Below are 57,671 nucleotides of genomic sequence, written 5' to 3' on the forward strand. Positions count from 1 at the left end.
CTCCGAGCTGCGGACCCTCGCTTCGCGGATGGCAGAGATCATCGACCCAGACCGCGCCGACGCCGACGAGGCCAAGCGCCTCGCGCGGGAGGAGCGCGCCGCGCACCGGAACAGGTTCCTGCGCCTCACCCCGGACCACCACGGCTCGATGCGGATCACGGGCGCCCTGGACATCCTCGAGGTGCGCCACGGGACGGGTACCTTCGTCGGGCAGATGTCTCTGCGACCCCTGGTCGAGGGGCTGGCCTTCCGGGGCGTGGTGCTGCCGGGCCAGGATTTCGAGTCCCTACGGCAGATCGTCGAGGTGCGCAGCGGACTGGACCACACGCTGGCTCCGACGGTGGTCGAGCACATGGACGACGACGCTGCCGTTGAGCTGAGCGGGCTGTGTGACGCGATGGCTGAACACAGCAGGCTCAGCGAACCATTCGCCGCTGAGGATCGCGCCTTCCACCTCACGCTGGCCTCGATGCTGAACAACGAGCTCTACGCGGAGCTGGTGGGGGCCTTCTGGGACGTGCACACGCGTCTGGGCCCCCGCCTGGGCGTTCCGACGCCGCGAGACATCGCGGACACGGTGGCGGCCCACCGGGCAATGCTGGACGCCGCCGTCGCCCGGGACCTGCCGGCCTATCGGGCCGCCATCGAGAACCACTACGCCCCTCTCTTGAGGGTTCTGGGCTCCGCCCACACCTGAGGAGAGGACCGCGTCCCGCCCACAACGCCCGCGGCTGGCCGAACCCTCTGCAACGTGCTACCCATAGCGCGGCTTCTGTGTATATGCGCAGAAGCCGCGCCATGGATAGCAAGTTGCAGGTCGGGGGCATCCATCCCACCCCGATTCCGGGCTGGTTGCGCCCGAAAGCCGTGGATCGGCGCACGCACCCCCTGAATCAGGGCCTGCTCTGCATACCTATTCGATACCGCAGTGTTATGCTGTCGCTGTGCAGCACATCCCAGCCCCGCAGTCGGTCCCGCCAGCCTCGCGTCCCCGGACGATCATCACCACAGACAGCGAAGCCGACGACATCAACTCGTTCCTGCGGCTCCTCTACTACGCCAACGAGCTGGACATCGTCGGACTGATCTACAACTCGTCGGTCCATCACTGGCAGGGCGACGGCGTGCACACTCTCCGCGAGGCGCGGGAGGCGGGGATGCTCACGAGCTTCATGGGTGAGACCGCGGGCAGTGAGGCCCGCTCCGACGATGCCCTGACCTGGCGCTGGGAGCCGATGGGATGGATGGAGCGGATCATCCTGGAGGACTACGCCCGGATCTACCCCAACCTGCTCCAGCACGACCGGTCGTACCCCTCCCCCGCCGACCTCTGGGCCACCGTCGCGGTGGGCAACGTCACCTTCGAGAGCGACTTCAGCGCCGACACCGAGGGTTCCGAACTGATCGAGGCAGCGCTCCTCGACGACGACCCCCGACCGCTGTACCTGCAAGTCTGGGGGGGACGAACACCATCGCCCGCGCCCTGTTCAGCATCGAGACGCGGTACCTCGGATCCGACGAGTGGGCCGACATCAAGGCGAAGGTCACCCGCAAGGCGGTCATCCTCAGCATCGGCCAGCAGGACACCGCCTATGCCGACTACATCGCCGAGGCGTGGCCCGAGATCCCGCTGCTCGACTTCGACGGCGCCTTCGGCGGGTTCACCTCGTTCTCCCGCAGGTTCGCCTCCCCCGAGGTCCTGCCCTACTACCAGGCCTCGTTCTGGGCGCCCAACATCAAGTACGGCCACGGCCCGGTGCTCGCCCACTACGGGCTGATCGGCGACGGCACCTACTTCGAGGGCGAGGGCGACAACCCCGGCTGGCAGCCCGGCATGGCCAAGGACCCGTCGCGCTTCAAGATGTTCGACCTCATCGGCGGTTTCGAGCGGCTGGACTGGACCGGCGAGGGCGACACCCCTGCCTTCATGTGCCTCATCCCCACCGGCCTGCGCTTCCTCGAGGATCCGAGCCTGGGCGGTTGGGGCGGCCGGCTCGTGGCCACAGAGGCGAACCCGCACACCTTCGTCGCAGGGGAAGACCACAACCCCCACGCCGGGCTCGACCAGCGTCTCCACACGGTCGCCCGCTGGACTGCCGCCTTTCAGAACGACTTCGCGGCGCGCGCCGACTGGGGCATCACGCCGGACTACCGCGGAGCAAACCACGCGCCCGACGTGTCGGGCCCGGCCGACGTGACCCTCGCCCCGGGCGGATCGGCGACCCTGGTCGCCACGGCCAGCGACCCCGACGGGGACGCGCTCACGGCGAGGTGGTGGGTCTACGCGGAGGCCGGCACGCTGAGCGACGACCCGACGCTGGACGCGGACGGCTTCGAGGCGACGATCACCCTCCCGTCGACGGCGCAGCCGGGTCAGCGCGCGGTGGTCGTGATCGAGGTCACCGACGACGGCACGCCCGCTCTCACGAGGTACGCCCAAGTGGTGGTCACCGTCGGCTGAGCGTCCCTCCCGGCGACTCAGCTGAGCAGCCCGTCGACGACCCACTCGCACTGCCGTCGGACCTCATCCTCGGGCGCCGGGTCGTACAGCAGCTGGCTTGACATCCCCTGCATGAACGCCAGCACCCCCCACGCGACGGCGTCCGCGTCCACCGAGCCCGGCACCTCGCCCTCGGCCCGGGCCCGGTTCACCAGCCCCGCGATCGCGACCCGCAGCTCCCGGTCCGACGACGCCACCGCGTCGGCGATGGCGGGGTCGAAGGCGGCCCGCTCGGCGAACGCGGCACCCTGCAACTCGGCGGCACGACGGGGCCCGTCGAGGGGCAGAACCGCGACCATGAGGTCCACTAGCCAGCCGCTCAGCGTCGGCCTCCCGGGCTCGGACAGGACAGGGGCGGACGCCGTCGCCCGCAGCCGCGCGAACATCGCGCGCAGCATCTCGTCCTTGGTAGGGAACGCCTTCTGCACCGCCCCCACCGACATCCCCGCCTCCGCCGCGACCGTCCGGAAGCTCACCGCCGCCATGCCCTCGCGCACCAGCATCCGCAGGGCGGCGTCGGCGAACTCGGTCTGTCGCGGAGTCAGCTGCACCGGGTCAGCCTGCCACCGCGACACGCGGCCCGTCCACAGGGAGCGCCCGCCACAGCCAGGCAGCGTAGGCGGTCAGAATCACGACGATCACCGTCAGCCCCACCAACCCGCGGTCGGTGAAGTCGTCGACGACGGTGAACGCCACCGCGTCGTAGACCACGTGCCACACGATTCCGACCCACAGGCTGCCCGTCAGTGCGACGACCTCGGCCAGCACGAAGCCGACCAGGCAGGCGAACGCGAACTGCGCCAGCAGGTGGGGCAGCGGTTGACCGGTGAAGACGTTGGTCAGATGCAGGGCACCGAAGATCGCCGAAGAGGCCACGATGGAGCGGCGGACACCGAGCTGGCGAAGGGCGGCCAGAAGCAGGCCGCGGAACCAGATCTCCTCGTTGAAGCCGACGGCGACCGCCAGCAGGGTTGAGGCGGCGAGTGTCGCGGGGACCAGCCGGATCTCCGAGGTGGCTATCACGATCACCACCACGGCAATCAGCGGGAGAGCCCAGAAGACCCGGTTCACGCCCTCGGGCCGACGGAAGCCGTAGTCAGCCATCGGCGGACGGGACCGCCACATCACCAGCAACCCCAGAATGGCGGAGAGCCAGACGAACGCGGCCGGGATGAGTAGCGCCGTCGCGCCGTGCAGCCCCCGCGCGTCGACGACCCCCATGCCGACGGCGGTCAGCAGCACCCCACCCAGCCCGACGGCGGCAGCGATCCGCCACGGGTGGCGGGTGTCCCAGCTGGCTAGCGGACGGGCCGGCGCGGCGGGATCGGTTCTGGGTGCGAGATGGATGGACACGGGACCTCCTGGAATACGAATGTATTCATAATACGCCCGTATTCCGTTGCGTCAAGCCCGAGGCCGAGTCCCCGGCCCCCGGGGGGGGTCGAGCACATCTCCTTCGAAGTCGCGGACCACCGCGTCGCTACTTGGCGGACCGGGCGGCCAACGTCCCGACGCGCGAGGATGAACGCATGGACGCCCTGCATGCCGCCGCCACCCCGCGCACCTGGCGGCGGGTGGCGCTGGCCATGCTGGCCGCGGGCTGGGGCGCCAACCAGTTCGCGCCGATGCTGCTTGTCTACCGGGACGAGCGAGGGCTGTCCGAGCAACTGGTGACGGGCATGTTCGCCGCGTACGTCGGGGGCCTCGTGCCCGCCCTGCTCGCCGCTGCGTGGATGTCGCAGCACCAGGGCAAGCGCCTGATGGTGCGGATCTCCTCGGTGCTGATGCTGCTGGGCAGCGCCCTGTTGCTGCTCGGCGCCGACTCCCCCGGGCTGCTGTTCGCCGGGCGCATCGCGTCCGGGATCGGGGTCGGGTTCGTCATGGCGCCCGGCACGGCGTGGGTGAAGGAGCTGTCCGCCGGGCTGCCGCTGGGGACGGGCGCCCGCCGTTCCACGGTGGCGTTGACGGCCGGCTTCGCGATCGGACCCATGGTCGCCGGCCTCCTCGCGCAGTGGTTCCCGGCACCGCTCCAGCTCGCCTACGCGGTGCACCTGATCGTGCAGGCCGTCGCCGCGGCCATCGTCTGGAACGCGCCCGAGCTCGACACGTCCGGCCAGCCCACCCCGACGGTCGCGGCCGCCGCGCGGCACTTGATGCACGGCTGGTTCTGGAAGCTGATCGTGCCCTCCGCGCCCTGGGTGTTCGGGGCCGCGACGGTCGCCTTCGCCGTGACCCCAGCCCTAGTGGGCCCTGTCCCTGGCCTGCCCCGCGTGGCCGCCGCGGGCCTGACCGCAGGACTCACCCTCGGCACCAGCGTGATGGTGCAGCCGTCGGTCCGACGCTACGCCCACCATGACCCGGGCCGGACGCCACCGCTGGGCATGGCCGTGCTGACCCTCGGCATGATGGTCGCGACCGCCGCCGCGTTGTTCCCCCACCCCCTGTGGCTGGTTCCCGCCGCGGTGGTGTTGGGGGCGGCGCACGGCCTCCTCATGGTCGGCAGCATCACGATCGTCGAGCACCACACGCCGCCGCACCTGATGGCCCCGACGACCGCCGTGGTCTACAGCCTCACCTACATCGGATTTCTCGCGCCCTACGCAGTCAGCACCGCGTCGCTGTTGATCCCCGCGTGGACGTTCCTCGCCGCGGGCGTCGGCGTCGCGGTCCTGACGACGGCCTGGCTCTGGTTCGAGCGCAGGGACGCCTGAAGCCCCCCGGGGGATCCCACACGGATGGGCCCAGTCCACACTCGGACGCATGACAACCGGAGGTTCGATGTCTTCGTTCCGGAACCTCCGGCGCGGCGAGTCAGGCTTCAGCGAGTGCACCCTCCGCAGCAAGGTCTGTGGTGCCCGGACCCAGCGGAGACGGGTCCCTAGTGGTGGCAGCCACGCTGAAGGCAGGGTGGGGTGGGTGTCAGTCCTGGCACGTTTCCGCGCTTCGCGCCTGATCACCCAAGCCGCGACACCAACTCCGCCACCAGTGCACCCACCCGAAGATCCTCCCCCGCGACATCCGGGCTGAACCCCAACCGCACCACCACCAGGCCAGCCGACGGCACCACGTACATCCGCTGCCCGTCGTGTCCCGTCGCCCAGTAGGCATCAGCCGGGAGCGAACCATCGACGAGCGACCCGTCGGGCAGCTGATTGACCCACCATCCGGCCGCGTACCCCACCTCCTCGCTCTCGGCGACCTCCGTCACCGTCGTGGACGCCGCCATCCACCCCTCCGGCAGCAGCCGGCCCCCCTCCCACACACCGTCCTGCAGCGCGAACTGCCCCATGCTCGCCCAGTCGCGGGGGGTCGCCCAGAGGTAGGAGCTGCACACCGGCGTACCGGTCGCGTCGGCCTCCCACACCGCCGACGACAACCCCAGCGGCACCAGCAGCCCCCGTCGTGGCAGGTCGGCGTCGACCCCGGCCCGCTCGGTCAGCACCGAGCACAGCAGGTTCGTGCCGCCACTCGAATACTGCTGGTAGTCGCCCGGGGTGTGGGCCAGCGGCAGCCCCGCGACATAGTCCGCCATGTCCTCTTCCAGGTACAGCATCCGGGTGATGGGTGTGCCGAGATCGTAGGTCTCGTCCCACTGCAGTCCGCTCGTGCCCCGCATCAGGTCGTCGACGGTGATGTCGCGGCGGGCGTCGGTCCACTCCGGTCGCAGCGCGTCGTCGTCGACGGCGACCCTGTCGTTGGCCACCATCACCCCCGTCAGCAGGTTGGCCACGCTCTTGGCCATCGACCAGCCGAGCTGCGGGGTCTGCGCGGTGAAGCCGTCGGCGTAGCGCTCGGCCACGAGTTGCCCGTCGTGGAGGACGACGACGGCGCGCGTGCCCAGGTCGTCGCGGGCGGCGGCGTCGAGGTCGTCACCGAACGCCAGGCCGACGGCGGCGTCGAGCTCCGCGGAGGGGGCGGGCGCGGGCGCCGAGGTGAGCGGGTTGGGGCTGGCGGGTGTGGGGTCGCCGAGGTCTGGGGCGCGGTCGGCGAGGGTGCAGCCGAAGCCGGCGGAGTACCAGGCTCGCTGCCCGGCGATCGCTCCCAGGACGGAGGTGCGGGCGCCGTCGTCGGTGGTGCTGGTGCGCAGGTAGGGCACGAGTGCGTTGGGCGGGAGGTCGTCGCCGGCGGGTCGGTCCGCGATCCGTGTGAGCGCGCACGCATTGTGGGCGGCGTAGCCGGTGCCGGTGAGGAGGAGCGGGCGCGCGTACCAGTAGCCGGCGGCGCCGGCGATGACCGCGAGTGCGACGAAGGCCAGCAGGATCCGGATCACCCAACGCATGCCCCGAACCTACCAATCCGCACGATGTGGTGGCGCAAGGTGGCCCACCTCCGCAGGCTGAGGCGGGCGAAGCGACCGCCCTGACAGCCAGCCGAGCGGCCACGAAGTCACCTGGATTCCTCAGAAATCACACCGGCCATGCTGCGTTCTTGACGATGGCGAGGAGCGCCGCTGTTCACGCCTCAGCCCGCGGGGTCCTCGAGGGCGGGCGGGGCGGCGTCCCCCGTCGCGTCGAAGGGGTCCGACCCCTCGTCGGCCATCCATTCGTAGCGCACCGTCTCACTGCCCGAGCGCCACAGCGACGGGGTCGAGGTGTGCAGCCAGTCGAGCGGCTCCACTCCCCCGGGCACCCCGCCGTCGAGCGCCGCCCGCAGCGCCGCCGACAGATCGGCGTCCACCGCATCAGTCCTTGTCACAGGGTCCACCGACACGAACAGCGCGGTACCGGAGCGTGCGATCAGGTCCAGGAACTGCCGGTTCTTTCCCCAGTCCGTTCCGGGCGTGCTGGGCACGCAGTCCGCGTCGACCGTGAAGAACCGCCCGTGCTGGGCCGCCCGGAACGCCAGGGTGTTGACGCCCACCCGCCGGGTTCGCTCCCACACCAGACCGGAGGTGTCGTCGCCGGTGCGCTGGGCCTCCACCAGGCCGGCCGCCAGGTGGCCAACCACGTTGCAGCCCAGCACCACCCCGCCGTCGCCCGCCGCGACCCTGATCGCCCGGTAGAAGTCCACCAGCACCTCGGCTGTGGTCCGCGTCCGGTCGTGCACGTGGACGCCGTCGGCGATGGGTCGCGGGCCCATCGTCGGGCCCCATTGGCCGAGAGCCTCGAAGGTGGAGAAGTCGTGCTTGATCAGCTCGAAGCCCCAGCCGCGGATCCGACTCACGTCGGCCGCTACTCGCTCGAGGGTCGCGGGGTGGCTGGGGTCCAGCGCCCAGCCACCCTGCCACGGGCGCAGCCCGCCGGCCTCGGGCTGCCAGCGGTGCTGCAGCGGCCGGAACCAGATCCCGGGCCGCACGCCCTCCGCCGCGATCCTCGCCGCCACCTCCGCCATGTCCGGGAACTCGATCGCTCGGCCCACGTCCCACGGGCCGCCGGAGGCAGGCAGCCCGTCGGCGGTGCCGTCGAGGCTCCACCCGTCGTCGACGACGCCGAAGGGGCGGACGGGATGGTCGCCGACGAGCTCCGCGACCGTACGGGCGTCGCGCACCACCGCGTCGGCGTCGAACCCGCGACCGTAGGCGTAGTACCAGTTGTTGGCCCCGACGAGGGGTCCGGAAGGGCGAGGGTCGCGGCAGAGGGCCGAGGCCAGCTCGCCCTGGGTCGCGAAGGCGGGCCCACCGTCGACGAAGCGGACGACGGCGGCGGTCAGCTCGCGGTCCCCCAGCTCGACGGGGTCCGAGCCGGCGCGGAGGTCGAGCCAGAGCGACACCCCGGCGTCGTCCACAGTCCAGAACGCGAACGATCCCGCGCGGACGTCGACGCCCGCGCCCCAGGTGGTGGCGGCCGACGGTGAATGGATCAGCACCATCCACGGGTGGACGGCCTCGGCGCGGAGCGGCTGCCAGCAGGTGTCGCCGTAGGTGCGCTCCCACTCGTCACCGAGGACCAGCGCGTCGGATGGCACCGGGCGGCGCCAGCGGAGATGGACCCGGCTCAGCAGCACGCCGGTCGCGACGGAGACATTGACGGCAAGTCCCCCGCCGTCAGGACACAGGTCGACGACGGCGGCGGCCTCGGACGGGCTGCGCCAAGCGCCGCGGGGCCCCCGCTGGACCCGGATCAGGTCGGGCGTCGGGACGCTCAGAGTTGCCATGACTTCTCCTGTGGGGTGGGGTGGTTTGAGCAAATGGAAGGGGTCGCGGAGTCCCCCACGCGTGACCTGAGCGTGGGCCTCACCGCGACCCCTGCCATTTGCTCAACTCGGACCAGGCGAGGGGCCGGGCAGTCTCCCGCCCGGCCCCCGTCGATCAGTGGATCAGCCGTTGAACAGGGCGTTGACCTGCTCGTTTGCCGCGTCAAGCGAATCGGCGTCGGCCTGACCGGTGAACACCGCGTCGACCGCCGGCTGCATGATGCCGTTGATCTGCGAGGCGAAGTCGGTGATCGGGAACAGGAAGGTGGTGCCCTCGTTCACGTGCACCAGGAAGGGCTCCACGTCGATCCCGCGATCCGCGAAGGCGGTCTGCGCCTTCTCAGTGGCCGACGGGATGGCCGGGAAGACCACGCCGGCCTCGCCGACGATGTCCTGGCAGGCAGCCGAGCCGAGGTACTCAACCCACTTGATGGCCGCGGCCTTGTTGTCCGAGCCGGACCACACGGAGTCAGCCAGGCCGTTGTACATGGAGGCGCGCTCACCGGAGGGGCCGGTGGGCGTGGGGGCCAGGCCGGTCTCGATGCCGGTGTAGCCGAACATCTGGTTGATCATCCACGAGCCGTTGGTGATCATGGCGTACTTGCCGGCGCCGAAGATGTCGCCGGAGCTCTGGCCGGTGACGGCCTCGACGGTGGGCATGTAGCCCTTCTCCGCGAGGGAGGCCATCCAGGAGATGGTGTCCTTGAACTCGGCGGCGTCGTAGTTGTACTTGGTGCCCCAGGGGTTCTTGTCGGTCATCGTCCAGTCCGTGGTGCCGGTGTACATGCTCCACTGCGTCTGGCCGTTGCCGCCGCCCGAGCCTCCGTCGAGGCCGAGGCCGTACACCGCGACCCTATCCTTGTCGAAGCCGGGCTCGTCGCCGCGAACACCGTTGGTGTCGATGGTGAGGTGGGCGATCATCTCCTCGTAGGTGCCGCCGTCCTCAGGGTTCCATTCGAGGGTGGCCAACTCGGCCTCGTCCACGCCGGCGTCGGCGATGAGGGCCTTGTTGTAGAAGATGGCCACGGTGTCGAAGTCCTTCGGCAGGCCGTAGCGCTCGCCGTCCTGGCCCACCCAGAGGTCCGCGAGGCCCTCCTGGTAGCCGTCGACATCCACGCCGTCGGCCTCGAGGGTGGCAGTCAGGGACTGCAGCTGGCCCTGGGTCACGAACTCGGGGTACTTGGACAGGTGGTTGGTGAACACGTCCGGGGCGGTGCCGGCCACGAAGCCGTTGGTGATGCCGGACCAGTAGTCGTCCCACGCGTACTGCGTGATCTTGACGGTGACGCCGGACTCCTCCTGGAAGTCAGCGGCGCACTGCTCGTAGGCGGGCTTCTGGTTGTTGTCCCAGAGCCAGTAGTCGATCTCGCCGGAGGCGGCGCTGGTGTCGATGGCCTCGCCACCGCCGGTGGTGGCGGCGGGCTCGGTGTCGCCGCCACAAGCGGTCAGCGACAGGGACAGGGCGGTGACAGCCGCGAGGGCGGTCCCGGCCTTGCGGAGGGTGAACTTCGGCATTGCTGTTCCTTTCGGGAAGGGGTGGGGAGAGAGGGCGGACGAAGGGACGGGTGACTACCGCGGGCTACTTGCTGCCCGAGTAGCCGATCGAATCGATGATCTTGCGGGCGAACATGAAGAACAGGATGAGGACGGGGACCGCTGCCACGAGGGTCGCGGCCATGAGGCCCGCCCAGTCCGGCGAGCCGGCGGGGGTCTGAGACCTGAACACGCCGAGCGCCACGGTGAGCACCTTGGTGTTCTCCGAGTTGCCCACCAGAAGCGGCCAGAAGTAGTCGTTCCAGGTGCCGATGAAGGTGAGGATCCCCAGGGTGGTGATGGGCGCGGTGCTCATCGGCAGGATGATCTTGAAGAACGTGCGCCAGGGCCCTGCCCCGTCGAGCGAGGCAGACTCCTCGATCTCCCGGTTGATGCCCAGGAAGAACTGGCGCAGGAAGAAGATGGCGAACGGAGTCATGAGGAACGTCGGCAGGATCATGCCCGGGAAGGTGTTGAGCAGGCCGAGGTTCTTGATCAGCAGGAAGTTGGGGAGGCTGGTGAAGATCGGCGGCACCAGGAGGGCTCCCAGGAAGATCCCGAACACGACGTTGCGGCCGGGCCAGCGCAGTCGGGCGAAGGCGTAGGCCGCCATCGCGGAGAAGAACACCTGGCCGATGGTGACGGCGCCGGCGTAGATGACGGAGTTGCGCAGGTAGAGCCAGAAGTTCACCGACGCGCCGGAGCCGCCCTCGGCGATGGCCTCCTCCTGGGTGCCCAGTCCGAGGACGCGCCGGAAGGCGCCGAAGGTGAAGTCCACCGGGAGGAGGGACGAGGGGTCCGACGCCAGGGACCTCGAGGTGGAGAGGGCGGTGCGGAGCATCCAGTAGAACGGGAAGAGTGAGAGGATCAGGAAGGCGATCAACGCGGTCCAGGCCAGGATCCGTCCGGCGTTCCACTTCTTCTTGGTGCGCGTGACCGGCGCCTCGGTGTTGGTGTCAGCGTGATTGGCCATGATGGGTCTCCTTACGCCAGGTCCGACTCGCCGGCGCGCAGCATCCGCAGTTGGATGGCGGCGAGGGCGGCGAGGATGATGAAGAGGATGACGGCCAAGGCGCTGCCGTAGCCGAACTGACCTTCACCGAAGGCCTTCTGGTAGATGTAGTACTGCATCACGCGGGTGACGTTGACGGGTCCGCCGCGAGTGGTCACTGCCACGGTGTCGAACACCTGGAACGAGCCGGTGACCGTGATGACCAGGATCATCGCAAGCACGGGGCGAAGCAGCGGCAGCGTCATCTTCCAGAACGACGTCCACTCGGAGGCGCCGTCGATGGAGGCGGCCTCGTAGATGTACTTCGGGATGGTCTGCAGGCCGGCGAACACCAGCAGAGCGGTGTAGCCCATGTGCCGCCACACGTTGACGAAGGCGATGGTGGGGATGGCCCACGCCTCGTCGGCGAAGAAAGCGATCCGGGAGGCGCCCATCCACTCGATGATCTGGTTGAACAGGCCGATCTGGTAGTCCAGCAGCCAGAACCACAGCATGGCGGCGATGACGTTGGAGATCAGCCACGGCAGCAGGAGGGCGCCGCGCAGCGCGATGGACTTGGTCAGCCGCTGCATCATCACGGCCAGCATGATCGCGATGATGGTCTGGAAGCCGATGTTGAGCAGCACGTAGCCGATGGTCACCCACATGGCGTTCCAGAACAGCGGATCAACCGCGATCTTCTCGAAGTTCTCGGTGCCGATCCAGGTGGGGGTGCCCAGGATGTTGTACTGCGTGAAGCTGAAGTAGACACCGCGGATGGCCGGCACGAGGTAGAAAACCACGAAGCCGACGGCGGCGGGGGCGATGAACATCAGCGCAGTGCGGAGGTCGCTCTTGCGCTTACGGTTCGTGTCGAGGCTGTGCTCGAGTGTTCGTGTACTCACCACGTTCCCCTCTTTGGGACTGCCCCGGCATCTCTGACGGGGGGTGTGCGGGTTTGCATGATGGAATCTACACGCGTCACATCGGTAGCGCAAGACCCTTTTACAGAATCGCTATCTCCCAAAATTAACGCTTGCGTTCGTCCACAGGGTGGTGCAACCATGTTGTCTACATGCGTAGATGATCGACGGACAATGCAGTTCAAGCCACGCCGGTCACTCCCCACAGAACCCGCTCAGATCCAGGAGGATCCCCACCATGAGCCACCGCGTCCACGCGTTCGTCACCTTGTCCGCAGAGGGGGTCGGCGTCGTCGTCGACCTCACCGACGGCAGGCTCCCCGCGCTCCTGCACTGGGGCCCGGAGCTCGGCAGCCTCACCCTCGACGACGCGACCGCGCTGGCGCTCACCGCCGTCATGCCGGTGGCGCCCAGCATGGTCGACGACCCCACCCGCCTCTCGATCCTCCCCGAGCACTGGGCCGGCTGGATGGGTCGCCCCGGGCTCAGCGGGTCACGGGCCGACGGCGCCGCGTGGTCGCCGAGGTTCGTCACCCACACTCTCCTCATCGACGGCGTGGAGACCGATGCCGCGGCCGAACAGGCCACCCTCGTGGAGCTCGGGCACGGCAGCATGACCGTTCTCGCCGCCGACGACGTGGCCGGCCTCGAGCTGGCCCTCACCCTCGAGCTCACCCCCGGCGGCGTGCTGCGCAGCCAGGCTCGGCTCACCAACACCGGCGACGACGACTACCGCGTCGACGACCTGATCCTCGCCTACCCCGTCCCCACCGTCGCCTCGGAGCTGCAGGACCAGGCCGGCCGCTGGGCCAAGGAGCGGGTGCCGCAGCGCCGCGCCTTCACCGTCGGCGCGCACGTCCGTGAGGGCCGCAAGGGCCGCACCGGAGCCGACGCCGCGACCGTCCTCCACGCGGGCGTGCCCGGCTTCGGCTTCGCCGAGGGTGAGGTGTGGGGCGTGCACGTGGGCTGGTCCGGCAACCACACCCACATCGCCGAGCGCGGCTTCACCGGCGAGCAGTTCATCGGCGGCGGCGAGCTCCTGCTTCCCGGCGAGGTCACCCTCGCGCCCGGCGCCGCCTACGAATCTCCCTGGCTGTACGGCTCCTACGGCGTCGGCCTCGACGAGGTGGCGCGACGCTTCCACCGCTACCTGAGGTCGCGGCCGCAGCACCCGTCGTCGACGCGCCCGGTCACCATCAACGTGTGGGAAGCGGTCTACTTCGACCACTCCCTGCAGCCGCTCCTGGAGCTCGCGGAGAAGGCAGCCGCCGTCGGCGTGGAGCGCTACGTGCTCGACGACGGCTGGTTCGGCGGTCGCCGCGACGACCACGCCGGCCTCGGCGACTGGGTGGTCTCCACCGACATGTGGCCGGAAGGTCTCCACCCGCTGGTCAACCGCGTCAAGGAGCTCGGCATGCAGTTCGGGCTCTGGTTCGAGCCCGAGATGGTCAACGAGGACTCCGACGTGGCCCGCGCGCATCCCGAGTGGATCATGGCCACCGGCTCCCGGATGCCGGTCGAGACCCGCTTCCAGCAGGTGATCAACCTCGGCATCCCCGAGTGCTACGCCTACATCCGCGACCAGATGCTCGCCATCCTGGGCGAATACGACATCAGCTACATCAAGTGGGACCACAACCGCGACCTCATCGACGCCGGCACCCACCCCCTCGGACAGGCGGGCGTGCACGCCCAGACCCAGGCCGTCTACCGGCTGATCGACGAGCTCAAAGCCGCCCACCCGGGACTGGAGATCGAGTCCTGCTCCTCCGGCGGCGCCCGCGTAGACCTCGGCATCCTGCAGCGCACGGACCGCGTGTGGGTCTCGGACTGCATCGACCCACTGGAGCGCCAGCAGATGATGCGCTGGACCCAGCAGCTGCTGCCGCCGGAGATGCTGGGCTCGCACATCGCCTCAGGCACCTCGCACACCACCGGCCGCACGCACGAGCTCAACTTCCGGGCCGCCACCGCGATCTTCGGACACCTGGGGATCGAGTGGGACCTGCGCCAGGCGTCGGAGTCCGAGCTGGAGGAGCTGACCGAATGGGTGGCCTTCCACAAGGAGCACCGCTCGCTGCTGCACGGCGGCGACCTGGTGCGGCTGGACTTCCCCGACGAGTCGCTGACCGCCACGGGAGTCGTCGCTCCTGACCGGTCCCGGGCCATCTACTCCTACGCGGCGGTCTCCACCCACGTCACCAGCCTCCGGGGGCGGCTGCGGATGCCGGGGCTGGATCCGAAGCGCCGCTACCGGGTGTCGCCGGCGCTGGTGGGCCGGGTTCCGTCGGGGCTGCGCCCGCCGTCGTGGTGGGGCGTGAAGCGCGACATGACCACGGAGACCGTGGACCTCACCCACGGCCGCCCGCCGAAGTTGGTGCCCGTGGCCGACGAGGCCGGCGTGGTGCTGCCTGGCAGCGTGCTGTCCTCGGCCGGGTTGATGGAGGCCTCCGTCCATCCGGATCACGCGCTCATCTACCTGGTGGAGGCCGTCGACTGACCCGTTTCCCGGCGGGGCCGGCGGCCAATACCCTGTGATCACACCGATCCGAAGGAGTGCGATGTCCAGCGAAGCGGCTCGCGTCACGCGTGGCGCCACCCGCGACGACGTCGCACGCCTCGCGGGGGTGAGCTCAGCGGTGGTGAGCTACGTGGTCAACAACGGTCCGCGTCCGGTGGCCCCCGCCACCCGGGCGCGGGTCCTCGACGCCATCGACAAGCTCGGATACCGCCCCAACGCCGCCGCGCGCTCGCTGATCATGGGTCGCTCGGACCTGGTGGGGCTGATCGTCCCCGACGTCCGGAACCCCTACTTCGCGGCGCTCGCGCAGGCCGTCGAGGTGGAGGCGCGGGCCAAGGGGGTCAACCTGGTGCTGGCGCAGGGGGCGACGGGGCACCTGGCAGCCCTGATCGAGTCGCTCAGCGGGCACCTGGTGGCCGGGATCATCACGGCCGCTGTTCCGGAGCAGGCCGCCCTCGGGGTGATCCTGCGCAACAAGATCACCATGGTGCGGCTCTCCCTCGTGCCGCCGGACATCGACGACACCTCGGTGCTGCCGGACTTCTACGCCGGCGCCCGCGATGCGGTGCGCCACCTTGTCGAGGTGCACGGTCATCGTCGGATCGCGCTGGTCGCGGGCTCGGACACGCCCACGGACCACCGCGTGGTGGACGACCGCGAGCGGGCCTGGCGCGACGTGCTGGGCGCCGCAGGGCTGCGCGCCGACGCGCTGATGCGCGTCAACTGGTCGCTGGCCGCCGGCCGTGAGGCGGCGGCGCGGATGGTCGAGGAGTTCCCGGACTGCACGGCCGTGTTCACGATGTCGGACCAGCAGGCCATCGGGCTCATCTCGGGCCTCACTGCCGCGGGACGCTCCATCCCGGGCGACGTGGCCATCACGTCGTTCGACGGCTCACCCGAGGCGGAGTTCACCATCCCGCCGTTGACCACGGCCAGCGTCCCGATGGCGGACATGGCCAAGGCCGCGGTCGACGGGCTCCTGGACCCGAGTCGCAAAGGCGTAGTCCTGCAGCCAGAGTTGATTCTGCGTCAGTCCTGCGGCTGCTGACACGCAGGTCATCCGACGCCGAGCCGTGGACGGTTCCAGCAATCCATCTCGCGAGGTCCCGCGTCCGTCTTCGGAGGTCGGTCCCCCGGGATAGGCTGACCCGACAACCGACCACCGGGGGTGCTCTGATGACACGAGGATGGATTGCCGCTCTGACGCTGTGCGCAGTGACCACCGGGTGCAGCGCCTCCATCACGCTGGGGGGAGCCTCGACGGCCCAGCCCCAACCGTCGCGAGCCGTTGACTCCACGCCCACCGTTGCTGCGAGTTCCGTTGCCGCGACACCTGACGAGCCAGACTGCGCGCCGGACGCGGCCTTGGCCGGACACCTGAGCGCGCCGGACGGCACCCAACTGCCGGTCGACACCACCTTCGACAAGAGCTGGCGGCTGGTCAACACCGGCTGTGGCAACTGGCCGGAGGGTACGGAACTCATCCACCTCGACGGAGACCTCAGCCCCGCCGGTCCAACTCCTACAGTTCGCCCGATCGTGCCCGGAGGGACTGCCGACATCACCGTGAGCGTGACGACGCCGGGCGAGCCCGGGGACCACCGGGGGGCGTGGCAGCTGCGAGCGCCGGACGGGAGACAGTTCGGGACGATCCTCACCTCTGAAATCGTGACCGTGGCGGACTCAACCGGGACGGGGACGGTCCTCGTCCCGCTCCAGCCCATCCCCGTGTTTCCGAGCATCCTCGTGCCTCAAGGCTTCCCGTCAGCTGGCGCCACCCCCACGGCCAACGCCTCGGGATCCACGCCTTCCGCCGATGCCGACGAGGTGCGTCGGGCCGTCTCGCTGCGGGTGGATCTCACCGTCATCGACCGCAACACATTCAGCTCCGACAAGACGAAGGAGTTGATCTTCATCGAGCCGGACATTGTGCTGACCTCGCTGCGCCCCACCGATTCCTACACGCACGAGCTCTGCGCGGGCGGTGAGACATCGGTCAAAGTCGTCACGGAGCTCTCCCTCGTCGACCACGTGGTCAACGCCAGGTCTGCCGCGACACTCTCCGTGGGGTCGAGCTGCGTCACCGGCACCCCACGGGACACGCGGGTGTACAACCTCGTCGCCGGCGATGGGCAGACAGTCGCGACCTCGGGGTGGGGCTCGGTGTCGGGCGGCGCCTACGACATCGCCCTCTCGTTGGCCAACGAGCCGTGGCAGCGCTGATCAGTGGAGATGCCGGCCGATAGTTGCGCGGCACGACTTTTGGCCCGCCGTCATCTGTGCCCCGGCGCACCGTTCGACATACACCGGTGGACGCACGAGCGCAACGCCCTACGCTGGATGGACGTCACCGAACCGGAGGTCTGGACATGTCAATCCGCCCACAGTCCCGCCTGCTCGCCCTCACCGCCGCCCTGGCCCTCGGCGTCACCGCCTGCGGAGGGGCCGACGATGCGCCCGCCGCCAGCGACATCGCGTCGGAGGTAGGCGCCGCGGCCTCGTCAGCGGCCGCCGATCCGGGCAGCGTGTCGGTCGATGAGCTGGAGGAGAACGCCTCTGAGATGGCGGAGGACTTCTCCGACATGGCCGACAACCTCGAGGGGCAACAGACCGGCGGCTCTGCCTCCCTCACCATCGGCGATGAGACCTGGGACTTCGACGGCGTCCTGTGCGCGTTCGGCCCGGACGAAATCGGCCAGGAGGGAGCCGAGTTCGTGCTGTCCGCGATCGCCGACGGCGTCCAGTTCTACCTGTCCATCGACGAGTTCGGGCACTCCGCCAGCATCCACGACGTCGAGAACTTCGAGGATCCGACCGTCAGCTGGGACTCCGACACGAACGCGGACGAGTTCATCAACCTCAGCGGCAAGGAGGCCAGCGGAGAGGTGGGGTTCGTTGACTATGAGACCGACCTCATGGAAGCGGTGCCGGGAAGCTTTGAGGCGACCTGCCCGTGAGCCGTCTTCCGCCGGCTGCGGAGCCGCCCCGCTGGCTGAGGAGCCGCGCAGCGGCCTGCCCCGTTGGCTGAGGAGCCGCGCAGCGGCCTCGAAGCCTCAGAAACCTGAGCCGCCGGGCTGCGCGGTGGCGAGACAGGGTGCTCGCGGAGTGTGGCCTCAGCGTCGGTCTACCATCCCTGAATCCACACTCTGCGGAGGGGTGGCAGGTCAGAGGGCCGACAACCGCTCGTCGAGCCGCGCCCGGACGTGCGGAGGCACCCCGAAGAGCACGTCAGTGAGGCGGCAGCCGTCGGTCCAGGCAGTCCTAGCGAAGAAGCCGTCGGCGTAGCCGGCCGAGAACCCGGCCAGCTCCTCGCGGATCGCCGCGACCGCCGCCGGCCGGTCCACCAGATCCGCCAACGTCGAGCGCACCGACAGCGACCCCGCCGCCTCGCGGAACCGCGGGTACTGCGACTCGAAACGGTGCGCACCCGAGCCCACCTCGAAGGGGTCGAGCCCAGGAAGCCGTACCTCCGCGGTCGCGTTCGCGGGCACCACGACGTCGACCACGACGCTCAACGAGCCCAACCTCCAGCACATCCTGGCCGACCTGCTGCCGGCCGAAATCTGGAAGCTGAGCGCCGCGACCCTCGACGCCGCGTCGGCCGCTGCCGGGGTGTCGCGGTACCGGGCGGGCAACGTCGCAAAGCTGGAGGAGATCGACGGCTTGGAGGACGGGTTCGAGGCGGCGCATGTCGCGGCGCGCGCCGCGATCAAGGCGGTGCGGCCCGATGTCCCGGTCGGCCTGTCGATCGCGGTGGCGGACGACGTGGCCCTGCCGGGCGGCGAGGCGCACCGCGACCGTGTGCGGGCCGCCTGCTACGGTCGCTGGATCGAGCTGGCGAAGAGCGACGACTTCGTCGGGGTGCAGAACTACGAGCAGGCGCTCTACGACGCCTCGGGGCGGGTGGCTCATGGGCCTGAGGTGGAGCTGAACGGGATGGGATCGCCGATCTCCCCCGGGTCGCTCGAGGGCGCGGTCCGCTACGTGGCCGCCGCGACGGGGGTCCCGGTGCTGGTCACCGAGCACGGCCTCTCCACCGAGGACGACGACCAGCGGTGCGCGTTCATCCCGGAGGCCCTGACCGGTCTCGACCGTGCGATCGCCGACGGCGTCCCCGTCCTCGGGTACTGCCACTGGACGTTCCTGGACAACTTCGAGTGGGTCTCGGCCTACGGCCCGAAGTTCGGGCTCCACGCGGTGGACCGCGACACCCTGGAGCGCACCCCAAAGGAGTCGTCGCGGGTGTTCGCGGCCGAGATCGCGTCCCGCTCCGCCGTCTCCGTCTAAGGGCCTCGCAGAGTGGTGATCCGTGGATGGCAGACCGTCCGCGAACCCCCACCCACCGCCACCGCGCCCACCATCACCCTCGGCGCCCCCATCACGCCCATCGTCACCGACGGAATGATCAGGCCGACAGCATCGTAGGCATCCGCCTCACGGCCGAGCTTCCCGAGGAGGTCGATCAGCCAGCGGGCGGTGTCCGGCTCCTGGTCGAGCGCACTGGACCCGAGGCTGTAGAAGAATCCGAGGGCGGCCTGCGGGTGACGAGAGCGCAGGTTCTTCGCGTCCCCGTAGCTCTCTTCAACCCGGTTCGCGGCGTTCTTCCCGAACGACGAGTCCATCCGCTTGGTGGAGATCATCAGTTCCGGACCCGTTGCCCACGAACTCATCACCACGTCGACCTGTTTGACGTAGTTCTTGCCCAGAATGTTGGCCGACGTCGATCCACCAGCGCCGCGCACATTGATCCGCTCCTGCGCGTCTGCCCGCTGTTTCGCCGGAAGCGCAGCTACGAAGCTGACCACCTCGTCGGGGAGCACCCTGGGCGCGACGGCGCGGGGCCACACTCTGTTGGGGTCGAAACCGGCCCGACGAAGCTCGTAGGCCACCCATACATCGAGGGCCAACGCCGGTACGCCCGACTGACTCGCTGCGATGAGGTGCGCCGGCACCGCCAGCAGCTTCGCCAGCGTGGCGTAGTCCGGCTCAAACCGAACGCCGCCCGCCACGTCCACGTGCCAAGGGTTGACGTCACGAAGCGCAGCGGTGGCGACGATTCGGTCGAACAGGGCCCACGCCCTCATGCGCAGTGAACTCACAGGTTTCCCTTCGTGGAGCGACTTGTGGCCCGGGTGTGCCTGCGGCGCGACAGGATGTCTCGGGCCTCCCGAATCGCGGGCAGAGCGGCGCGCTCCCCTCGTGCCACTCCCAGGAGGATGTGGTCTACGATCTGCTGCGCCTCCGTCAGCCTCCCCTGCGAGAGGATTCCGCGGAGGGTCGGCAAGGCATCCCTGAGCTGATCGGAGTGCTGCCGGACCAGGGCCGGGGCGGGAACGAGCAACGCCGCAGCCTCCCGTGGCTCCATCTTCAGCACGCCGCCGCCGTAGGCGCGGCCAGCCGTCTCTGCCGACAGAGCAGTCACGCTGTTGAGGGCGGCTACCGCCGCCACATCGGACAGACCCTTGAGCTCCTGGCCGAGATACAGGCCGTGCACCGAGTTGACGTAGCGCAGTTGCCCAGGGTTGGCCGCCAGCTGCGGCGTCCCCTGGTTCATGTAGGTGAAGAACAGGTCCGGCGGAGCAGGGAGGGGCGTCCGCCACCACGGCGAGCGGACACGGCACTTGTAGGCCTGGTCCACCCCGGCGGCCTCTCCCGCCGCGATGTATGCCCGCCCGGCGGAGGACGGAACATCCGGTCTGAACATCAGCGTCTTCGCGCCTTTCCTGCCCAGATCAGCGTGCTCGGAGAGCCCGAAGGCCAAGGATCGAAGATGGCTCGACCCCGGGGGCGATACGCGGATCGTGTCCTCCGCTGTAAGCCCGAGCTCGCGAGCCGTTGACGGACTCAGCAGGAAGTACTTGTTGTTGCCAGTGACGGCGCCCAGGCTCAGCCTCCCCCAGGCGGCCAACGGAGCGAATGTCCCCGCGCTAGTCAGTCGGTGCAGCGCCTGCGTCGCCTCGTCCGAGACCAACGCGGTTGTCCAGCGATGCCCCGGCAGCACTTCGAGGATGGTGTCGAAGACCACACCGTGCAGATCCTCGGCCTCATCGACAATCGCGAAGCGCACCTGGTTCGTCCCGCCGCTTCCCTCTGCAAGGAGAAGGAGCGCCTCGGTCTGGACTCCGGGGAAGACCTGCCGATCGATCAGCGCAACACTGACTCGGCCGAAGCGTTGCAAGAGGAAGTCCCGGACCTCCTGCCCGTAGTTGGCGGAGAGAAGCTCGGCTGGGAGCACAAGAGCCAGGCGGCCGCCCGGGGAGAGGTAGCCCGCCGTATGGACGACGAAGGGGGCCCAGGAACTCGCCAACCTGCTCAGGCGGACCCCTTGAGCCAGTGCTGCTGCGAGTCCGGCTGCACGAGCCTGGCCCGTGAAACCCTGGTATCTCACGTAGGGCGGATTGCCCACGACGGCGTCGAAGCCGGGGGTGGCCGTGGTCGCAAGGAAGTCGCCGACGTTGACCTGTCCGGGGTGACCACGCGCGTTCAGTAGCTCTCGCGCGTCCTCGGCCGACTCAGAATGCAGCTCGTGGGCCACCACCGGCGTGGCGCCACCGAGCGTCTGCAGACGGTGCACAGCCGCCTCGAGAATCGCGCCGTCGCCGCAGCTGGGCTCGAGGACACGGTCCGTCGGCTGCCGGATGGCCCAGCGGCACAGGAATTCCGACACTTCGGGTGGCGTGAAGAACGCGCCGCGCGCCTTGCGCGCCGCCGCGGTGTCCCTGATGGGTTCAGTGGTCACTCGGTCCTCCTGCCGCCAACCCTACAGACCACACTCTGTCGGACGACTCTGACATTTCCTGATCCATGGTCGAAGCGGCACCCCGCGGCAGCCGGCGCGTCGCGCCGCTGTCGGCTCAGCCAGCGGGGTCAGGGACGTTTCCCGGGGCTCGCTCCAACTGGTGGGCCTCCATCAACTCGACCCCCAGCGGCCCCGGGTTGTAGGCGACCTCCCAGCGGACCCCGTCCGGATCGGCGAAGTACCCGCTGTATCCACCCCAGTCCCGCTGCTGTCCGAAGGAGACCGCCGAGGCTCCGGCCGAGTCCGCGTCGGCGAGCACCCGGTCCACCTCCTCGCGGCTCGGCACGTTGTGCGCCAGCGTGAACGGCACGAGCCCGTCGCCGCGGCTGATGGGCCCCACTTCGGCCTCGAACTGGTCCTCGTCCCACAGCGACAGCACGAGCGTCGGCGACAGTCGCACCATCACGATGCCGTCGGCTTCGAAGGCGGGAGCCCACCCCAGTCCGTCGATGTAGAAGCGTCGGGCGGCCGCGACGTCGGTCACGGCGAGGGTGATGAAGTTCACACGGGCATCCATGCCCCGACGCTAGACCAGAATCGGTCGCTCCCTGGGTGGGTAGACCAACCCAAATAGCGACCGATTCTTCGGCAGCCCCCTAGCCTGGAGACATGAGCGCCGAGGCCGCCTGCCGCCGCATCTCCGTCAAGCCTGGGGAGGCCGACTCCCCGCGGGTCGAGCACGCCGACGGAGTGTGGCGGATCCGCTCCACCGAGGCCGTCCGGCAGATCCTCCGGGAGCGCGACGCCACCGCCCAGGCCGGGTTCAACTCCGAGGCCATCCCGGACGGCACCATGGCCAACGAACCCATCCTGTTCATGGACGGGGCACCCCATCGACTCCAGCGCAGCAAGATCGCCCGCTACTTCGCACCAAAGACTGTGGCGGACAGATACCGCGAGCTGATGGAGTCGCGGGCCGACGCCCTCGTCGCGGAGATGGTCACCAAGGGTGGAGCAAGGCTCGACGACGTGTCGCTGCGGTACTCGACGGAGGTCGCGGCCAAGGTGATCGGCCTCACCAACTCCAACCTCACCCGCATGGCGCATCGCCTGGAGCGTCTGTTCGACCAGCCGTCCTTCGACCCGGCCTCGGCTGAGCCGGAGGGTCGCGTCGCGAGCACCGTGCGCCAGCTCCGCGGGAGCATCCCGATGTTGTGGTTCTACCTCTGGGACGTGCGCCCCGCCATCCGCGAACGCCGCAAGTCGCCGCAGGAGGACGTGATCAGCCACCTCCTCACGGAGGGCTACGCCGTCCCCGCCATCCTCATCGAGTGCGTCACCTACGGCGCCGCCGGCATGGCCACCACCCGCGAGTTCATCTCCATGGCCGCCCTCCACCTGCTGCGCGACGACGCCCTCCGCGCGCGCTACGTCGTCGCGGGCGAGGCCGAGCGGTACGCCATTCTCCATGAGATCCTGCGGCTCGAGCCCATCGTCGGGCATCTGTATAGGCGCGCGCAGCACGAGTTCACCTTCACCGACGGGGACCATACCCACACGGTGGCCGCGGGCGACCTGCTGGACCTGTTCGTCCGTCAGGCCAACGCCGATCCCGCGACCGTCGGCGAGGCGCCGCTCGGCCTGTGCCCGGCCCGGCCGCTCCCCCGCGGCATCGGCCCGGAGGTGATGAGCTTCGGCGACGGCGCCCACAAATGCCCCGGCAACGCGCTGGCCATCCAGGAGTCCGACATCCTGCTCACCCGGTTGTTCGCGCACCCGGTGCGGTTGGTTCGGGAGCCGCACCTCGGCTGGGACGACATCATCTCCGGCTACGCGCTGCGCGACGTGGCGGTCGCCGTCGGCTGACCCGTCCGCCTCAGGGCTGCTCGGGCAACGACCGCGGGCTGCGGCTCCGCCACGCCCTCCAGGCGCCGGTGGACCACAGGGCCCAGGCCACCAGCAGCGGCTGGAAGAAGAGGCGCACCAGGCGGGCGTTGTCGCTGGTGAGGCCGAACGCGTCGGTGCCCGTCACGTACTGCGAGATGTTGCCCGGGAAGATCGCGACGAAGAACGCCGCCGTCGTCCATCCCACCGCGGGCCGTAGGCGGCGCGGCGCCAGGATGAGCGCGGCCCCGAGGCCCACCTCGACCACACCGGAGGCGACCACCACGAAGTCCGGGTCCAGCGGGAGCCACGGCGGCACCTGGGCCTGAAACTCCTCCCGCAGCGTGGTGAGGTGACCGATCCCCGCACCGACCAGAGCACCCCCGAGCAGGAGCCGCCCCGCGGTCCTGAGCAGGCCGGAACTGTGGTCGGTGGAGGGAGCGGCTGCGCGCTTGGCTGACATTTCTCGAGTATCCCGCACAACTAGAGTTGGCCCGTGACTAGCCTCTACGAATTCTCCGCGTCCACCCTCTCGGGCCGGGAGCAGTCTCTGTCCGAGTACCGGGGCAACCTCGTCCTTGTGGTCAACACAGCCTCCAAGTGCGGTTTCACCCCTCAGTTCGCCGGCCTGGAGACGCTCCACTCGACCCACTCGGGGGATGGCCTCGCTGTACTCGGCTTCCCCTGCGACCAGTTCGCCGATCAGGAGTTCGACGACGCCGCCCAGATCGCCGAGTTCTGCTCACTCAACTACGGAGTGACCTTCCCGATGTTCGGCAAGGTCGACGTCAACGGTGACGACGCGCACCCCCTGTTCGCGTGGCTGCGGGCGGAGGCCCCCGGCCCGCTCGGCGATGCCATCGAGTGGAACTTCACGAAGTTCCTGGTCGACCGAGAGGGTCGCGTCGTGCGCCGCTACGCCCCCAAGGTCGAGCCGTCGGCGATCGAGGCCGACATCGTGGCTCTCCTGTGACCAGCTCCGCGGCTGACCGCACGGCACTGATCGCGCTGCCGCTTGTCGTGCTGATCGGGGCGGTCGTGGCGCTGGCGGGCAGCCAGGGCGGTGCCACCGTCGCTGGATTCCCTGTCTTCGCCATGGCGGTGGCGGCCGCGTTCGTGATCCAGTGGGTGGTGTTCGTTCCTTCGTTCGCGGCGCAGACCGAGGCTTCTTCGACCTGACCGGCAGCCTGACCTACATCTCGATCACCGTGGCGATCGTGCTCCTCACCCCTAGCGTCGACGCCCGGGCCGTGCTGCTGGCTTCCCTGGTGCTCGTCTGGGCCGCGCGGCTCGGCACCTTCCTGGTCCGGCGCGTCCACAGGGCCGGCAAGGACGACCGCTTCGACGAACTCAAGCCGTCGGTGGTCCGGTTCCTCAACGTGTGGACGCTCCAGGGCCTGTGGGTGACGCTCACCGCAGCCGCCGCCTGGGTGTCCATCACCTCGGCCGCCCGGGTCGGGCTGGACCTATTCGCCCTGGTCGGGTTCGTGGTCTGGGCCGTGGGCTTCGGGATCGAGATCGTGGCGGATCTGCAGAAGAGCCGCTTCAACGCCGACCCGGCCCACAAGGGCAGATTCATCTCCACCGGCCTGTGGGGACGGTCGCGGCACCCGAACTACTTCGGCGAAATCGTGCTCTGGACCGGGGTCGCGATCATCGCTCTGCCCACGCTCGACGGCTGGCAGTGGGTCGCGCTCATCTCCCCCCTCTTCGTGGCACTTCTGCTCACCAAGGTGAGCGGCGTCCCGCTGCTGGAAAAGAAGGCCGACAGCAAATGGGGCGGACAGCCCGATTACGAGGCGTACAAGGCGAGCACCCCCGTCCTCTTTCCCAAGCTGCGGTGAGCGCGACGACCCCATGAACGGCGGCTACTACGGGCTGCCGTACTGTGCGACCGTGATCACTCAGCGCCAGCCCCTCCCCCTCCTCGCCTGGTCCGTGGTGATCTCAATCCTCGTCACCGTCGCCAGCGTCTCCGGGCTGCTCCTTCCGTGGGTGTATGCCCAGGAGACGGCCAACTGGGCGCTGCAGGCCCGGGGTCAGGACGTCGGCAACCTGCTGGCGGTGGTGGCCCTGATCGCCTCGGCGGTCCGGTTCCGCGCGGGTTCGCTCCGCGCCGGGTTGGTCTGGCTCGGGACGCTGCTGTACCTGATCTACGCCTACATCGTCTACGCCATGGCGGTGCACCTCAACGCGTTGTTCCTCGTCTACGTGGCGGTCCTCGGCCTCAGCACCTACGCCGTCGCGTTCACGGCACCCGCCCTCATCGCCCGCGACACGAGCTTCCCCGACGGTGGACGACGCACGCTCGGGGCCTGGACCATGATCGGCACCGGCACCCTCTTCGCCCTGCTGTGGCTCAGCGAGCTGGTCCCGGCTCTGCTCACGGGCGAGGTGCCGGCGAGCCTTGCCGAGGCGGGCCTGTGGGTGAACCCCATCCACGTGATCGACCTCGCCGTGGTGCTGCCCGGATTCATCCTCGCGGGCGTGGCGGCGCTGCAGGGCCGCCGTCACGGCCTGTTCTGGCTCGCGCCATGGCTCGCGTTCTCCGTGCTGATGGGTGCCAGCATTGTCGCGGCGATGCTGCTGATCACCGCGGCCGGATACCCCGGCACCCTGCCGCCCACGGTGATGGTGTCCATCGTGGTGGCCGCCAGCGCGGTCGCGCTCTGGCGCTACCTGCGCGCCATGTGACCTCCAAGTTGCACGACGGAGCCAATGTCGCGCCTGGCCTGCACGGATGATCGCCATGCCTATCGAAGGCGCCGGTGCGCGTGCCAGACTCGGGCGAGCAGGCCGTCGGACGGGCGGCCGAACAGGAGGACAACATGCCGCACGGAGACATCACCCACATCGACATCCCGGTGACGGACCTCGACCAGGCTCAGCGCTTCTACAGCGATCTGTTCGGCTGGCAGATCGCGGAGCTGCCCGGCTTCGAGGGCTACCCCATGTGGCAGGCCCCCAACAAGATCAGCGGCGGAGGACTGGCGCCACGCAGTGAGGGATTCACGCAGCCGCGGTCCTACGTCGAGGTGGACTCGATCGACGAGGCCCTCGCCAAGGCAGAGGAGAACGGCGGCCGCGTGCTGATGGCCAAGGCGCCGATCAGCGAGACCAGCTGGTGGGCAATCTTCGAGGACCCCTTCGGTAACCACGTCGGCCTGTACGAGGGGATGACCGACACCCAGGCCCCGGAAGCCTAGGGGTCCTCTCTTCCGGTCCACCAGCTCGGGGATTGGTCAAGACTGCTTGTCAACTCAGTTGCGACCCTTCGAGACGGGGCCCGCCGCTCCGCGGCCGACCCTCCTCAGGGAGCGATAGGACGTGCCACGCCGCTCCGCCCGAGCGGACCCAACCCCAACGCCGCCCTGCCGGCCCTCACCCGGACAAGACCACGCCACAGAAGGATCGAGTGCGGGGAGACGGGAGACGATGCCTGGGCGGCCTCCACAACCCAGCCACCAAATGACCAATGCCCAACAACAAACCCTGGACAACGGCCCGCCCGGGAATCGACTCACGGCTCACCGCACCCGCCCACACATCATTCGTGAAGGTGGTAGTCACAACCCTTCGAGACAGGCCACGCCGCTCCGCGGGCGGCCCTCCTCAGGGAGCGATGGGACGGGCCACGCCGCTCCGCGGGCGGCCCTCCTCAGGGCGCGATGGGACGGGCCTCATCGCGGCCCTCCTCAGGGAGCGATGGGACGGGCGGTGCTACTGGCGTCGCGATGCGGGCGAGCTCGTCCCCGAGCGCGCGGCCAGCCACCGGCGCTCGGAGGGCCCGGGCGTCGACATGAACGGCCACCCCGAGCCGGCCGGTGTACGACATGGCCGCCACCCCGAACCTGACGTTGCCCTGGATGACGGCCACGGGCCACATCCGCTCCAGCGGCGCACCCGCCACCGTCAGCGATTGGTCGGGTCCGCGGACGTTGGTGACGAACAGTGCGATGAACCGCTGTCGCCGGGCCAGCCAGGCGAACAGCCGCGATCCCCACCTGGTGCGCGTCAGCTCGAACGTGCCCTGGGCGCGGGCCTCCGCCTTCGCGGCCCGGGTGAGGGCCGCGATCCGGGTCAGCCGCGGCACCGAATCCGGCCCACCCGTGGCTAGCGGCACCAGCATCACCCCCACCGCGTTGCCAGACGCGCCACGTCCCGGCAGCGCCACCGGGACGCTCGCGGGCAGCACCGGCGGCACCGGATGGCCGTCGGCCCGGAGCGCCGCCTCGGCCGCGACGGTCACCGCCGCGAGCAGCGCGTCGTTGACGGTGGCGCCCACACGCTTGGCCGCGCGGGCGAGTGGTTCGAGCTCGATGTCGGCGAAGGCCACGCCGCGCCGAGGCCCGATCGGTCCCAGCAGCACGGTGGGCGGGACTGTGGCCCTGAAGATCGATGACACCCGCGTCACCCCCGTGGCGACCGTCTTCCAGCGCGGCCGACGCTGCGGGGGCTCGGTGGCGGGCGCGGGGGCTGCGGCAGGCACCCCGGGGCCGGTGCCCGGCGACGCACCGTCGCCGAACAGGTGCTGCAGCAGCCGCACCCCCGCGACACCGTCGGCCACGCAGTGGTGCGCGCGCAGGATCATCCCCGGGCCGCCGGCCCCTGCGCCCGGGACGATGAGCAGCTCCCACAGGGGGCGGTCGAGGGGAAGCGGGCTCGTCATCAGGGTTGCGGCCAGGCCGGCCAGGCCGTCGAGCCCGTCGACCGGCGCAGCCAGCCTGACATGCCACGTGAGGTCCGGCCGGCAGTCCTCCCACACCAGGGAGCGCCCGTCGTCCTGGACGCGCTGGGCGAACCGGACCAGCCCCGGCGACGGGCTGCCACCGAGCCTGGCCGCGAGGTCGGCGCGGAGGAGGTCGACGTCAGCCTCGCCGCCGGCGGACACGAAGCCGCCGACGCCGAGCACTCCGACCACCAGGGGCACGTTGACCTGGTCCGGCGAGTCCATCACCACATTCGAGGCGTCCGAGGCGCTCAACCGCTCCCGCTCACCTGGCATGGGCCGCCGTCCCGAGCCGGATGAGCTTCCATCCCACCCAGCCGAACCAGATCGGCAGCAGAAGCCCGTAGATGAGGTAGGCGGGGCCGATCATCGGGCGGAACGCCTCGCTGAACAGACCGATCACCCCCGTCACGATGCCGACCACCGCCAATGCCCGGCCGAACATGCCCCGCCACATCACCAGCGACAGCACCAGGATTCCCGCCGCAGTCAGGATCCCGGCCCAGGAGACGGCGTTGGTGGCCGCGATCAGCGCGTCCGCCGCGCTCACAAGAGAGTCGCGGTCGGCGTCGCTTGCGGCCGACGCATAGGAGTCGCTCAGGACCACGAGCCCGCCGTGCAGGGACTGGGGGCTGCTGCCCAACGCCAACGCGATGGTCTCCGACGCGATCCCGAAGAGTCCCCCGATGGCCGCCAGCCCCTTGTTGACCGCCGCGAGCGCCACAGCCATGGCCCCGAACACCACCAGCGCCGGGACCGCGAGACCGACGAAACTCACCAGCTCCACCAGGTAGACGGCCTTGTGGGCGGAGATGTACTCCAGCAGGGCGCGCCCCTCGGTGGGTGGAACGGGCGCGACGAAGACCAGGGTCACCGGCACCAGGACCAGGACCACGAACACCACAGCAGAGCTTCCACCGATCCTGTACAGGGGTTGCCAGGACAGGTCGGGGCGGGCAGATGCCATACGACGATCCTGCTCCCGCCCTCAGGGGCCGTCAAGGGCGCCGCCGACAACTTCACACGGAGGGCACCTCGCAGCGTCGACGTCGCCTCCCTGGCGTGACACACTCAGCGTCACCACGTCACTGGCGAAGGGGTGCTGCATGGAGGACTTCACGTTCACCGCAGAGCTGTGGCGCTGGTCTGGCGACGCGGCCTGGCGGTTCGTCACCGTCCCGTCTGATCTGGCCGACGAGATCCGGATCGTGTCGGGTCCACCGCGGGGGTTCGGGTCGGTGCGGGTGGAGGTCACCGTCGGCGCAACCACCTGGCGCACCTCGGTGTTCCCGGACTCCACTGCCGGCAGCTACATCCTGCCGATGAAGAAGGCCATCCGCGTCGCCGAGGGTCTCGTGGACGGCGACGAGGTTGCGGTAACGCTGCGGCTGGTGGACTGACGGGCGCGGCACGTCCCACCAGGGCTTCACGACGCGGTGCAGCCGCAGAGCACGGGGTACCTCGGCCCGACAACGGGGTATTCCCCTATAGGAATCCCTCCCGGTCAGGCTAGGTTCGCCTTGCCAGGCACATACCAGGCTTGCGTCCTACCCCTGAGGAGCACCACATGGAAAGCGCCGAACACGCCTGGATCGGGGACCAGCTCTCCCTCCACTTCCCCGCGACAGTCACGCCCGCCAAGGACCTTCCGTTGGCGTTGCCCCTCCCCGGACTGCCGGGCGGAGCACGCCTCACCTACGGGCAGACGATCGCTCTGGCCGGGGACTTTTTCGGCGTGGTCGGGGCGCCGATCAGCACCGCCACCGACCGGCGGGCCGCGTTCACTGCGGCCTTCGCCAGCCTGGGTGCCAACTGGGCCCAAACCCTGCAGATCCTCTCGATCATGGCCGAGGAGATCCGGGCCATCGATGCTGCGCTCGCCGCGAAGAAGGACCCCTCGACCGCCTACGCGGTGCTCGGCGACTCTCTGTCGATGCGCTGGAACGTGGTGACGGGGGGCGAGAACGTCGGTGATCTTCCGGTGGTGATGGGCCGGTACCTCCAGCTCGCCGCCGAGAACTGGGACCACTTCACCGAATATGCCGTCGCCGCCTACTCGGCGGGGCACGAGCTCGCGATGGAACACGCCGCGGCCGTACCCGGCGAGTCACCGGCCCAGGCCGAGACGCGGATGCAGGAGGCATATGCCCTCAACGCGTTCGCGGACCACTTCCTCACCGACCTGTTCTCGGCCGGCCATCTGCGCGCCCCGCGCAAGGAGCTGTCGGAGCAGGTCGCCACCCCGATCCCCGGGATGAGCGGCACGATGGGGAGCCTTCTTGTCCGCTGCATGCATGACGAGGACTCCCACAACGGGCTGAAAGTGAGCAACGCCGCCGGGAACTCCTGGGTGGCGTACGGGGACAAGCGCCTGCTCGACGCCGTCTCGGGGGACAACCGCGCCATGGTGGTCCGCGCCACCCAGGCATCCGCAGACGACGTGTGGAGCGCCCACCTTGGCGGCCAGCACCAGTACACGGCGCTGTCCTTCATCCCGGACCTCGCGCGGGTGGCCGACGTCTCGACGAAGGAGAACTTCTCACCCCTCTTCCACCGCGACGCCGCAAGCGGGGTGGTGCAGCGCCGCAACGACGTGAGCAACCGCAGCGACTTCTCGTGGACCTCCGACTGGTGGGGATGGAGCACGTGGGCGGCGATCATGGCCGGCCAGTCCAGCGCCTTCGCCCCAGTCAAGTGCTACAGCCTTTCCAGCGGGGCGTTCCTCGGCTGGCTCGGGGTCGGCACCAACAACTACGTCGTCCTGGTGGGCGAGGAGAACCAGGCCCACGGGTTGGACTGGTACGCCTACGGCAATGACCTCTACCTCCGCAAGAACACCAGCCCGGCGTACCGCTACATCGGCGAGGGCGTCTACAGCTACGCCGACTGGGGCCTGTGGGGAGGCAACTACAAGAGTCCCGTCATCTACAACCCGGACTCGACGCTCACCTTGAAGGGCGCTCCCGGGCGATCGCTCTATCTGTACAAGGACAACCAGCTCTGCTGGTCCAATGGCGAGACCGACCTCAACTTCGTGCGGGTGGAGCTGCCCTTCGAGGACCAGTACGCGACGTTCTGACCCCTCACAGTCATCGCGGCGGTCCTCTGGGGCCGGGAGCGAGAGGGCGTACCCCTGCAGATCAGTGACTCCCGGCTCCGCCGGGCGCCCCTGCGTCAGGTCTCCTCGCCGTAGGCTGTAGCCATGGCTGGGCTCCGGGCGTTGGGCGAGGATCTGTACGTTGTCGAGGGACCGGTCGTGCGCGACATGGGGATCGTCTTCACCACCCGGATGACGGTGGTCCGCCTGGGCGACGGGTCGGTGTGGATCGCCTCACCGGTCCCTGCACCATTCGCCACGATCGCAGAGATCGCCGCATTGGGCCCGGTCCGCCATCTCGTGTCGCCCACCCCCCGGCACTACTGGCGACTCCACGCCTGGCATGCACTCTTCCCGGAAGCAGAGCTGTGGTCGAGCCCGATCACGGCGGTCACTCTCAGGAAGGGTGACCTCCTCAAGGCCGAGATCCTCGGTCAGCATGCACCGGAGGCCTGGGCCGGCGACCTCGACCAGGCCATCGTCCGTGGCAGCGCACCGGTGAGCGAGGTGTTCTTCTTCCACGCCGCGTCCCGCACCCTCCTCGTGGAGGACCTCATCCAGGTGCACGAGCGCAGCCCAGGACACCCCCTCCGCAACGCCCTCATCGCGCTGGGTGGAGTGGCGGCCCCGCGCGGCGGCGTCGCCCGCGACATCAGGCTGACGTTCCGGGATCGCGCCGCGGCACGCCAGTCGATCCGCAGGATCCTGGAGTGGGACTTCGATCAGGTCGTCGTGGCGCACGGGCCGGTGATCACCCAAGCCGGCAGACGAATGGTCGAGGAGGCATTCTCCTGGCTCGGCCCCGGTGACTGAGTCCGCGCTGGTCACGAGAATGATGGTGTTCACACACGACAAGGCCGGGCGCGTGGGCGCGAGCGACGGCGCGGCAGATCCACGGGAATCGACGGCGGCTGGAGGCCGGTCGGCGCTGACGCTGAGCTTTGACTCACCTGCTGCCACGTTGGAGTCCTGCGGCGGGAAGGGCATCAACCTTGTGCGGCTGACCCGCGCAGGGTTCAGGGTGCCGCCGGGTTTCGTGGTGTCCGCGGATGCGTATCGCCTCTTCGTCGCCGCAAACGACCTGACGACTCGGCTCGGGGACATCGTCGCGGGGGTGGATCCGGGCGACGCGGCCGCGCTGGAGGCAGCCTCGGGCCTGATCCGGCGGGCCTTCGCCGACGGCGCGATCCCCGCCGAGGTGGTGGAGGCGGTGCGCGCGGCCTGGGAGCAGACGTTTGAGCCGGACTCCGCCCTGGCGGTGCGTTCGTCGGCGACGGCCGAAGACCTGCCGGACCTGTCGTTCGCGGGGCAGCAGGACACCTTCCTCAACGTGGTCGGCCTCGACGCCGTGATGGAGGCCTTGGTGAGCTGCTGGTCGAGCCTGTGGACGGCGCGCGCCATCGGCTACCGGGCCCGCAACGGCATCCCCCACGACGGTGTGGCGCTCGCGGCGGTGGTTCAGCTATTGGTTCCGGCGCGGGCCAGCGGCGTCCTGTTCACCGCCAACCCGCTCACCGGCGCACGCACCGAAACCGTGATCGACGCGACGTGGGGGCTGGGCGAGGCGCTGGTGTCGGGTCAGGTCGAGCCCGACCACTTCGTCGTCCACTCCGAATCCGGGCGGATCAGCCGATCGGTGGGCGCGAAGGCGGTTGTCACGTCCGCGCTCCCGGGAGGCGGGGTGACAATCTCCGCCCGAGTGCCCGACCCCGAGTTGTCGCTCACCGATGCCCAGGTGTGGGAGTTGGTGGCTCTGGGGCGATCGGTGGCCGACGAGTACGGGACCCCGCAGGACCTGGAGTGGGCCATCGCCGACGCGACAATCTACCTGCTGCAGGCGCGCGCCATCACGTCGTTGTACCCGGTCCCCACCGGGGGAAGCGAGGCGCTGTGGTTCTCCTTCGGCGCCATCCAGGGGATGCTGCAGCCGATCACGCCCCTGGGGCGTGACGCGATCTCGATGATGCTGTCGGGGGTCACCGAGCTGGTGGGGCCCCGGGTCGACCTGGCGAGGGCCGGCTACCTGACGCCCGCGGGTGAGCGCCTCTGGATCCGGATCGACGGGATTGTCCACCACCGGCTGGGCGGCCGGATCCTGCCCAGGGTGTTGCCCATGCTGGAGCCGAGCTTCGGCGAGATCCTGGCCGGGTTGGCCCGTGAAGCGGGGTGGGCCCCCAGGCCCGGCCGCCCGAGCTGGGCAACCGTGCGGGGGCTGGCGAGGCTCGCGGCCCAGGTGGTGCCGCAGATCCCGGGTGCGCTCCTCGCTCCGGCTCGTCGACGCCGCGGCATGGATGCCAGGATGACCGCACTGCTGGCCGATGCCCAGCGGCGGGAGGCCGAGGCCGGCGCAGACGACGACCCATGGGTGCGCCTGGCCGCGCGGGCGCGGGCGATGAGGGCGACCTTGGAGGGGTTGTTCCCGGTTGTGGTGCGCGCCTTCATCCCCGTCATCGGCCCGGGCATGGCCATGATGGTCCGCGTGAAGGCGACGGCCCACGAAGCCGGCGATGAGGCACAGGTGTTGGCGATGGAGGTCCTCCGCGGGCTGCCCGGCAATGTGACCACCGAGATGGACCTGGCCCTGTGGCGCACGGCCGCCGACATCCAGGCGGAGCCGGCCTCGTTGCGCGCGTTCGAGGAACTGGAGGCCGCCGAGCTGGCCGACCGGTTTGCGGCGGGTCAGCTCCCCACCCAGGCCCAGGGGGCGGTGGCGGCCTTTCTCGCGGAATACGGGATGCGTGGCGTCGGGGAGATCGACCTCGGGGTGCCACGCTGGCGGGAGAACCCGATCGACGTGATGCGCAGCCTGCAGAGCTACACGCAGATCCGCGACCCCGAGCAGGCGCCCGACGCGGTGTTTGCGCGCGGCGCGGCGCGCGCCGCGCGGGCCAAGGACGAGTTGTCTGCTCTGCTGATCTCCTCCGGCGGTGGGAGGGCCCGCGGGAGGGCGGCCCGCGCCCGATTCATGATCGGCAGGATGCGCACTCTCCTGGGCGCCCGGGAGACGCCGAAGTTCACGATGATCCGGGCGCTCGGGCTGGTGCGGGAGGGGCTGCTGGCCAGCGGCGGGGACCTGATGCGCGCCGGTGTGCTGGACCGTGCCGAGGATGTCTTCTTCCTGCACGTCGACGAGCTCGAACGGCTGCGGGCAGAGCCGGCCGAGGTGTGGAGGTCTGTCGTGGCCGCGCGCCGGGACCTCGCGGACCGCGAGCGCCGACGGCGGCAGGTCCCGCGTGTGATCGCCGGCGACGGCCGCGCCTTCTACGAGGGGGTGGGCAGCGTCGACGGGGCGATGAGCGGGAGCCCCGTGTCGCCAGGGATCGCGGAGGGCCTGGTCAGGGTGGTGTTCGACCCCCAGACCACCCACCTGCTCCCCGGAGAGATCCTTGTCTGCCCCGGCACGGACCCGGCCTGGACGCCGCTGTTTCTCTCGGCCGGCGGCCTCATCACCGAAGTGGGCGGCATGATGACCCACGGCTCGGTGGTTGCACGCGAGTACGGCATCCCCGCCGTCGTCGGCGTCCACCAGGCCACTACCAGGCTCCACACCGGGCAGCGCATCAGGCTGGACGGGATGACCGGGACGATCGAGATCCTCGACCAGGCCCTGGACCCCGCCCTCCAGGCCAGTGAGGTGGTCGACGGTGGCGCCGGGGCGCGATGACACGGATGCGGGACTCGAGGCGCGGGCCGGCGGGTCGCTGTTCGCCGACGCCGGCCTGACGGGCGTCACGGTCGGGGTGCTCGCGCTGCTGTCGGCCATCAACGCCCTGTCAACAAGCGCCTACCTGCCCGCGCTGCCCACGGTGGCCGCGGATCTGGGTGCGTCGACCTCCTCCACGCAACTCACCCTGACCGCCTACCTGCTGGGCATCGCGGTGGGCCAGCTGACCTGGGGGCCGCTGTCGGATGCGGTGGGACGCCGCCGGCCGCTCCTGGTGGGACTGGTGTGCTACATCGCGGCCAGCCTGCTCTGCGCGGCCGCCCCGTCGATCGGGCTGCTCCTCGTGTTCCGGGCGGTGCAGGGGTGGGCCGCGTGCTCCGGTCAGGTGCTGTCGCGGGCGGTGGTCGCCGACCATGCCAGCGGGACCCGCCTGGCTCAGCTGATCACGGTGTTGATGCTGATGGGGGTGATCGCGCCCGTGGCGGCGCCGTTGATCGGGTCCGGTCTGCTTGTGGTGGGCTCGTGGCGGACGGTCTTCATGTTCCTGGCATTCATGGGCGTGCCGATGGTGGTGGGCGTGATCCTGACCGTGGACGAGTCGCTGCCCGAGGCTCGACGCCGCCGCGGGGGGCTCGGCGAGCTCGGGCGCACGGTGGGCGGCCTGATCACGAATCGACGTTTCGTCGGGTACGCGGTGGCGTTGTCGTCGGGGTTCTCGACGATGTTCGTGTTCATGGCGGCCGCCCCGTTCCTGTTCCAGAACCGGCTTGGCCTCTCCGCGCAGCAGTACGCCTGGGTCAACGCCGGCATCGCCACCGGGCTGGGCGTGTCGATGGCGCTGGTCCACCGGCACCTCGGGCGTCAGGCGCGCGACGGCGTATCGAACCCCGCCGGCACGGCCCGCTTCGGAATCGTGGCGTTGCTCGTCGGGACCTGCAGCACGCTGGCGGCCTCCCTCCTGGACGCTCCCCTTGCGGTGTGGATCGTGGTGCTGCTGCTGACCGTGGGCAGCCTGGCTCCCATCATGGGGAGCACCATGTCGCTCGCTCTGGGCGAGTCGTCGCACGCGATCGGGACCGGGACGGCGGTCGTCGGCGTGCTTCAGGCCATGCTCGGCGCTCTGGCCGCGCCCTTGGTCGGGTTGGGCGGACCGGAGGCCACGCTCCCCATGGCGCTGACCATGGTGGGGGCGGCGTGCGTCTCCGGCGCGGCGTTCCTCACGGCACGCCACGCCCAGGCGAATGACTGGGCCCCCTGACGATGGGCGCCCGCGAAGTCGGCTGGCCCGTCCCCATCGCCCCCTGAGGAGGGCCGCCCGCGGAGTCGGCTGGCCCGTCCCCATCGCCCCCTGAGGAGGGCCGTCCGCGGAGCGGCGTGGCCCGTCTCGAAGGGTTGTGACTACCACCTTCACGCAGATCTCACTGTCGGGTGCGGTGAGCCGCGAGTCGATGCCCGAGCGGCCGATGTCCATAGACTGAAGGTTGCTGCCGGTGTGGTCGGTGGTCGGGTTGTTGAGGCCGCCCGGGCATCGCCTCCCGCCTCCCCGCACTTGACTGCCTGTGGCGTTGTCTTGTCGGGGTGCGTGCCGGCAGGGCGGCGTCGGGGTCGGGTCTGCTTGAGCGGATGCCAGCGAGGTGATCGTCGGGTTGGGCACCGCTACGCAGTGCCGCCCTGCCGTCCCCCACCCTTGCTGCCAGGCGCGTGTTCGGCTTGAACAGCAATCCCTTCCTGAGATCCTGCCCTGCACTCGCGAGCAGGTCGTAGGCCCTGGTGCACTCACGGAGACGACCACCGGCTGTTGGTGTTGGCCAGCCGCCGCAACCTCGTGCCGTTACTGTCGGCGTGAGCGCCGTCGCCACAGATCAGGAGGCCATCTCATGACCGATCCCGCCGAGCACACCCTCGTCCAGACCGCCGAGGGGACCGTTCGAGGGGTGTGGCGCGGTGCGAGCGCCGCGTTCCTCGGGATCCCGTTCGCGGAGGCGCCCGTCGGGGATCTGCGGTTCCTGGCCCCGGTGCCGCGCTCACCATGGACCGGGGTCCGCGACGCGATCAACTACGGCGCCACCGCTCAACGGCGACCGTTCGGGGAGGTCACCGCGATCCCCGAGCCGAGCATCCCGGGCGACGACATCCTGACCGTCAACGTCTTCACGCCCGCCCCGGGCGACACCGACGCCTCCCTGCCCGTGCTGTTCTGGATCCACGGGGGCGGGTACAAGGCGGGCTCGCCGGCCAGCCCCTGGTACGACGGCCTCGCCTTCAACCGCGACGGCGTGGTGACCGTGAGCGTGGGCTACCGGCTGGGCTTCGACGGGTTCGGCGCCATCGACGGGGCGCCAGCCAACCGGGGCCTGCTGGACCAGATCGAGGGGCTGCGTTGGGTGAAGCGGAATATCGCGGCGTTCGGCGGCGACCCTGGTCGGGTGACCATCGCAGGACAATCAGCGGGCGGCGGCTCCGTGCTGGCCCTGCTTGCATCCCCGCTCGCCACCGGGCTGTTCCATGCCGCGATCAGCCAATCCGGCTCGTTGTCACCCGTCCCCCCGGAGCTGGCGCAGTGCCGCTCAGCACGGCTGGCCGAGCTGGCGGGCGTCCCCGCCACGCTTGACGGGTTCCGCGGCCTCACCGAGGACCAGGTGCTGGACGCCGCCGCCCAGATGGAGGCCCCGCCCACAGGTCCGCCCATCTCGCCGCAGGACCTGGTCGACGGCCTGGTGGCGGGACCCGGGATCCTGGGGCTGCAGTTCCTCCCGCAGGCCGACCCCGCCTCCCTCCCTGCCGACTGGGTGGCCGCCGTCGCCGCCGACCCGCGCCCGCTCCTCCTCGGCGCGGTGGCGCACGAGTTCACCCTGATCGGGACGGAGCTCGCCCCCGCGCTCGGGGACGCCGATCCGGTGGAGCTGATCCGCGCCAGCCCGCTCGGGGAGCTGACCGACCAGCTCGTCGCGGCCCACCCGGAGCTGAGCGGGCCGCTGCTGGTCGGTCAACTCCTCTCGGTCTCAACCTTCCGTCGCTGGGTGCCGGAGGTGGCCACGGCCCGCAGCCGGGGAGCCCAGAGGCCCACCTGGGCGTACGACTTCCGATGGCCCAACCCGACCCACGGCCTTGCCACCCACTGTTGCGACCTACCGTTCGCCTGGGACAACCTGGCGGATCCGTCTGTGGTGTCGTCGTGCGGCCCCGGCGCCCCGCAGGACCTGGCCGATGCCATGCACGGCGCCTGGGTGCGGTTCGCCACCACGCACGAGGCACCGTGGTCGCCGTGGCGTCCCGGGAGTCCCCGCACGATGGTCTTCGACGCCGCCCCATCCGAGCGGGACGGGTACGGCTTCGAGACGCGCGCGGCTGGGTCCCCGTCTGCAGGGGTACCGGCAGTACGCGGCTAACGACGGCTCAACGCGCCGCGACGGCCCCCGCGTGAGCGAGGGCCGCCACCGGTGTTGAGGTCCGCTGTCACCGGACGGGCTTGCCGCCTCCCCCGCCGCCACCGGCGATCACGTCGATGTCGATGTAGGTGAGGTTGTTGAGCGGGTCGACGACGGCGTCGCCGCCGGCCTCGCCTTCCTCCGCGACCTCGATCGCGGTGCGGATGATGGTGCTTCCGTCGAACCACGTCTCCTGACCGAGATCAGTGGGCAGGTAGAAGGTCACCCGATAGGTGCCAACCGCAGTCGGCTTCCAGCCGCCCCGCGACAGACCGTAGATCACCTTGCCGCCCACGTTGAGCTCGCCGGAGAAGGTCAACGACACAGGGGTGTCGGCACTCTCCCACGACGTTCCGGCCCAGGAGTAGGTGAGAGCGGGGTCGATCTTCTGGATCACGAGCCTGGCGGTCGGCGAGTTCACCGTCGCCTCGGTGCTGGCGTAGGAGTTGATGGTGCTCTCGTCACCGGTGGTCACACCATCGTCAAGGACGAGATCGCTCGCGCACACGCCCTGCACCTCGTCGGGGCTGCTCGGGTTGGCGAGCATCACCATGCCGTAGCCCGTGAGGGGCGTGGTCAGGTCCGTCTTGTACAGGGACAACTCGACCCGGATGGGGCGACCGACCTTCATGTCCACCGACTCCAGGCTGTCGCCCCAGTCGATCTCGTCGACGTACAGCGTCCCTTCAGCGAGTTCGCTCTCGGCCTGCCAGACGTTGCCCAGCGTCTTCTGCGCGAAGGGGAACATGCCCGCAGGGCAGGATTCGATGGCGGCCGCCGTCCATGGAACAGTGAGATCGGCCTCCAGTTCCGTGCCCGGAAGGGTCAGCCCGGGGGCGTCGAGATCGCCCCAGATCACCAGCGTAGTCCCACTGGCCTGCTCAAGGTGGATAAAAGCCCAAGGATTCTATGCCAGTTTTCGAAGCACCAGGGGTCGACGGCGTTTGACTCGCCGCGGCTGGCGAGGTGCGCCTCGTCGTCGCGTCGGTCTGCTCTGAGAGCGATTCAGGCCAATCACTGGTCCCCGTCGCGTGTCGAGCCCGGTCTCTGAGCATCCGCGCCGACACTCGTGAACACATCGAGGGCCAGGAGGCGGGATGACCATCACGGTGGTACGGGCAGGACACATCTTCGACGGGGACCGCTTCCACACCGGAGGCGACGTCGTCATCAACGGTGAGCGCATCGTCGCCGTCTCTGACGGGACCGCCTACGGGCAGGAGGTCGAGCTGGTCGACCACGGCCCGAACTCCACACTGCTTCCCGGCCTCATCGACGCCCACCAGCACGTGACCTGGGACTGCAGCGCTGATCCGGTCGCGTGGTTGACGACGGCCACCGACGACGAACTGCTGGTGCGGGCCCGTGCGAACGCGCGCCAGGCACTGGCCACCGGAACCACGACGGTGCGCGACCTCGGCGACCGCGGCTACGTGTCGCTGCGCTTGAGGGGAGAAACCGCAGCCGACCCGACCGCCGGCCCGAGGCTGCTCGCCTCCGGGCCGCCGCTGACCAGCGCGGGAGGCCACTGCTGGTTCCTCGGGGGTGCCGTCCGCGGCGTGGACGCGATTCGGGCGGAGGTTGCAGAGCGGGCGGAACGCGGATGTGACGTCATCAAGGTGATGGCCACCGGCGGCAACGTGACGCCGGGCTCGCTGCCTCACGAGGCGCAGTTCACTCTTGCGGAGCTGCGGGCCCTGGTGGAGACCGCCCACAACTTCGGGCTCCCCGTCGCCGCACACGGGCACGGGGTGGAGGGGATCGAGTCGGCGCTCATCGCAGGGGTGGACACCGTCGAGCACGCCTCGTTCATGACGGCGGACTCCGTCGCCGATCGTCCGGACCTGGTCCGCCGGATGGTCGAGGCGGGGGTGTTCGCCGTCGGCACAGCGGGTTCGCTCCCAGGGGGGCAGCTGCCGCCCCGATTGGCGGCGGTGCTGCCGTTGGTCCTGGCTCATGCGCGCCGCATGCACGAGGCTGGGGTGCAGATCGCCGTGGCCACGGACGCGGGCATCGCGCCGTCCAAGCCGTTCAACGTCCAGCCGTACGCGGTTACGGAGGTGGCCCAACTCCTGGGTCTCATCCCGGCGCTCCGCGGGGCCACCTCCATCGCGGCCGACGCGATCGGCCTCGGGGACTCGATCGGCCGGCTCCGCCCCGGTCACACGGCCGACCTCCTCGTCGTCGACGGAGACCTGGAGGCCGGCGCCGACGCCCTGCACCACGTGAAGGCGGTGTACCGCTCGGGCGAGGTGGTCGGCTCCGGCGCGCTGGGCGCCGACGGAGTGCGGGAGGCGGCCGCCAGGGTGGCTCAGGCCTAGGTTTCTGACCCGTCCCGTCCGTGAGGCCACGACCACCAGGCCAGACCCCCGCCGGGTTGGGGTATTGACCCCGGGCTCACGGGTGGCGACGCTGGAGGTATGAAGGGAGTGCTCCCCGTCGACGACGACGCGGGCCCCGCGGACAGCGTCAACCCGCCGCCGCCCACCACGACCAGGCGCCGGCCGGGTCTGCTGGCCGGCGCGCTGATCGTGTGGCTGGGCATCGCCGCATTGGTACTGGGCATGGTGCGGGTGGCCGTGGCGCAGGAGCCATTGACGCCCGCCCCCGCGTCGGCGGACCACTGGGCGAGCCCAAGCGAGATAGGAGACTTCGTCGAGCGCAGGGCCGACGAGCTGCGGCTGGCCGGGCTGGCCGTCGTCGTCGTCCGCGATGGGGACCTGTACCAGGAGAGCTACCTCGGCACCGCCGGGGACGGCCGGCCGGTCACCGGCGAGACCCGGTTCGTGCTGGGCTCCACCAGCAAGCAGTTCACGGCGCTCGCCGTCCAGCGGCTGATCGCCGACGGGCACCTCAACCTCGACACCCGACTCGGCGACGTGTTCCCCGCATGGCCCGACACGGAGGGAACGCTCGGCGCCGCAACCATCGCGGACCTGCTCGGGCACACGTCCGGCCTCTCCACCGCCGCCGGGCTGGGGCAGTGGGGGTGGTGGCCCGGGAGGCCGACGTCGATCGCGGCGAACGCGGAGGCCCTGGCCGGAACCCGCCCGGACCAGCCGCCGGGCACCTACACCTACTCCAACAGCAACTACGACCTGCTCGGGGCCGTCGTCGAGCAGGTGACGGGCGAACCGTTCGAGCGCGCCATGGCGAGGCTCGTCTACGAACCACTTGGCCTGGAGCACACGAGCGCCACCGCGACACCGGGCGCCGTCGACGGGCTGGCCGCCGGGCACCATCCGTGGTTCGAGCTGCTCACCGCGCCGACGCCCTGCCCATGCACACCCGGAGCGGTGCCATCGGCGTTCCAGGTGTCCACGGCCGGCGATCTGACCCTGCTGGTGGGGGCCCACCTCGGCACGGTGACCTCCACCCTTCCCGACGGCGTGCTGGCCGCCGCCCGCGAGCCGCTCGCCACCGTCAGCGCCTACTCGCAGTACGGGTCGGGGTGGGTGGTCCGCCCTCTGTGGGAGCTGAGGGGCAACGTCGGGGATCCGCTCGACGCCAGCCTCGACGGCGAGTCCCTCCCCATCTGCGTCGATCATCTCGGCAGCACCTACCGCTCCCAGTCCTACCTGCTGGCGTGCCCCACGCTCGGGTTCGGCATTGTCGCGGTGACCAACACGGGGGCGGGCCTGGACACCACGCGCTGGGCGCGGTTCCAGTCCGAACTCCTGCACCTCACGCTGGGGACGCCGGCTCCCCCGCCGTCGTTCAACCCCGTCGAGGCCAACGCGGCCCTGCTGGTCCTGGGCGCACTGCTGGCGCAGAGCCTGTCGGTGGTTCCGCTGCTCGGGCGACGGCGCAGTGTGGCGCGCTCGCTGGTCGCCGTCGTGGGGGCGGCGGCGGCAATGGCGCTGTGGTGGGGGTACGCGCCGGCGCGGCTGGGATGCCGGGTGCCGATCGCCTCGCTGTGGGCCGGCGCGCCGGAGCTTGGACTGGCAACGCTGGTAAGCACCGCCCTGGCAGCGGTGGTGGTCGCGGTGGTCATCGCCCGCCGCCGCGAGAGGCGGTCCTAGAACCTCAGCGCACGCTCGCGGCACAGCCCACACCTTGCACCTCTAGGCATTGCTGCGATACCTTGCAGCTCTAGGCTACAAAGGAGCGCATTGTGAGGGTAGGCAAAGACCTGGTGGCCGCGGCGGCGACGCCGCTCGTGCTGGGGATCCTCGCCGAGGGCGAGTCATACGGGTACGCGATCCTGAAACGTGTGGGCGAGTTGTCCGGCGGCGAACTCGCCTGGACCGAGGGCATGCTCTACCCACTCCTTCACCGCCTCGAGCGCCTCGGCTACGTCGAGGCCGGCTGGCACACCTCCACCGAGGGGCGCCGGCGCAAGCACTACCGGATCACGGCCGACGGCAGGGCCGCGTTGGCCGAGCACGGTGAGCAGTGGCGCGTAGTGAGCGAGGCGCTGCGGCAGGTGTGGACCGCAGCGGCCGCCCACCCCGGCAGCCTCGTCGTGGGGGGTGCCCCCGCATGAGCGCGCAGCACATCCCCGGCGTCGAGGCGCGCATCGAGTCGTGGCGCGGCTTCGTCGGACGCCGCGCGGCGATCAGCACGGCCGACGTCGACGAGCTGGAGTCGCACCTGCGCGACGAGATGGCCGACCTGCGCGGCGTCGGGTTGTCCGAGGACGAGGCGTTCCTCATCGCCGTCGGGCGCCTGGGAGAGGTGGACGCGCTGTCGCGCGAGTACGCCCAGGAGCACTCGGACAGGCTGTGGAAGCAGTTGGTGGTGGGCTCGGCGGACTCCGCCACCGACGGTCGACGGGGGCTCGGGGTGGCGCTGGGCCTGGGTGTCGCGGCGGCTGTCGCGGTGAAGGTCCCCGCGCTGTTCGGGATCGGGCTGGAGGAGAATCCGGAGCACTACGTCAAGAACCTCCCCCTCCTGGTGCTGCCCTTCCTGGCCGGCTTCTTCGTGTGGCGCGCCGCCGTCGAGCCGCGGATGCGGGCCCGACTTCTGGCGCTGGTGGGCGTGGCGGTGGCGGCATCCGCGCTGGTCCTGAACCTCTACCCGTTCGCGGGCGAGTCTGCGACCGAGATCCTGGCCGCACTCCACCTCCCCGTCGCCCTGTGGTTGCTGCTCGGGGTGGCCCATGCCGGCGGAGACTGGCGCTCAGAACGGGCCAGGATGGACTACGTCCGGTTCACGGGCGAATGGTTCATCTACTACGTGCTGATCGGGCTCGGCAGCGGCGTCCTGCTCGGGCTCACCGCGGGCGTGTTCAGCACCATCGGGGTGGACACCGAGACCGCCATCTTCTCGTGGGTCCTCCCGTGCGGCGCGGCCGGGGCCGTGCTGGTGGCGGCCTGGCTGGTGGGCGCCAAGCAGGGCGTCATCGAGAACATGGCACCAGTCCTGACAAGGGTGTTCACGCCCCTTTTCGCCGTGATGCTGCTGGCGTTCGGGGCGGCCGCGATCTGGCAGGGCGACCTACGCACCGTGGACCGCGAGCTGCTCATCGTCTTCGATCTGGTGCTCATCGTGGTGCTGGCACTGCTGCTCTACTCGGTGTCGGCCCGCGACCCGCTGACCCCGCCGGGCGCCTTCGAGTGGCTTCAGGTTGTGCTGCTCGGAAGCGCGATCGTCGTCGATGCCTACGTGCTGGTGGCGATGCTGGGCCGCATCGGCGCCTTCGGGTTCAGCCCCAACAAGGTGGCCTCGCTGGGCTTGAACGCACTGCTGCTGGTCAACCTCGTCGGGTCCGTGGTCCTGCTGGTCGGCTTCCTGCGGGGTCGTCGCCCCTACGCCGATCTCGAGCGTTGGCAGACGGGCTATCTGCCGGTGTATCTGGCCTGGGCGGTCGTGGTTGGCGTGGCGTTCGGGCCGGTGTTCGCCTGGGCGTGATCCAGGATGGCTCAATGGTTGTCGCGAGCCGCGACGACCAGGCCGCGCACCACTTCGACGAGCGTCCTGATGGGTTCGGGCTCGGTTCCCGAGCCTTGAGCCAGCGCCGCGAAGGCGCTGCAGCGGTATCTCACGTACTACGGGGGCGTCACCGACGGCGCCACCCTCATGACGATGATGGGCGACCATGTCGAGCTCTGGGAACGCGCCGCGGTGGACGGCACGCCGGTGCGCGCGATCGTGGGCGAGGACCCCGTCGAGTTCGCCGAGACATTCGTTCAGGCCTACAGCGGCCGGCAGTGGATCGACAGGGAACGCGCCCGCCTGATCGAGGCGATCGACGGCGCGGAGCGTGGAGGATCGAAATGAACCTCCTGGGAGGTGCCCGTTCGATGGAATAATGGAGCCAGGCGTGCTCGTGTCGCCTCTCCTCGCGGCCAGGCCGCGGGTCGAAGTGCCGCCGGGCCCCAGGACAGCGTCCGCCGTCCGCACTCGGTGGGGAGCGAGATGCCTTCTCAAGACCGGATCCAGCAGCGACGCCGGTACCTGATGTGCCGGCCGGACTACTTCACAGTCAACTACGAGATCAATCCCTGGATGAACCGCACGCGCGCGACCGACACGGCCAAGGCGGTGCGGCAGTGGCAGGCGCTCCACGACACGTACCTGGGCCTCGGTCACGAGGTCGACCTCATCGACCCGATCCCCGGCCTGGACGACATGGTCTACACGGCCAACGGGGGACTCGTCATCGACGGCGTGGCCCTGGGCGCCCGGTTCGCCGTCGGTGAGCGGCGGGGTGAGGAGCGCCCGTTCCGGGAGTGGTTCGCGGCCCACGGGGTCGACGTCGTCGAGCCGTTCGCCATCCAGGAGGGCGAGGGCGACCTCCTGCTGGTGGGCGAGACGATCCTCGCCGGCTACGGCTTCCGGTCCCAGCTGGACAGCCACGCCGAGGTCGCGGACGTGTTCGGACGCGAGGTCGTCTCGCTGCGGCTGGTCGACCCCACCTACTACCACCTCGACACCGCCGTCTGCGTCCTCGACCCGGTGCAGGGCCCAGGTGGTGTCGAGAAGGCGAACATCGCCTACCTGCCGTCGGCCTTCGACCAGCGCGGCCAGCGCGAGCTCCTCGAGCGGTTCCCAGACGCGATCCGCGTCCCCGCCGCCGATCCCGCGAGCCTCGAGCTCAACGCGGTTAGCGACGGCCGCAACGTCGTCCTGTCGCCGCCCGTCACCCGCCTCGACGCCCAGTTGCGCGAGCGCGGCTACCACCCGATCCACGTCGACGTGTCCGAGCTGCACCTCGGCGGCGGCGGGATCAAATGCTGCACCCTGACCCTGCGAGGAGGCAGACCATGAGCACCAAGACGAATCCCGACACAGCGACGACGCACTTGATCCACGAGGAAAGCGAGCATCTGGCACACAACTACGATCCACTCCCGGTGGTCGTCTCGACCGCCGAGGACGTCTGGGTGACCGATGTCGAGGGCAGGCGCTACCTCGACCTGCTGTCGGCCTACTCCGCCCTCAATTTCGGGCACCGCCACCCCGAGCTGGTGACAGCGGCCGTCGCGCAGATCGGTCGGGTCACCCTGACCAGCCGGGCGTTCCACAACGACCAGCTCGGGGCCCTCGCCACGGCCCTCGCCGAGCTGTGCGGCAAGGACCTCGTCCTACCGATGAACACCGGCGCGGAAGCCGTCGAGACCGGCATCAAAGCCGCCCGCGCCTGGGCCTACCGCGTCAAGGGGGTGCCCACCGACGCCGCACGGATCATCGTGGCCGCTGGCAACTTCCACGGCCGCACCACCACCATCGTCGGGTTCAGCGACGACCCCCTCGCCCGGGACGGGTTCGGGCCGCCCACCCCCGGTTTCGACATCGTGGCGTACGGCGACTCTGCGGCGATCGAGGCGGCCATCGACGACCACACCGCAGCCGTGCTCATCGAGCCCATCCAGGGCGAGGCCGGCGTCATCATCCCGCCCGAGGGCTACCTGCGTGAAGTCCGCGAGCTCTGCACGCAGCACAACGTGCTCCTCATCGCCGACGAGATCCAGTCCGGCCTCGGCCGCGTCGGGACCACCTTCGCGTGCGACCGCGAAGGCGTCGTCCCCGACCTCTACCTGCTGGGCAAGGCACTCGGCGGCGGCATCCTGCCCGTCTCGGCCGTCGTCGGCAACCGCGACATCCTCGGCGTGTTCCGGCCCGGCGAGCACGGGTCGACGTTCGGCGGGAACCCGCTCGCCGCGGCCGTTGGGCTGCGCGTGGTCGAACTGCTCCGCACCGGCGAGTTCCAGGAGCACGCGACGGCCCTCGGGCATCACCTCAAGGCCCTCCTCGACGACCTGCTGGGCCACGGCCTGACCGAGGTCCGGGTGGCCGGCCTCTGGGCGGGCGTCGACGTCGAGGCGTCGCGCGGCACCGGACGCGACGTCGCGCAGAGGCTCCTGACCCGCGGCGTGCTGGTCAAAGACACCCACGGCCAGACCATCCGCATCGCACCGCCCTTGACGATCCAGTCCGCCGACCTGGACTGGGCGGTCGAACAGCTCAAGCTCGCCCTGGGGTCGAGCCGACCGCCCCGAACGTGAGGCCGGAGGAGCTAGCTGGCAGGTCTGATACCGACTACGGGACCAGACCTGCCAATGAGCCGCCGGGTTGTGGTCAGAGGCCCACACTCGTGCGGTACTGCCAGACGGTGAGCACCGCGGATGCGCCCTCGCCGACGGCCGTCGCAACTCTCTTTGCGGACCCGTGACGGACGTCGCCGACCGCGAAGACGCCTGGGACGCTCGTCTCGAGCAGGAACGGGTCGCGTTCGAGGGGCCAGGCGCAATCGTCCTGACCTGCCACATCCGGGCCGGTCAGGACGAACCCGCGGTCATCACTGGCGATCACACCCGTGAGCCACTGGGTGCGTGGCCGTGCGCCGATGAAGACGAAGAGCGCGGAGGCGGGCACGCTCCCGGTCTCGCCGGTGGCGCCGTCGCGGATGAGGAGCTGCTCGAGGTGATCCTCACCGCTGGCCCCCACCACGCTGGCGCCCAGCCGGACGGTGATGTTGGAGGTGTGCGCGATCTGTTCGACGAGGTAATGCGACATTCCAGCCGCGAGGCTCTGCCCGCGGACGAGCATCGTGACGCTGCGCGCCACGGTCGACAGGTGCATCGCGGCTTGTCCGGCAGAGTTCGCCCCACCGGCGACGAAGACGTCCTCCCCGGCGGTCGCGGACACCTCGGACAGTCCGGCACCGTAGTAGACGCCCCTGCCCACGAGCTCGTCCAGGCCGGGCGCGTCGAGCCTCACGTAGGACACACCGGTGGCGAGGACGATCGAATGGGCGCCGAGCTCGGTCCCGTCCGACAGGCTCACTCCCAAGGACCCGGGGGTGGTCCGCAGCGCTGAGACCTCCTGCGTCAGCAACAGCTCGACGCCGAAACGCTTGGCCTGTGTCGTCGCCCTGCGGGCCAGGTCGCCGCCGGACAGCCCAGACGGGAAGCCGAGATAGTTCTCGATGCGCGAGCTCATCCCCGCCTGTCCACCGGTGGCCTCCCGTTCGACGAGGACGGTGCGCAATCCCTCGGACGCGCCGTAGACCGCAGCCGCCAGGCCGGCGGGGCCACCGCCGACGATGAGCAGATCGTAGACCGGCACCTCGGCGTGGCCGCGCAGCCCCAAGGTCTCGGCGATCTGCTCGGCGGACGGCTGCTGCAGCACGACTCCGTCGGGGAAGATGACAACCGGGGACTGCGCACCCTCACCGACGAGGGCGAGCAGCTCCGCGGCGTGGGGGTCGGTGGCGAGGTCGAACCACTGATAGGGCACCTGATTTCGGGCCAGGAAGTCACGCACCGCGTGAGACTCCGCCGACCACCGGTGCCCGATCACCCGAACCCCCTCGAAAGGCGGGCGGTGAGCCGCGAGCCAGTCGTCGAGCAGGTCGTCGAGGACCGGGTACAACCGCTGCTCGGGCGGATCCCAGGGCTTGATGAGGTAGTAGTCCAGCTGGACTTCGTTGATCGCCGTGATCGCAGACTCGGTGTCGGCGTAGGCCGTCAGCAGCACCCGCTTCGCGTCGGGATAGAGCTCCTTGGCCCGTGAGAGGAGTTCCACGCCTGACATTTCGGGCATGCGCTGGTCCACCAGCAGAAGGGCGACGGATTCGCTGGCCAGCTTGAGCTGCCGCAGCACTTCGAGTGCCCGGCCGCCCGAATCCGCCCGAATGACACGGAAGCGCTCCCCGAAGCCCTGCCGAACGTCATGAGCCACTGCTTGCAGGACCTCCGCGTCGTCATCGACCGCGAGGATGATCGGTTTCGCCATTGCCACCTCCCCCGACGGCGGTCCGGTCGTCCCGGGCCACTGGTGCCGTCGCCGTTGCGTTCCTATCCTTGGACGGACTGGGCAGCGTGTCCAGTGACAATCCGGAGAACCGGGAAGGCGTGGGGCCACATGTCCGAGCCGAACCAGAACGAGGCCCACCTCCAGCTGGCCGAGAGCGAAGAGCGCTACCGGGCCGCCATCGACAACGCGCACGACATGATTCAGAGCGTCCGCCCGGATGGCACGTTCGAGTTCGTCAACAAAGCCTGGCTCGACACCCTCGGCTACACCCCGGACGAGGTGAGCGCACTGGACATGTGGGACACGATCCACGACAGCTCGCTCGAGCACTGCCAGCTCTACTTCGGCAAGGCGCTGGGGGGAGAGTCCATCCCCTACATGGAGGCGGTCTTCAGGACGAAGTCCGGAGATCCCGTGCCTGTCGAGGGAAGCGTCACGAACCGCTACATGAGCGGCACGATCATCGCCACCCATGGCTTTTTCCGCAACATCAGCGAGCGCCTTCACGCCGAGGAACTGGAGCGCCGCAACGCCGCGCTGATCCTCGACGAGAAGGCCCGCTACCTCGAAAAAATGGCCGCTCTCGGCAAGCTCTCCGCCGGGCTCACCCATGAACTGAACAATCCCGCCGCCGCGGTGAGCCGCGCCAGCGCCCGGCTCACCGCCGCCCTGGCCCAACGGGACGAAGCGCTGAACACCCTGGTCTCCCAAGGCATCACCAAGGACCAGTGCCGCCTGCTCACCGCACTCGCGCTCCCACCGGTGCCGGCAGCCGGGGAGCAGCTCGGCCCCCTCGAGCGGGACCGCCGGGAAAGTGAGATCGAGCAGGTGCTCGATGATCTCGGAGTGCCCCAGGGCTGGTCGCTGGGCCCCGGGCTGGCCGAGGCCGGGCAGACAGTTGCCTCGATCCGGGATCTCGCGGGCCAGGTGGCCGGCGCCGACCTCGTGCACATGCTGACCTGGATCAGCGCGACGAACGCGACGCGCGAGTCGGTCGAGGTTCTGGTGCGCAGCAGCCACAGAATCACCGAGATCGTCCAGGCCGTCAAGGGCTACACCCACATGGACCGCGCCGCCGAGCAGCGCGTCGACCTCCACGACGGCATTGAGAGCACGCTGACGATCCTCAACCATGCCCTGCGGGACGTCACCGTGAAGCGCGAGTTCGACCGCTCGCTTCCGCAGCTTCGGGTTCACGGCAACACGCTCAACCAGGTGTGGACGAACATCCTCGACAACGCCGCAGGCGCTACGGCCGGCTCGGGAACAGTCACGATCCGCACCCATCGCGACGGCGACCACGCCGTCGTCGAGATCGAGGACGACGGCCCGGGCGTCCCCGAGGAGGATCTTCACCGGATCTTCGAACCCTTCTTCACGACCAAGCCGCAGGGGGTCGGCACCGGCCTCGGCCTCGACACCGCGTGGCGCATCGTGACCCAGGAGCACGGCGGCACGCTCGGCGTGGAGTCGCGGCCCGGCCGCACGGTCTTCAGAGTGACCCTTCCCTTCGACACCTGAAGCAAGCACCCAACTGCGCCCGGGGCGCATCGTCGCTTCATTCTCGGAGTCGCCGGGCCGTGACTGATGCCGCGGGCGGGTCGTCACCTGCGAGGACCTGCTGACCGACACCGACGCCCTGCGCAGACCGACTACTTGACCAGCGCCTTGAGCAGGACGAGAGCCAGCCCGAGCAGCGAGGTGATGAGGGCGCCGAGGAGCCGGGCCTGCAGTCGCGGACTCCACGACGCGACTCCGAGCCAGCCGAGGATGCCGAGGACCACAACGGCAACCCAGAGGGTTCCCCAGATCGCGTTGTGGTCGCTGATGAGGTTGAACGTCCCCATGGTGAGCACCACGAGCGGGATCACCCCGGCAACGGGCATGCCCCAGGAATGATCGAGCGCATCAAGGGTGGCCTTGATCGCGCGCGTCCGCCAGGGGGTCTCGCCTTCGTACTCATCGCCGAGGTGGGCGACAGCGCCGGCGTAGACATGCGCGGCCCAGAACACCACCAATGTGGCGATCACCTTGACGAGCACGTCCCACGACGCTTCGTCGCTGTTGCCGAGGATCACGACAAGGCCGGCCACCAGGATGACGCCGTGGATGGCCGGTTCGCTGACAATGATCGTGGCGATCGATCCGCCGAGGCTGGTCCTGGCCCCGGCCATCAGGCATCACTGCCTGAGAGGAGGGGGCGGACTCGCCCGCGGCGGGCCAGAGGCGATTGGACCGACTCAGGGGTGGCGGTGCGCACGTGGGCTCCTGTCGACTGATGAGTGCACTTGCCCGTCCAGCTCAGGCCAGTGAGATGAGGGTACTGCCGCCGCCCCTGGCCCGAGTAGGACACCAGGGTCAGTTTCGCGGACCCATCCGAACCCCCTCGGGGCGGACAGCTTCGTTGTCAACAGCGGGCGTGCCCGGCACTCCCCTTCACCCGCAGCGCGACGAGGTCGTCGTCACTCTCAGTTCCTTCGTTTCTCGCGTTGTGGACGTCGACAGGTAAGGCCTTCCGCCATGGCAACACGTCATCCGAGACTCCCGCAACGGCAACGCCAGCAGCGTGACCGACTAGTCCGGGAAAACGCTTGCCAAAGCTCGTGGATCCAGCAACAATGGCGAACATGAATCGTGTCGCCGTGGTCACGGGAGGCAGCAGAGGCATCGGCCTCGGCATCTCGCAGGCCCTCATCAGCCAGAACTTCCGTGTGGCGGTGGTCGCCACCCGCCCCGAACCCGATGGCCTCATCGAAGGGCTTGGCGGGCAGGACAAGGCGGCCTACTTTCAGGGCCGGGTCGACGACGTCGACTCCCACGCGGGCCTGGTCGCAAGCATCGTCGCCCGGTTCGGCCGGATCGACGTCCTGGTCAACAACGCCGGCGTCGCACCGGAGGAACGCCGCGACCTGCTGGAGGCCACCCCTGAGAGCTACGACCGGGTGATGGGGATCAACCTTCGCGGACCCTACTTCCTGACCCAGGCCGTCGCCCGGCAGATGCTGGCTCAGGCCGTGGAGGCCGACGCCCCCGTGCGGGGCACCATCATCAACGTCTCCTCGATCTCGGCCACGACGGTGTCCATCAACCGCGGCGAGTACTGCCTCTCCAAGGCCGGCGTCTCCATGGCCACCCGGCTGTGGGCGGCGCGGCTCGCACCCGAGGCGATCCCCGTCTACGAGGTCCGCCCCGGCGTCATCGCCACCGACATGACCGCCGGCGTGACGGAACGCTACGACGCCCTGTTCGCCCAGGGCCTCGCGCCGATGCCCCGGTGGGGCCAGGCCTCGGATGTGGGCAGCGCCGTCGCCGCCCTCTCCACGGGCGCCATGCCCTACAGCACCGGAGACGTCATCCACGTCGACGGCGGCATGCACCTCCCCCGACTCTGAAGGACCTGCCGTGACCGACCCCACCCTGACCCACGTGACCCTCGGCGCAGAGCGCGTGCCTGTCATCACCACCACCACCCTGGTCATCGGCACCGGCTCGGCCGGGTACTGCGCCGCCGAGCGGCTGGCCGGCTTCGGCGCCCCCGACGTGGTGATGGTGGCTGACAAGATCCGCGCCGGGGCATCGCGCAACGCGGGCTCCGACAAGCAGACCTACTACAAGCTGACCCTGTCCGGGAGCGAGCCGGACTCGGTGCGCTCGATGGCGGAGACGCTGTTCAGCGGCGGGTCCATGGACGGTGACAACGCACTGGCCGAGGCGGCCCTCAGCGCACGCTGCTTCTACCACCTCATCGAGGCGGGGGTCCCGTTCCCGGCCAACCACTCCGGCGAGTTCGTCGGCTACAAAACCGACCACGACCCGCGCCAGCGCGCCACCTCCGTCGGGCCGTTCACCAGCAAGTCGATGGTGGAGTCTCTCGAGGCACGCATCCGCTCCCTCGACATCCCGGTCATCGGGAACTGCAGGCTCATCGACCTCCTCGCCGAGGACGGCGAGATCCGCGGGGCGCTGTTCCTGCGCACCGACGTCGGAACCAGCCGCAATCCAGCCCAGGAGGAGGAGACCGTCGAGACCAACCTGGGCGAGGTGCCAGCTCCGGAGCCGAGCGGCACCCTCGTCCAGCAACTGGCGAGGGAGACCTCGCGCTTCCTGCTGATCCGGGCCACCAACGTAGTGCAGGCCACCGGCGGCCCCGCAGGCATGTACGCCGACTCCGTCTTCCCGCACGGCCAATGGGGAGGCGCCGGAGCCGCTCTGCGCAACGGCGCCCGCGGCCACAACCTCACAGAGTGGCAGTTCGGCTTGGCGTCGATCAAGCCCCGCTGGAACGTGTCCGGGACCTACATGCAGGTGGTGCCGCGGTTCGTGTCCACGGACGCCGACGGCGGCGACGAGCGCGAATTCCTCTCCGACGTCATTGCCGACCAGAACCTGCTGGCCAGCCTCGTGTTCCTCAAGGGCTACCAGTGGCCCTTCGACATCCGCAAGGCGCGTGACGGGTCCAGCATCATCGACCTGCTCGTCTACCGCGAGACGGCCATGCGCGGCCGACGCGTCTTCCTCGACTTCCGCAGCAATCCGGCGGGCGACCTGGACGCTGCGCAGCTCGACGAGCAGGCCCGCGTCTACCTCGAGCGCGCAGGTGCGGCAGATCTCGCCGGCACCACGCCCATCCAGCGGCTGCGGCACATGAACGACCCGTCCTACCAGTTCTACCTGGGCCGCAACCCGGGCGTCGACCTGGAGAAGGACATGCTGGAGATCGCGGTGTGCGCCCAGCACAACAACGGCGGCATCGCCGTGGATGACTGGTGGCACTCCGCCGTCATCGACGGCCTGTTCCCCGTCGGCGAAGCCGCCGGGGCCCACGGCGTCTACCGTCCGGGCGGGGCGGCGCTCAACTCCGGCCAGGTCGGCGCCACCCGAGCCGCCCAGTTCATCGCCGCGCGCCGGGCGGATCCCCCCGGCGGTGACGGCTTCGATGCCGTGGCCATCCCGAGCATGGAGAGGGCGACGCGGCTGCTGGCCGACGCCGTCGAACGCTTCCGGTCAGGAGCCGAGGACAACACGGGCAGCCTGATCACCGAGGTCACCGAGCTGATGAGCCTGAACGCCGGCCTCGTGCGCTCCCGCGCGTCCGTGTTGGCGGCGCTGGAGCAGGTCACCCAGTGGCTGGCCGGCTACGAGCAGCTCATGGTCATCGACGAGTCCTCGAGGCGCAGCGTCAACCGGTTGTTCCTCATCCATGACATCCTCACGAGTCAGTACGTCTACCTTCACGCCATGAAGGACTACCTGGATCACGGCGGGAACTCCCGTGGCTCCGTGCTCTACACCGACCCCGAGGGTGAACTGCCGTGGCCGGACCAGGATCTCGGCCTGCCTGAGGAGTTCCGGTTCGTCCTCGACGCCGGAGCGCTCGACGGCGTGACCCAGGAGGTGGACTGGTCCGGCGAGGGCGTGCCGGAGTTCACCTGGCGCGACGTCCGCCCCATCCCCAGCGACGACGACTTCTTCGAAAACGTGTGGCGCAGCTTCCGCACCGACCACGGGGTCCCGACGCGGGGATAGGCTCGACGGGTGGATCATGCCGTGAACCGCGAGGCGAGGGAGCCTCTCTTCACGCCCGCGTTCATCCTTCTGGGGGTCGCGGATCTGGTCTACTTCACCGCGGTTGGGGTTTCCATCCACTCCCTCCCGCTCTTCGTGACGGGGCCTGTCGGCTCAGACGAGGCCGGGGCGGGTCTGGCGTTCGGAGCCTTCGCGCTCATGGCGCTCCTGCTCCGGCCTTTCGCCGGACGGCTGGCCGACCAGATTGGCAGGCGGCCGCTGCTGGTCGCGGGCGCGCTGGTGGGCGCTGCAGGCCTCGCGTTGATGCCCTTGACGGAGACGCTGGCGCTGGTGGTCGCGTTTCGTCTCCTCCAGGGAGTCGGCGAGGCGGCGTTCTTCGTCGCCGGTTTCGCGATGCTGGCGGACCTTGCACCTCGCGCCCGGACCGGGGAGGCGCTCAGCTACAACTCGCTGGGGCTCTACCTCGGGCTCGCCATGGGCCCTCCCCTGGGAGCGATGGTCCTGGCTGCATCCGGATTCACCATGACCTGGGTGGTGGCAGCCATTCTGATGGTCCTCGCCGCAGGCATGGCGCTGCTGCTCTCCGAGACCCACACGCCCGATCCGGCAACGGCCGACGGAGCCCGTCACCTGATCCATCTGCCGGCAGTTCCGCCAGCCTTGGGACTGATGGCCTCGATTCTCGCGGCCGGGGGCTTCATGGCGTTCGCCTCGCTGCACAGCACACGCATCGGCATGGCCAACACCAGCGCGGCCCTCACGATCTACGGTCTCGTGGTGGTGATCTGCCGTCTCACGCTGGCACGCGTTCCCGACCGGCTTCCAGCCCTGCCACTCGGGGCGGCGTCCCTGGCCGCGATCGCCGGCGGCCTTGCCCTGGTCGCGGCCTGGACCACGCCGGCGGGGCTTCTCCTCGGCACGGCAGTCATGGCCGTGGGTGTGGCGTTCAGTACCCCAGCGTTCTTCACCGCCGTCTTCTCAACCGCCGCCCCCCACCAACGTGGCGCCGCCGCCGGGACGGCCAGCGCCGCTCTCGACCTGGGCCTCGGCCTCGGCCCGTTGCTGCTCGGTCTCATCGCCCGCGACCAGGGCGTCGCCGCCGCACTGGCCGCAGCAGCGTTCCTGGCGCTGATCGGGGCAGTCTGGACCTGGTCACTGGTACTGCGGCGAGGAGAAGCGACCCCCCGCTGACCTGGCCGACAGGGGCGAGCCGTCAAGCACGTTGAGGGCGATGAGCGCGGCGATCCCCTGACCGTTCGGCGGCACCTCCCAGACCTCGTGGTCCCGGTAGCGCGCGCTGATCGGCTGTATCCATTCGCTCGTGTGCCCAGCCAGATCGTCGGCCGCCAGCCCGCCGCCGCTGGTGCGTGCGAACGACACGATCCGCGCGGCGAGTTCGCCTGTGTAGAAGTCCTCGCCGCAGCTGGCCGCGATGGCGGTGAGTGTCGCGGCCATCTCGGGGCTACGCCACAACTCGCCCACGGCGGGCGCGCGCCCCCCCGGCGCGAAGAGCGGGGCGAACCCGGACGCGCTGGGCTCGTCCTGTCGCTCGGCCGCGGCCGCCACGCCCCGTTGCCACCCCCATGCGACCACCCCCGAGACCGCGAATCCTTCGGCGGCCAGCGCGATGGCCGGCTGCAGTACGTCGGAGAAGGGCAACCGCCCGAACCGGCCGTGCAGGTCCGCCCACGCGCGAACGGCGCCCGGGACAGTCACTGCCTCCCAGCCCAGCAGAGGCATGGTCGCCCGCCCTTGGCCTCGGAGGCGGGCGGCCGAAGCAGACGCCGGAGCCCGGCCGGACCCGTTGAGGCCGTGCAGACGTTCTCCGTCCCAGACAAGGGCGAAGGCGTCCGAGCCCAACCCGTTGCTGCACGGCTCCACCACGGGAAGGCACGCCGCCATCGCCACGGCGGCATCCACCGCGTTGCCGCAGGCGCGCAGGATCGTGAGACCGGCTTCGGCGGCCAGTGGCTGCGAGGTGGCGACGGCGCCCCGGCGAGCGAACAGGGGCTGGCGGCGTCCGGGTTCCGCGAGGACTGATAGGCGCATGGCAGCGGCCTCCCGCAGTCGTGCTGGTGGTGTGGTCTATCGGCCGACACTAGCCCACCCCGCCGACGGGATGTATCGCCCAGTTTGCGGGCATTTGCCAGTGCCCTTGCCCTCTCGATTGGGCGAGGGCGGAACCTCTCTGCGAGACCCGCATCGAGAGGTCTGCTAAAATGACATCAGCATGCCTGCTGATGTGACATCAGATGGCCGGAAGGGTGAATGTCCTGAATGTCCATGAGCGTTGAAGACGTCTACATCCCGCGCTACGTCGACGGGACGCTCGACGCGCTCCTCGCGGAACTGCCAGCATTGATGCTGACCGGACCGCGCGGCTGCGGCAAAACAACCACCGCGTTGCGCAGGGCGGCGTCCGTGATGCGCCTGGACCGCCCCGATGAGGCGGCCGCATTCCGGGCAGCCCCGGACGCCGTGCTCGCCGCCCAACCCACGCCGGTCCTGATTGACGAGTGGCAGGTCGTCCCTGAGTCGATGGGTGCTGTGAAACGCGCGGTCGACGCCCGCCCAGGCGCGGGCCGATTCATCCTGACCGGCAGCATCCGGGCCAGGCTGGACTCCGCCGGCTGGCCCGGCACCGGCCGCGTCGTCCCGTTGTCCATGTTTGGGCTCACCGTCGGCGAACTCCATGACCGGCACCGGGCCAAGGTCGCTCCCGAAAGGTGGTTCAGCGACGAGGACCCACCCGTGGGCACCCTCGAGGCGGCCCCCACCCTCGTCGACTATCTCGACCACGCCCTCCGCGGCGGCTTCCCCAGCGCCGTCGGCCTCAGCGAGTTCGCACGCTCGACGTGGTACGAGGGCTACATCGACCAGCTCGTCCGCCATGATGTTGCCAACCTCGCCGAGGTCCGCTCACCGGCTGGTCTCGGCGCCCTCCTGCGGGCCGTCGCCTTGAACACCGCCGGGTTGCCGTCCCTGACCACGCTCGCCGGAGCTGCCCGAATCGACCATCGGACCGCCAATGCCTACCTGGATCTGCTTGAGGACCTGCGGATCATCGAGCGCCTCCCCGCCTGGACCGCCAACCGCTTCAACCGCATGGTCAAGACCCCGAAGTATCACATCATCGACACCGGACTAGCCGCACATCTCGCAGGAGACACCCGAACCGGCATCCTGAAGAGCGGCGACCGGATCGGCCGACTGATCGACACCTTCGTCCTGGCCCAACTCCGGCCTCTGCTCAGGCTGGCCACCCCCGCAGTCACCGCACACCACGTTCGAGACGGAAACCAGACCCGCGAGATCGACCTCCTTCTCGAATCCGCCGCCGGCCAGATCGTCGGGATCGAGATCAAAGCCGCAAGCACCCTGGAGCTCCGCGACGCCAGACATCTCGCGTGGCTTCGCGACCATATTGGAGACACGTTCCATCGCGGCATCGTCCTGCACACTGGAGCCACCAGTTACCCGCTCGGCGAACGCATTTGGGCCCTCCCCATCGCCAGCCTCTGGCAGTAACCAACTAGTGATGCCTCAAGCTCCGGCCTTGTTCCCACCGAGACCATGCCGGGTCCGGTGCGCTGGTCGCCCGGAACCGCTGCCAAGGTTTCGTCACTCGCCGGCGCCCCCTTTGCCGTTCGGCTTGAGTATGTGACGCTGGCGACATGACCGAGCAACAGCCCTTCGACGTCCTTCAGCGGTTTCCGGGCTTCGAGTTGCGCCGCTACCCGTCGCATCTGGTGGCCGAGGTCGAGGTGACCAGCTCGTTCACCGACGCCGGCAACGACGCTT

At 69.8% G+C, this 57,671-nt stretch carries 51 protein-coding genes and 1 pseudogene (1 of these 52 running past the window's edge); 34 read left to right on the plus strand and 18 right to left on the minus strand.

Features of this window, described 5'->3' with window-relative positions:
• The 3 genes and pseudogenes from H5398_RS13500 to H5398_RS17870 form a co-directional block, all read left to right on the plus strand.
• Positions 1-697 (plus strand): FadR/GntR family transcriptional regulator (locus H5398_RS13500; RefSeq protein WP_220489459.1); only part of this gene is annotated, 697 nt, incomplete at its 5' end.
• Between the two features lie 247 nt (positions 698-944).
• Positions 945-1,933: pseudogene (locus H5398_RS17865) on the plus strand (DUF1593 domain-containing protein); the annotation flags it as partial.
• Positions 1,928-2,461, plus strand: a complete 534-nt coding sequence (locus H5398_RS17870; RefSeq protein ID WP_370586141.1) for a hypothetical protein — start codon at positions 1,928-1,930, stop codon at positions 2,459-2,461. The pseudogene H5398_RS17865 and the gene H5398_RS17870, both read left to right, overlap by 6 nt.
• A 17-nt stretch (positions 2,462-2,478) precedes the next feature.
• Here the strand turns inward: H5398_RS17870 and H5398_RS13515 are convergent, their stop codons facing one another.
• Both H5398_RS13515 and H5398_RS13520 read right to left on the minus strand, forming a co-directional pair.
• A complete protein-coding gene (locus tag H5398_RS13515; RefSeq protein ID WP_182800363.1) occupies positions 2,479-3,051 on the minus strand; it encodes a TetR/AcrR family transcriptional regulator in 573 nt (190 codons plus the stop codon).
• A gap of 4 nt (positions 3,052-3,055) precedes the next feature.
• On the minus strand, positions 3,056-3,853 hold the full coding sequence (locus tag H5398_RS13520; protein ID WP_182800364.1) for a CPBP family intramembrane glutamic endopeptidase: 798 nt from the start codon (positions 3,851-3,853) through the stop codon (positions 3,056-3,058).
• Positions 3,854-4,029: 176 nt separating this feature from the next.
• On the opposite strand from H5398_RS13520, the gene H5398_RS13525 reads away from it, so the two are divergent.
• The gene (locus H5398_RS13525; protein ID WP_182800365.1) at positions 4,030-5,211 is read left to right on the plus strand and encodes an MFS transporter; all 1,182 of its coding nucleotides are present in this window, start codon (positions 4,030-4,032) and stop codon (positions 5,209-5,211) included.
• 242 nt (positions 5,212-5,453) lie between these two features.
• Here H5398_RS13525 and H5398_RS13530 read toward each other — a convergent pair whose 3' ends face one another.
• The 5 genes from H5398_RS13530 to H5398_RS13550 all read right to left on the minus strand — a co-directional run bounded on the left by H5398_RS13530 (position 5,454) and on the right by H5398_RS13550 (position 12,061).
• On the minus strand, positions 5,454-6,779 hold the full coding sequence (locus tag H5398_RS13530) for a serine hydrolase (RefSeq protein ID WP_182800366.1): 1,326 nt from the start codon (positions 6,777-6,779) through the stop codon (positions 5,454-5,456).
• Between the two features lie 182 nt (positions 6,780-6,961).
• Positions 6,962-8,593: a hypothetical protein gene (locus H5398_RS13535; protein ID WP_255443750.1), complete on the minus strand. Its 1,632-nt coding sequence runs from the start codon at positions 8,591-8,593 to the stop codon at positions 6,962-6,964.
• A 162-nt stretch (positions 8,594-8,755) separates the two neighbouring features.
• Entirely contained in the window at positions 8,756-10,147 is a 1,392-nt protein-coding gene (locus H5398_RS13540; protein ID WP_182800367.1) for a sugar ABC transporter substrate-binding protein, read from the minus strand.
• 64 nt (positions 10,148-10,211) lie between these two features.
• Positions 10,212-11,138 carry a carbohydrate ABC transporter permease gene (locus H5398_RS13545; protein WP_182800368.1) on the minus strand — a complete coding sequence of 309 codons (927 nt, stop codon included), beginning with the start codon at positions 11,136-11,138 and terminating at the stop codon, positions 10,212-10,214.
• A gap of 11 nt (positions 11,139-11,149) precedes the next feature.
• Positions 11,150-12,061, minus strand: coding sequence for a carbohydrate ABC transporter permease (locus tag H5398_RS13550; RefSeq protein ID WP_370586130.1), 912 nt, complete (start codon positions 12,059-12,061; stop codon positions 11,150-11,152).
• A gap of 256 nt (positions 12,062-12,317) precedes the next feature.
• Here H5398_RS13550 and H5398_RS13555 point away from each other — a divergent pair, with 256 nt between their 5' ends.
• The 4 genes from H5398_RS13555 (at position 12,318) to H5398_RS13570 (ending at position 17,557) form a co-directional block, all read left to right on the plus strand.
• The gene (locus tag H5398_RS13555; RefSeq protein ID WP_182800369.1) at positions 12,318-14,579 is read left to right on the plus strand and encodes an alpha-galactosidase; all 2,262 of its coding nucleotides are present in this window, start codon (positions 12,318-12,320) and stop codon (positions 14,577-14,579) included.
• 61 nt (positions 14,580-14,640) lie between these two features.
• Positions 14,641-15,648 (plus strand): LacI family DNA-binding transcriptional regulator, encoded by a 1,008-nt coding sequence (locus H5398_RS13560; RefSeq protein WP_182800370.1) that lies wholly within the window; start codon positions 14,641-14,643, stop codon positions 15,646-15,648.
• Between the two features lie 128 nt (positions 15,649-15,776).
• A complete protein-coding gene (locus H5398_RS13565; protein ID WP_182800371.1) occupies positions 15,777-16,823 on the plus strand; it encodes an NBR1-Ig-like domain-containing protein in 1,047 nt (348 codons plus the stop codon).
• Positions 16,824-16,969: 146 nt separating this feature from the next.
• A complete protein-coding gene (locus H5398_RS13570) occupies positions 16,970-17,557 on the plus strand; it encodes a hypothetical protein (protein WP_182800372.1) in 588 nt (195 codons plus the stop codon).
• 207 nt (positions 17,558-17,764) lie between these two features.
• Here H5398_RS13570 and H5398_RS13575 read toward each other — a convergent pair whose 3' ends face one another.
• Complete coding sequence (locus H5398_RS13575) at positions 17,765-18,235, minus strand: alpha-L-rhamnosidase C-terminal domain-containing protein (RefSeq protein ID WP_182800373.1); 471 nt, start codon at positions 18,233-18,235, stop codon at positions 17,765-17,767.
• Here H5398_RS13575 and H5398_RS13580 point away from each other — a divergent pair.
• Positions 18,213-18,887, plus strand: a complete 675-nt coding sequence (locus H5398_RS13580; RefSeq protein WP_182800374.1) for a family 1 glycosylhydrolase — start codon at positions 18,213-18,215, stop codon at positions 18,885-18,887. The two genes, H5398_RS13575 and H5398_RS13580, sit on opposite strands and share 23 nt — an antisense overlap.
• Here H5398_RS13580 and H5398_RS13585 read toward each other — a convergent pair.
• The 3 genes from H5398_RS13585 to H5398_RS13595 all read right to left on the minus strand — a co-directional run bounded on the left by H5398_RS13585 (position 18,884) and on the right by H5398_RS13595 (position 21,916).
• A complete protein-coding gene (locus H5398_RS13585; protein WP_182800375.1) occupies positions 18,884-19,699 on the minus strand; it encodes a hypothetical protein in 816 nt (271 codons plus the stop codon). The genes H5398_RS13580 and H5398_RS13585 overlap by 4 nt on opposite strands.
• Positions 19,696-21,339, minus strand: a complete 1,644-nt coding sequence (locus tag H5398_RS13590) for an N-6 DNA methylase (protein WP_182800376.1) — start codon at positions 21,337-21,339, stop codon at positions 19,696-19,698. Before H5398_RS13590 ends, H5398_RS13585 begins: the two co-directional genes overlap by 4 nt.
• Before the next feature lie 115 nt (positions 21,340-21,454).
• Positions 21,455-21,916, minus strand: coding sequence for a VOC family protein (locus H5398_RS13595; protein WP_182800377.1), 462 nt, complete (start codon positions 21,914-21,916; stop codon positions 21,455-21,457).
• A 92-nt stretch (positions 21,917-22,008) separates the two neighbouring features.
• Here H5398_RS13595 and H5398_RS13600 point away from each other — a divergent pair, with 92 nt between their 5' ends.
• Complete coding sequence (locus tag H5398_RS13600; RefSeq protein WP_182800378.1) at positions 22,009-23,205, plus strand: cytochrome P450; 1,197 nt, start codon at positions 22,009-22,011, stop codon at positions 23,203-23,205.
• Positions 23,206-23,215: 10 nt separating this feature from the next.
• Here the strand turns inward: H5398_RS13600 and H5398_RS13605 are convergent, their stop codons facing one another.
• Positions 23,216-23,686, minus strand: a complete 471-nt coding sequence (locus tag H5398_RS13605; RefSeq protein WP_182800379.1) for a DoxX family membrane protein — start codon at positions 23,684-23,686, stop codon at positions 23,216-23,218.
• 33 nt (positions 23,687-23,719) lie between these two features.
• On the opposite strand from H5398_RS13605, the gene H5398_RS13610 reads away from it, so the two are divergent.
• The 5 genes from H5398_RS13610 to H5398_RS13625 all read left to right on the plus strand — a co-directional run bounded on the left by H5398_RS13610 (position 23,720) and on the right by H5398_RS13625 (position 26,429).
• Entirely contained in the window at positions 23,720-24,196 is a 477-nt protein-coding gene (locus H5398_RS13610) for a glutathione peroxidase (RefSeq protein ID WP_182800380.1), read from the plus strand.
• Positions 24,193-24,402 (plus strand): hypothetical protein, encoded by a 210-nt coding sequence (locus H5398_RS16885; protein ID WP_220489461.1) that lies wholly within the window; start codon positions 24,193-24,195, stop codon positions 24,400-24,402. The genes H5398_RS13610 and H5398_RS16885 overlap by 4 nt, the downstream gene beginning before the upstream one ends.
• Before the next feature lie 38 nt (positions 24,403-24,440).
• Entirely contained in the window at positions 24,441-25,067 is a 627-nt protein-coding gene (locus H5398_RS13615; RefSeq protein ID WP_370586131.1) for a DUF1295 domain-containing protein, read from the plus strand.
• Positions 25,068-25,119: 52 nt separating this feature from the next.
• Positions 25,120-25,917, plus strand: coding sequence for a hypothetical protein (locus tag H5398_RS13620; RefSeq protein WP_182800381.1), 798 nt, complete (start codon positions 25,120-25,122; stop codon positions 25,915-25,917).
• Between the two features lie 80 nt (positions 25,918-25,997).
• A complete protein-coding gene (locus H5398_RS13625) occupies positions 25,998-26,429 on the plus strand; it encodes a VOC family protein (RefSeq protein ID WP_370586132.1) in 432 nt (143 codons plus the stop codon).
• A gap of 452 nt (positions 26,430-26,881) precedes the next feature.
• On the opposite strand, the gene H5398_RS13630 is transcribed toward H5398_RS13625, so the two are convergent.
• Both H5398_RS13630 and H5398_RS13635 read right to left on the minus strand, forming a co-directional pair.
• Positions 26,882-28,228, minus strand: coding sequence for a wax ester/triacylglycerol synthase domain-containing protein (locus H5398_RS13630; RefSeq protein ID WP_182800382.1), 1,347 nt, complete (start codon positions 28,226-28,228; stop codon positions 26,882-26,884).
• A complete protein-coding gene (locus H5398_RS13635) occupies positions 28,218-28,919 on the minus strand; it encodes a DUF4386 family protein (protein WP_182800383.1) in 702 nt (233 codons plus the stop codon). The genes H5398_RS13630 and H5398_RS13635 overlap by 11 nt, the downstream gene beginning before the upstream one ends.
• Before the next feature lie 139 nt (positions 28,920-29,058).
• On the opposite strand from H5398_RS13635, the gene H5398_RS13640 reads away from it, so the two are divergent.
• The 6 genes from H5398_RS13640 to H5398_RS13665 all read left to right on the plus strand — a co-directional run bounded on the left by H5398_RS13640 (position 29,059) and on the right by H5398_RS13665 (position 38,102).
• Positions 29,059-29,352: a DUF1905 domain-containing protein gene (locus H5398_RS13640; RefSeq protein ID WP_182800384.1), complete on the plus strand. Its 294-nt coding sequence runs from the start codon at positions 29,059-29,061 to the stop codon at positions 29,350-29,352.
• Positions 29,353-29,519: 167 nt separating this feature from the next.
• Positions 29,520-31,031 carry a hypothetical protein gene (locus H5398_RS13645; RefSeq protein ID WP_182800385.1) on the plus strand — a complete coding sequence of 504 codons (1,512 nt, stop codon included), beginning with the start codon at positions 29,520-29,522 and terminating at the stop codon, positions 31,029-31,031.
• 123 nt (positions 31,032-31,154) lie between these two features.
• Positions 31,155-31,862: a DUF4336 domain-containing protein gene (locus H5398_RS13650; protein ID WP_182800386.1), complete on the plus strand. Its 708-nt coding sequence runs from the start codon at positions 31,155-31,157 to the stop codon at positions 31,860-31,862.
• A 19-nt stretch (positions 31,863-31,881) separates the two neighbouring features.
• A complete protein-coding gene (locus H5398_RS13655) occupies positions 31,882-34,713 on the plus strand; it encodes a PEP/pyruvate-binding domain-containing protein (protein WP_182800387.1) in 2,832 nt (943 codons plus the stop codon).
• Complete coding sequence (locus tag H5398_RS13660) at positions 34,694-35,971, plus strand: multidrug effflux MFS transporter (protein WP_182800388.1); 1,278 nt, start codon at positions 34,694-34,696, stop codon at positions 35,969-35,971. Before H5398_RS13655 ends, H5398_RS13660 begins: the two co-directional genes overlap by 20 nt.
• Before the next feature lie 619 nt (positions 35,972-36,590).
• Complete coding sequence (locus H5398_RS13665) at positions 36,591-38,102, plus strand: carboxylesterase/lipase family protein (RefSeq protein ID WP_182800389.1); 1,512 nt, start codon at positions 36,591-36,593, stop codon at positions 38,100-38,102.
• A gap of 67 nt (positions 38,103-38,169) precedes the next feature.
• Here H5398_RS13665 and H5398_RS13670 read toward each other — a convergent pair whose 3' ends face one another.
• The gene (locus H5398_RS13670; RefSeq protein WP_182800390.1) at positions 38,170-39,000 is read right to left on the minus strand and encodes a hypothetical protein; all 831 of its coding nucleotides are present in this window, start codon (positions 38,998-39,000) and stop codon (positions 38,170-38,172) included.
• Positions 39,001-39,238: 238 nt separating this feature from the next.
• Here H5398_RS13670 and H5398_RS13675 point away from each other — a divergent pair, with 238 nt between their 5' ends.
• From H5398_RS13675 to rocD, 7 genes are all read left to right on the plus strand, one after another.
• A complete protein-coding gene (locus H5398_RS13675; RefSeq protein ID WP_182800391.1) occupies positions 39,239-40,462 on the plus strand; it encodes an amidohydrolase family protein in 1,224 nt (407 codons plus the stop codon).
• 99 nt (positions 40,463-40,561) lie between these two features.
• Positions 40,562-42,163: a serine hydrolase gene (locus H5398_RS13680; RefSeq protein WP_182800392.1), complete on the plus strand. Its 1,602-nt coding sequence runs from the start codon at positions 40,562-40,564 to the stop codon at positions 42,161-42,163.
• A gap of 92 nt (positions 42,164-42,255) precedes the next feature.
• On the plus strand, positions 42,256-42,627 hold the full coding sequence (locus H5398_RS13685) for a PadR family transcriptional regulator (protein ID WP_182800393.1): 372 nt from the start codon (positions 42,256-42,258) through the stop codon (positions 42,625-42,627).
• Positions 42,624-43,994 (plus strand): permease prefix domain 1-containing protein, encoded by a 1,371-nt coding sequence (locus tag H5398_RS13690; RefSeq protein WP_182800394.1) that lies wholly within the window; start codon positions 42,624-42,626, stop codon positions 43,992-43,994. Before H5398_RS13685 ends, H5398_RS13690 begins: the two co-directional genes overlap by 4 nt.
• A gap of 117 nt (positions 43,995-44,111) precedes the next feature.
• Positions 44,112-44,363, plus strand: a complete 252-nt coding sequence (locus tag H5398_RS13695) for a DUF1048 domain-containing protein (RefSeq protein WP_220489499.1) — start codon at positions 44,112-44,114, stop codon at positions 44,361-44,363.
• 138 nt (positions 44,364-44,501) lie between these two features.
• Entirely contained in the window at positions 44,502-45,353 is an 852-nt protein-coding gene (gene ddaH / locus H5398_RS13700; RefSeq protein WP_182800395.1) for a dimethylargininase, read from the plus strand.
• Positions 45,350-46,591 (plus strand): ornithine--oxo-acid transaminase, encoded by a 1,242-nt coding sequence (rocD, locus tag H5398_RS13705; RefSeq protein ID WP_182800396.1) that lies wholly within the window; start codon positions 45,350-45,352, stop codon positions 46,589-46,591. Before ddaH ends, rocD begins: the two co-directional genes overlap by 4 nt.
• Positions 46,592-46,664: 73 nt before the next feature.
• Here rocD and H5398_RS13710 read toward each other — a convergent pair whose 3' ends face one another.
• Positions 46,665-48,323, minus strand: coding sequence for an FAD-dependent oxidoreductase (locus H5398_RS13710; RefSeq protein WP_182800397.1), 1,659 nt, complete (start codon positions 48,321-48,323; stop codon positions 46,665-46,667).
• A gap of 129 nt (positions 48,324-48,452) precedes the next feature.
• On the opposite strand from H5398_RS13710, the gene H5398_RS13715 reads away from it, so the two are divergent.
• Positions 48,453-49,865 (plus strand): nitrogen regulation protein NR(II), encoded by a 1,413-nt coding sequence (locus H5398_RS13715; RefSeq protein WP_182800398.1) that lies wholly within the window; start codon positions 48,453-48,455, stop codon positions 49,863-49,865.
• A 131-nt stretch (positions 49,866-49,996) separates the two neighbouring features.
• Here H5398_RS13715 and H5398_RS13720 read toward each other — a convergent pair whose 3' ends face one another.
• Positions 49,997-50,518: a hypothetical protein gene (locus tag H5398_RS13720; protein ID WP_182800399.1), complete on the minus strand. Its 522-nt coding sequence runs from the start codon at positions 50,516-50,518 to the stop codon at positions 49,997-49,999.
• 453 nt (positions 50,519-50,971) lie between these two features.
• On the opposite strand from H5398_RS13720, the gene H5398_RS13725 reads away from it, so the two are divergent.
• From H5398_RS13725 to H5398_RS13735, 3 genes are read left to right on the plus strand one after another with little or no spacing between them, the layout of a single operon-like run.
• Complete coding sequence (locus tag H5398_RS13725) at positions 50,972-51,736, plus strand: 3-ketoacyl-ACP reductase (RefSeq protein WP_182800400.1); 765 nt, start codon at positions 50,972-50,974, stop codon at positions 51,734-51,736.
• 10 nt (positions 51,737-51,746) lie between these two features.
• Positions 51,747-53,870, plus strand: a complete 2,124-nt coding sequence (locus tag H5398_RS13730; RefSeq protein ID WP_220489465.1) for an FAD-binding protein — start codon at positions 51,747-51,749, stop codon at positions 53,868-53,870.
• A gap of 9 nt (positions 53,871-53,879) precedes the next feature.
• Entirely contained in the window at positions 53,880-55,061 is a 1,182-nt protein-coding gene (locus H5398_RS13735) for an MFS transporter (protein WP_182800402.1), read from the plus strand.
• On the opposite strand, the gene H5398_RS13740 is transcribed toward H5398_RS13735, so the two are convergent.
• Positions 55,023-55,919 carry a gamma-glutamyltransferase gene (locus tag H5398_RS13740; RefSeq protein WP_182800403.1) on the minus strand — a complete coding sequence of 299 codons (897 nt, stop codon included), beginning with the start codon at positions 55,917-55,919 and terminating at the stop codon, positions 55,023-55,025. The genes H5398_RS13735 and H5398_RS13740 overlap by 39 nt on opposite strands.
• 234 nt (positions 55,920-56,153) lie before the next feature.
• Here H5398_RS13740 and H5398_RS13745 point away from each other — a divergent pair, with 234 nt between their 5' ends.
• Positions 56,154-57,398 (plus strand): ATP-binding protein, encoded by a 1,245-nt coding sequence (locus H5398_RS13745; protein WP_182800404.1) that lies wholly within the window; start codon positions 56,154-56,156, stop codon positions 57,396-57,398.
• A 146-nt stretch (positions 57,399-57,544) separates the two neighbouring features.
• A protein-coding gene (locus tag H5398_RS16890; protein ID WP_220489467.1) for a heme-binding protein crosses the window boundary here: on the plus strand, positions 57,545-57,671 show its 5' portion. Its footprint extends 59 nt past the window's final position; only the first 127 of its 186 coding nucleotides appear in the window; its start codon is at positions 57,545-57,547; the stop codon falls past the right edge of the window.

This window comes from Tessaracoccus sp. MC1679 (assembly GCF_014164775.1).
Lineage (GTDB): Bacteria > Actinomycetota > Actinomycetes > Propionibacteriales > Propionibacteriaceae > Arachnia.

Excerpts from the sequence above, each read along its gene's own strand:
- H5398_RS17870 (WP_370586141.1), top strand. The coding sequence starts at position 1,928 with ATGTGCCTCATCCCCACCGGCCTGCGCTTCCTCGAGGATCCGAGCCTG.
- H5398_RS13525 (WP_182800365.1), top strand. The coding sequence starts at position 4,030 with ATGGACGCCCTGCATGCCGCCGCCACCCCGCGCACCTGGCGGCGGGTG.
- H5398_RS13530 (WP_182800366.1), bottom strand. The coding sequence starts at position 6,779 with ATGCGTTGGGTGATCCGGATCCTGCTGGCCTTCGTCGCACTCGCGGTC.
- H5398_RS13535 (WP_255443750.1), bottom strand. The coding sequence starts at position 8,593 with ATGGCAACTCTGAGCGTCCCGACGCCCGACCTGATCCGGGTCCAGCGG.
- H5398_RS13540 (WP_182800367.1), bottom strand. The coding sequence starts at position 10,147 with ATGCCGAAGTTCACCCTCCGCAAGGCCGGGACCGCCCTCGCGGCTGTC.
- H5398_RS13545 (WP_182800368.1), bottom strand. The coding sequence starts at position 11,138 with ATGGCCAATCACGCTGACACCAACACCGAGGCGCCGGTCACGCGCACC.
- H5398_RS13555 (WP_182800369.1), top strand. The coding sequence starts at position 12,318 with ATGAGCCACCGCGTCCACGCGTTCGTCACCTTGTCCGCAGAGGGGGTC.
- H5398_RS13560 (WP_182800370.1), top strand. The coding sequence starts at position 14,641 with ATGTCCAGCGAAGCGGCTCGCGTCACGCGTGGCGCCACCCGCGACGAC.
- H5398_RS13565 (WP_182800371.1), top strand. The coding sequence starts at position 15,777 with ATGACACGAGGATGGATTGCCGCTCTGACGCTGTGCGCAGTGACCACC.
- H5398_RS13570 (WP_182800372.1), top strand. The coding sequence starts at position 16,970 with ATGTCAATCCGCCCACAGTCCCGCCTGCTCGCCCTCACCGCCGCCCTG.
- H5398_RS13595 (WP_182800377.1), bottom strand. The coding sequence starts at position 21,916 with ATGGATGCCCGTGTGAACTTCATCACCCTCGCCGTGACCGACGTCGCG.
- H5398_RS13600 (WP_182800378.1), top strand. The coding sequence starts at position 22,009 with ATGAGCGCCGAGGCCGCCTGCCGCCGCATCTCCGTCAAGCCTGGGGAG.
- H5398_RS13605 (WP_182800379.1), bottom strand. The coding sequence starts at position 23,686 with ATGTCAGCCAAGCGCGCAGCCGCTCCCTCCACCGACCACAGTTCCGGC.
- H5398_RS13630 (WP_182800382.1), bottom strand. The coding sequence starts at position 28,228 with ATGCCAGGTGAGCGGGAGCGGTTGAGCGCCTCGGACGCCTCGAATGTG.
- H5398_RS13635 (WP_182800383.1), bottom strand. The coding sequence starts at position 28,919 with ATGGCATCTGCCCGCCCCGACCTGTCCTGGCAACCCCTGTACAGGATC.
- H5398_RS13640 (WP_182800384.1), top strand. The coding sequence starts at position 29,059 with ATGGAGGACTTCACGTTCACCGCAGAGCTGTGGCGCTGGTCTGGCGAC.
- H5398_RS13645 (WP_182800385.1), top strand. The coding sequence starts at position 29,520 with ATGGAAAGCGCCGAACACGCCTGGATCGGGGACCAGCTCTCCCTCCAC.
- H5398_RS13650 (WP_182800386.1), top strand. The coding sequence starts at position 31,155 with ATGGCTGGGCTCCGGGCGTTGGGCGAGGATCTGTACGTTGTCGAGGGA.
- H5398_RS13655 (WP_182800387.1), top strand. The coding sequence starts at position 31,882 with ATGATGGTGTTCACACACGACAAGGCCGGGCGCGTGGGCGCGAGCGAC.
- H5398_RS13665 (WP_182800389.1), top strand. The coding sequence starts at position 36,591 with ATGACCGATCCCGCCGAGCACACCCTCGTCCAGACCGCCGAGGGGACC.
- H5398_RS13675 (WP_182800391.1), top strand. The coding sequence starts at position 39,239 with ATGACCATCACGGTGGTACGGGCAGGACACATCTTCGACGGGGACCGC.
- H5398_RS13680 (WP_182800392.1), top strand. The coding sequence starts at position 40,562 with ATGAAGGGAGTGCTCCCCGTCGACGACGACGCGGGCCCCGCGGACAGC.
- H5398_RS13690 (WP_182800394.1), top strand. The coding sequence starts at position 42,624 with ATGAGCGCGCAGCACATCCCCGGCGTCGAGGCGCGCATCGAGTCGTGG.
- ddaH (WP_182800395.1), top strand. The coding sequence starts at position 44,502 with ATGCCTTCTCAAGACCGGATCCAGCAGCGACGCCGGTACCTGATGTGC.
- rocD (WP_182800396.1), top strand. The coding sequence starts at position 45,350 with ATGAGCACCAAGACGAATCCCGACACAGCGACGACGCACTTGATCCAC.
- H5398_RS13710 (WP_182800397.1), bottom strand. The coding sequence starts at position 48,323 with ATGGCGAAACCGATCATCCTCGCGGTCGATGACGACGCGGAGGTCCTG.
- H5398_RS13715 (WP_182800398.1), top strand. The coding sequence starts at position 48,453 with ATGTCCGAGCCGAACCAGAACGAGGCCCACCTCCAGCTGGCCGAGAGC.
- H5398_RS13720 (WP_182800399.1), bottom strand. The coding sequence starts at position 50,518 with ATGGCCGGGGCCAGGACCAGCCTCGGCGGATCGATCGCCACGATCATT.
- H5398_RS13725 (WP_182800400.1), top strand. The coding sequence starts at position 50,972 with ATGAATCGTGTCGCCGTGGTCACGGGAGGCAGCAGAGGCATCGGCCTC.
- H5398_RS13740 (WP_182800403.1), bottom strand. The coding sequence starts at position 55,919 with ATGCGCCTATCAGTCCTCGCGGAACCCGGACGCCGCCAGCCCCTGTTC.
- H5398_RS13745 (WP_182800404.1), top strand. The coding sequence starts at position 56,154 with ATGAGCGTTGAAGACGTCTACATCCCGCGCTACGTCGACGGGACGCTC.